This is a genomic window from Mesorhizobium sp. (assembly GCF_041661565.1).
GTDB lineage: Bacteria > Pseudomonadota > Alphaproteobacteria > Rhizobiales > Rhizobiaceae > Mesorhizobium.
Genome location: NZ_JBAZUD010000008.1, coordinates 1 through 57,671, shown reverse-complemented (window position 1 = coordinate 57,671; position 57,671 = coordinate 1). Strand labels below are relative to the sequence as shown.

The 57,671-nt window shown below is 63.3% G+C and carries 49 protein-coding genes and 2 pseudogenes (1 of these 51 running past the window's edge); 22 read left to right on the top strand and 29 right to left on the bottom strand.

The window, feature by feature from the left end; genetic code table 11:
- A protein-coding gene (urtA, locus tag WC739_RS02965; RefSeq protein WP_372951527.1) for an urea ABC transporter substrate-binding protein crosses the window boundary here: on the bottom strand, positions 1-971 show its 5' portion. It extends 310 nt beyond the left edge of the window; the window shows 971 of its 1,281 coding nt (coding positions 1-971); it begins with the start codon at positions 969-971; the stop codon falls past the left edge of the window.
- Between the two features lie 344 nt (positions 972-1,315).
- On the opposite strand from urtA, the gene WC739_RS02960 reads away from it, so the two are divergent.
- Complete coding sequence (locus WC739_RS02960; protein ID WP_372951526.1) at positions 1,316-1,714, top strand: hypothetical protein; 399 nt, start codon at positions 1,316-1,318, stop codon at positions 1,712-1,714.
- 59 nt (positions 1,715-1,773) lie between these two features.
- Here the strand turns inward: WC739_RS02960 and WC739_RS02955 are convergent, their stop codons facing one another.
- From WC739_RS02955 to WC739_RS02945, 3 genes are all read right to left on the bottom strand, one after another.
- Entirely contained in the window at positions 1,774-3,345 is a 1,572-nt protein-coding gene (locus WC739_RS02955; protein WP_372951525.1) for a GMC family oxidoreductase, read from the bottom strand.
- Positions 3,346-3,393: 48 nt separating this feature from the next.
- Positions 3,394-3,924, bottom strand: a complete 531-nt coding sequence (locus WC739_RS02950) for a gluconate 2-dehydrogenase subunit 3 family protein (RefSeq protein ID WP_372951524.1) — start codon at positions 3,922-3,924, stop codon at positions 3,394-3,396.
- Positions 3,925-4,005: 81 nt separating this feature from the next.
- Positions 4,006-4,401: a VOC family protein gene (locus WC739_RS02945; protein ID WP_372951523.1), complete on the bottom strand. Its 396-nt coding sequence runs from the start codon at positions 4,399-4,401 to the stop codon at positions 4,006-4,008.
- 226 nt (positions 4,402-4,627) lie between these two features.
- Here WC739_RS02945 and WC739_RS02940 point away from each other — a divergent pair, with 226 nt between their 5' ends.
- The gene (locus WC739_RS02940) at positions 4,628-4,933 is read left to right on the top strand and encodes a ribbon-helix-helix domain-containing protein (protein WP_372951522.1); all 306 of its coding nucleotides are present in this window, start codon (positions 4,628-4,630) and stop codon (positions 4,931-4,933) included.
- On the opposite strand, the gene WC739_RS02935 is transcribed toward WC739_RS02940, so the two are convergent.
- Positions 4,934-5,647, bottom strand: coding sequence for a DeoD-type purine-nucleoside phosphorylase (locus WC739_RS02935; RefSeq protein ID WP_372951521.1), 714 nt, complete (start codon positions 5,645-5,647; stop codon positions 4,934-4,936).
- Positions 5,648-5,730: 83 nt separating this feature from the next.
- Positions 5,731-8,304 carry a cell cycle histidine kinase CckA gene (gene cckA, locus WC739_RS02930; protein ID WP_372951520.1) on the bottom strand — a complete coding sequence of 858 codons (2,574 nt, stop codon included), beginning with the start codon at positions 8,302-8,304 and terminating at the stop codon, positions 5,731-5,733.
- 224 nt (positions 8,305-8,528) lie between these two features.
- Between cckA and WC739_RS02925 the strand changes: the two genes are divergently transcribed.
- The gene (locus tag WC739_RS02925; protein ID WP_372951519.1) at positions 8,529-9,281 is read left to right on the top strand and encodes a hypothetical protein; all 753 of its coding nucleotides are present in this window, start codon (positions 8,529-8,531) and stop codon (positions 9,279-9,281) included.
- A 99-nt stretch (positions 9,282-9,380) separates the two neighbouring features.
- Here the strand turns inward: WC739_RS02925 and dksA are convergent, their stop codons facing one another.
- Positions 9,381-9,797, bottom strand: coding sequence for an RNA polymerase-binding protein DksA (gene dksA, locus WC739_RS02920; protein ID WP_006202025.1), 417 nt, complete (start codon positions 9,795-9,797; stop codon positions 9,381-9,383).
- Positions 9,798-10,067: 270 nt separating this feature from the next.
- Between dksA and WC739_RS02915 the strand changes: the two genes are divergently transcribed.
- The 6 genes from WC739_RS02915 (at position 10,068) to WC739_RS02890 (ending at position 16,625) form a co-directional block, all read left to right on the top strand.
- Entirely contained in the window at positions 10,068-10,571 is a 504-nt protein-coding gene (locus tag WC739_RS02915) for a histidine phosphatase family protein (RefSeq protein ID WP_372951518.1), read from the top strand.
- A 76-nt stretch (positions 10,572-10,647) separates the two neighbouring features.
- Entirely contained in the window at positions 10,648-12,126 is a 1,479-nt protein-coding gene (locus WC739_RS02910; protein WP_372951517.1) for a YcjX family protein, read from the top strand.
- Positions 12,123-13,214: a YcjF family protein gene (locus WC739_RS02905; RefSeq protein WP_372951516.1), complete on the top strand. Its 1,092-nt coding sequence runs from the start codon at positions 12,123-12,125 to the stop codon at positions 13,212-13,214. The genes WC739_RS02910 and WC739_RS02905 overlap by 4 nt, the downstream gene beginning before the upstream one ends.
- A 123-nt stretch (positions 13,215-13,337) precedes the next feature.
- Positions 13,338-13,889, top strand: coding sequence for a hypothetical protein (locus WC739_RS02900; RefSeq protein WP_372951515.1), 552 nt, complete (start codon positions 13,338-13,340; stop codon positions 13,887-13,889).
- A gap of 340 nt (positions 13,890-14,229) precedes the next feature.
- Positions 14,230-16,065 (top strand): monovalent cation:proton antiporter-2 (CPA2) family protein, encoded by a 1,836-nt coding sequence (locus WC739_RS02895; RefSeq protein ID WP_372951514.1) that lies wholly within the window; start codon positions 14,230-14,232, stop codon positions 16,063-16,065.
- Positions 16,066-16,079: 14 nt separating this feature from the next.
- A complete protein-coding gene (locus WC739_RS02890; protein ID WP_372951513.1) occupies positions 16,080-16,625 on the top strand; it encodes a DUF924 family protein in 546 nt (181 codons plus the stop codon).
- Between the two features lie 99 nt (positions 16,626-16,724).
- Here WC739_RS02890 and folK read toward each other — a convergent pair whose 3' ends face one another.
- The 3 genes from folK to folP are packed head-to-tail and all read right to left on the bottom strand — an operon-like array spanning position 16,725 to position 18,436.
- Positions 16,725-17,237 (bottom strand): 2-amino-4-hydroxy-6-hydroxymethyldihydropteridine diphosphokinase, encoded by a 513-nt coding sequence (gene folK / locus WC739_RS02885; protein ID WP_372951512.1) that lies wholly within the window; start codon positions 17,235-17,237, stop codon positions 16,725-16,727.
- A complete protein-coding gene (gene folB / locus WC739_RS02880) occupies positions 17,221-17,580 on the bottom strand; it encodes a dihydroneopterin aldolase (RefSeq protein ID WP_372951511.1) in 360 nt (119 codons plus the stop codon). Before folB ends, folK begins: the two co-directional genes overlap by 17 nt.
- A gap of 4 nt (positions 17,581-17,584) precedes the next feature.
- The gene (folP, locus tag WC739_RS02875; RefSeq protein WP_372951536.1) at positions 17,585-18,436 is read right to left on the bottom strand and encodes a dihydropteroate synthase; all 852 of its coding nucleotides are present in this window, start codon (positions 18,434-18,436) and stop codon (positions 17,585-17,587) included.
- Positions 18,437-18,559: 123 nt separating this feature from the next.
- Here folP and WC739_RS02870 point away from each other — a divergent pair, with 123 nt between their 5' ends.
- Both WC739_RS02870 and WC739_RS02865 read left to right on the top strand, forming a co-directional pair.
- A complete protein-coding gene (locus tag WC739_RS02870; RefSeq protein WP_372951535.1) occupies positions 18,560-19,177 on the top strand; it encodes a DUF922 domain-containing Zn-dependent protease in 618 nt (205 codons plus the stop codon).
- A gap of 183 nt (positions 19,178-19,360) precedes the next feature.
- A complete protein-coding gene (locus tag WC739_RS02865; RefSeq protein WP_372951510.1) occupies positions 19,361-20,842 on the top strand; it encodes an MDR family MFS transporter in 1,482 nt (493 codons plus the stop codon).
- 45 nt (positions 20,843-20,887) lie between these two features.
- Here WC739_RS02865 and WC739_RS02860 read toward each other — a convergent pair whose 3' ends face one another.
- From WC739_RS02860 to WC739_RS02850, 3 genes are all read right to left on the bottom strand, one after another.
- On the bottom strand, positions 20,888-21,916 hold the full coding sequence (locus tag WC739_RS02860) for an NAD(P)/FAD-dependent oxidoreductase (protein ID WP_372951509.1): 1,029 nt from the start codon (positions 21,914-21,916) through the stop codon (positions 20,888-20,890).
- A 92-nt stretch (positions 21,917-22,008) separates the two neighbouring features.
- Positions 22,009-22,329, bottom strand: a complete 321-nt coding sequence (locus WC739_RS02855; RefSeq protein WP_372951508.1) for a 2Fe-2S iron-sulfur cluster-binding protein — start codon at positions 22,327-22,329, stop codon at positions 22,009-22,011.
- 173 nt (positions 22,330-22,502) lie between these two features.
- Complete coding sequence (locus WC739_RS02850; protein WP_372951507.1) at positions 22,503-22,871, bottom strand: Hpt domain-containing protein; 369 nt, start codon at positions 22,869-22,871, stop codon at positions 22,503-22,505.
- 273 nt (positions 22,872-23,144) lie between these two features.
- Here WC739_RS02850 and WC739_RS02845 point away from each other — a divergent pair, with 273 nt between their 5' ends.
- Positions 23,145-29,918, top strand: coding sequence for a kinesin (locus WC739_RS02845; RefSeq protein WP_372951506.1), 6,774 nt, complete (start codon positions 23,145-23,147; stop codon positions 29,916-29,918).
- A gap of 100 nt (positions 29,919-30,018) precedes the next feature.
- Positions 30,019-30,168, top strand: coding sequence for a hypothetical protein (locus tag WC739_RS02840; protein ID WP_372951505.1), 150 nt, complete (start codon positions 30,019-30,021; stop codon positions 30,166-30,168).
- A gap of 31 nt (positions 30,169-30,199) precedes the next feature.
- Here the strand turns inward: WC739_RS02840 and WC739_RS02835 are convergent, their stop codons facing one another.
- From WC739_RS02835 to WC739_RS02820, 4 genes are all read right to left on the bottom strand, one after another.
- The gene (locus WC739_RS02835) at positions 30,200-30,796 is read right to left on the bottom strand and encodes an ABC-type transport auxiliary lipoprotein family protein (RefSeq protein ID WP_372951504.1); all 597 of its coding nucleotides are present in this window, start codon (positions 30,794-30,796) and stop codon (positions 30,200-30,202) included.
- Positions 30,797-30,890: 94 nt separating this feature from the next.
- Positions 30,891-32,264 carry an MlaD family protein gene (locus WC739_RS02830; RefSeq protein WP_372951503.1) on the bottom strand — a complete coding sequence of 458 codons (1,374 nt, stop codon included), beginning with the start codon at positions 32,262-32,264 and terminating at the stop codon, positions 30,891-30,893.
- Positions 32,265-32,278: 14 nt separating this feature from the next.
- Entirely contained in the window at positions 32,279-33,100 is an 822-nt protein-coding gene (locus WC739_RS02825) for an ABC transporter ATP-binding protein (protein WP_372951502.1), read from the bottom strand.
- Position 33,101: 1 nt separating this feature from the next.
- Positions 33,102-34,289 carry an MlaE family ABC transporter permease gene (locus WC739_RS02820; protein ID WP_372951501.1) on the bottom strand — a complete coding sequence of 396 codons (1,188 nt, stop codon included), beginning with the start codon at positions 34,287-34,289 and terminating at the stop codon, positions 33,102-33,104.
- Positions 34,290-34,367: 78 nt separating this feature from the next.
- Here WC739_RS02820 and dgcA point away from each other — a divergent pair, with 78 nt between their 5' ends.
- A complete protein-coding gene (gene dgcA, locus WC739_RS02815) occupies positions 34,368-35,351 on the top strand; it encodes an N-acetyl-D-Glu racemase DgcA (RefSeq protein ID WP_372951500.1) in 984 nt (327 codons plus the stop codon).
- Here dgcA and WC739_RS02810 read toward each other — a convergent pair.
- The gene (locus tag WC739_RS02810; RefSeq protein ID WP_372951499.1) at positions 35,322-36,536 is read right to left on the bottom strand and encodes an MFS transporter; all 1,215 of its coding nucleotides are present in this window, start codon (positions 36,534-36,536) and stop codon (positions 35,322-35,324) included. The genes dgcA and WC739_RS02810 overlap by 30 nt on opposite strands.
- Before the next feature lie 125 nt (positions 36,537-36,661).
- The gene (locus WC739_RS02805; RefSeq protein ID WP_372951498.1) at positions 36,662-37,477 is read right to left on the bottom strand and encodes a UDP-2,3-diacylglucosamine diphosphatase; all 816 of its coding nucleotides are present in this window, start codon (positions 37,475-37,477) and stop codon (positions 36,662-36,664) included.
- Positions 37,478-37,596: 119 nt separating this feature from the next.
- Here WC739_RS02805 and WC739_RS02800 point away from each other — a divergent pair, with 119 nt between their 5' ends.
- The 3 genes from WC739_RS02800 to WC739_RS02790 all read left to right on the top strand — a co-directional run bounded on the left by WC739_RS02800 (position 37,597) and on the right by WC739_RS02790 (position 42,143).
- Positions 37,597-38,376, top strand: coding sequence for an SDR family oxidoreductase (locus WC739_RS02800; protein ID WP_372951497.1), 780 nt, complete (start codon positions 37,597-37,599; stop codon positions 38,374-38,376).
- Between the two features lie 174 nt (positions 38,377-38,550).
- On the top strand, positions 38,551-40,875 hold the full coding sequence (locus tag WC739_RS02795; protein ID WP_372951496.1) for an NADP-dependent malic enzyme: 2,325 nt from the start codon (positions 38,551-38,553) through the stop codon (positions 40,873-40,875).
- A 74-nt stretch (positions 40,876-40,949) separates the two neighbouring features.
- Complete coding sequence (locus tag WC739_RS02790; RefSeq protein ID WP_372951495.1) at positions 40,950-42,143, top strand: DUF2865 domain-containing protein; 1,194 nt, start codon at positions 40,950-40,952, stop codon at positions 42,141-42,143.
- On the opposite strand, the gene gltX is transcribed toward WC739_RS02790, so the two are convergent.
- From gltX to WC739_RS02770, 4 genes and pseudogenes are all read right to left on the bottom strand, one after another.
- On the bottom strand, positions 42,061-43,434 hold the full coding sequence (gene gltX / locus WC739_RS02785; RefSeq protein ID WP_372951494.1) for a glutamate--tRNA ligase: 1,374 nt from the start codon (positions 43,432-43,434) through the stop codon (positions 42,061-42,063). The two genes, WC739_RS02790 and gltX, sit on opposite strands and share 83 nt — an antisense overlap.
- A gap of 196 nt (positions 43,435-43,630) precedes the next feature.
- Positions 43,631-44,037, bottom strand: a pseudogene (locus tag WC739_RS02780) (GNAT family N-acetyltransferase).
- A gap of 49 nt (positions 44,038-44,086) precedes the next feature.
- Positions 44,087-45,763 carry an NAD+ synthase gene (locus tag WC739_RS02775; RefSeq protein WP_372951493.1) on the bottom strand — a complete coding sequence of 559 codons (1,677 nt, stop codon included), beginning with the start codon at positions 45,761-45,763 and terminating at the stop codon, positions 44,087-44,089.
- 150 nt (positions 45,764-45,913) lie between these two features.
- Complete coding sequence (locus tag WC739_RS02770; RefSeq protein ID WP_372951492.1) at positions 45,914-46,630, bottom strand: DNA-3-methyladenine glycosylase I; 717 nt, start codon at positions 46,628-46,630, stop codon at positions 45,914-45,916.
- A 92-nt stretch (positions 46,631-46,722) separates the two neighbouring features.
- Between WC739_RS02770 and WC739_RS02765 the strand changes: the two genes are divergently transcribed.
- Positions 46,723-47,286 carry a DUF1003 domain-containing protein gene (locus WC739_RS02765; RefSeq protein ID WP_372951491.1) on the top strand — a complete coding sequence of 188 codons (564 nt, stop codon included), beginning with the start codon at positions 46,723-46,725 and terminating at the stop codon, positions 47,284-47,286.
- Positions 47,283-47,870 (top strand): DedA family protein, encoded by a 588-nt coding sequence (locus WC739_RS02760; RefSeq protein ID WP_372951490.1) that lies wholly within the window; start codon positions 47,283-47,285, stop codon positions 47,868-47,870. Before WC739_RS02765 ends, WC739_RS02760 begins: the two co-directional genes overlap by 4 nt.
- Positions 47,871-47,873: 3 nt before the next feature.
- Here WC739_RS02760 and WC739_RS02755 read toward each other — a convergent pair whose 3' ends face one another.
- From WC739_RS02755 to WC739_RS02745, 3 genes are all read right to left on the bottom strand, one after another.
- Positions 47,874-48,461 carry a hemerythrin domain-containing protein gene (locus WC739_RS02755; RefSeq protein WP_372951489.1) on the bottom strand — a complete coding sequence of 196 codons (588 nt, stop codon included), beginning with the start codon at positions 48,459-48,461 and terminating at the stop codon, positions 47,874-47,876.
- Positions 48,462-48,501: 40 nt separating this feature from the next.
- Positions 48,502-48,861 carry a diacylglycerol kinase gene (locus WC739_RS02750; protein ID WP_372951488.1) on the bottom strand — a complete coding sequence of 120 codons (360 nt, stop codon included), beginning with the start codon at positions 48,859-48,861 and terminating at the stop codon, positions 48,502-48,504.
- A gap of 77 nt (positions 48,862-48,938) precedes the next feature.
- Entirely contained in the window at positions 48,939-49,355 is a 417-nt protein-coding gene (locus WC739_RS02745; protein ID WP_372951487.1) for a GFA family protein, read from the bottom strand.
- 381 nt (positions 49,356-49,736) lie between these two features.
- Between WC739_RS02745 and WC739_RS02740 the strand changes: the two genes are divergently transcribed.
- The gene (locus WC739_RS02740) at positions 49,737-50,807 is read left to right on the top strand and encodes a diguanylate cyclase (protein ID WP_372951486.1); all 1,071 of its coding nucleotides are present in this window, start codon (positions 49,737-49,739) and stop codon (positions 50,805-50,807) included.
- A 94-nt stretch (positions 50,808-50,901) separates the two neighbouring features.
- On the opposite strand, the gene WC739_RS02735 is transcribed toward WC739_RS02740, so the two are convergent.
- On the bottom strand, positions 50,902-52,275 hold the full coding sequence (locus tag WC739_RS02735) for a class II 3-deoxy-7-phosphoheptulonate synthase (RefSeq protein ID WP_372951485.1): 1,374 nt from the start codon (positions 52,273-52,275) through the stop codon (positions 50,902-50,904).
- A 203-nt stretch (positions 52,276-52,478) separates the two neighbouring features.
- On the opposite strand from WC739_RS02735, the gene WC739_RS02730 reads away from it, so the two are divergent.
- Positions 52,479-52,751, top strand: coding sequence for a hypothetical protein (locus tag WC739_RS02730; protein WP_372951484.1), 273 nt, complete (start codon positions 52,479-52,481; stop codon positions 52,749-52,751).
- Between the two features lie 40 nt (positions 52,752-52,791).
- On the opposite strand, the gene mfd is transcribed toward WC739_RS02730, so the two are convergent.
- Together mfd and WC739_RS02720 are read right to left on the bottom strand one after the other, a co-directional pair.
- Positions 52,792-56,289: a transcription-repair coupling factor gene (gene mfd / locus WC739_RS02725; protein ID WP_372951483.1), complete on the bottom strand. Its 3,498-nt coding sequence runs from the start codon at positions 56,287-56,289 to the stop codon at positions 52,792-52,794.
- A gap of 13 nt (positions 56,290-56,302) precedes the next feature.
- A complete protein-coding gene (locus WC739_RS02720) occupies positions 56,303-56,590 on the bottom strand; it encodes a succinate dehydrogenase assembly factor 2 (RefSeq protein ID WP_372951482.1) in 288 nt (95 codons plus the stop codon).
- Between the two features lie 92 nt (positions 56,591-56,682).
- On the opposite strand from WC739_RS02720, the pseudogene WC739_RS02715 reads away from it, so the two are divergent.
- Positions 56,683-57,671: pseudogene (locus tag WC739_RS02715) on the top strand (ATP-dependent DNA helicase RecG); the annotation flags it as partial.

The window sequence follows — 57,671 nt, the reverse complement described above, 5'->3', positions numbered from 1 at the left end:
ACCGCCTTAACCCACATGTTGAAGCCGATATAGTGCGCCTCCATCGGGTCGTTGGTGGTGCGTTTGTTGTTCTTGATGAACTTGTGCCAGCCGGCGATGAACTTCTTGTTCTCGGGCGTGTTGACGCTCTCGAAATAGTTCCAGGCGGCGAGATGGCCGACCAGTGGTTTGGTGTCGAGACCGGCAAGCTCTTCCTCGCCGACCGAGAACGCCATCACCGGGATATCCTCGGCCTTGATGCCCTGGTTGCCGAGTTCCTTGTAGAACGGCACGTTGGCATCACCGTTGACGGTCGAGACGACCGCGGTCTTCTTGCCAGCCGAACCGAACTTCTTGATCGCCGAGACTTCGGTCTGCCAGTCGGAGAAGCCGAACGGCGTGTAATTGGTCATGATGTCTTCGGCCGCGACGCCCTTGGATTTCAGATAGGCTTCGAGGATCTTGTTGGTGGTGCGCGGATAGACGTAGTCGGTGCCTTCAAGTACCCAACGCTTCACCGAGCCGCCGTCCGCGCTCATCAGATAGTCGACGGCCGGAATGGCCTGCTGGTTGGGAGCCGCACCGGTGTAGAACACGTTGCGCTCGCTTTCCTCGCCCTCGTACTGGACGGGATAGAACAGGATGTTGTCGAGTTCGCTGAACACCGGCAGAACCGATTTGCGCGACACCGAGGTCCAGCAGCCGAACACCGCCGCGACCTTGTCCTTCGAGATCAGCTCGCGCGCCTTTTCGGCGAACAGCGGCCAATTCGACGCCGGATCGACGACCACTGCCTCGAGCTTCTTGCCGAGCAGACCGCCCTTTGCATTCTGCTCGTCGATAAGCATCAGCATGGCGTCCTTAAGAGTCGTCTCCGAAATCGCCATGGTCCCCGACAGCGAATGAAGAATGCCGACCTTGATCGTATCGTCCGCCGCCTTGGCCGGAACGGACATCAGAACGCCGGCCGCAACCACGCTCGCCGCAAACATTTTTGTTATTGTAGAGAAACTGCCCCTCATAGTGCACACTCCAAGCCTGGTTCACTTTACCGCTGGAGTGCAATGCAACCGCCGTGCCAATCCGCGCGGCGGTGTCAGATGCGAACGAATTCGCAAAGAATATCAAACGCTTGATATATTAGCCTTATGGAAACAAGGAAAGCCGGTTAAAAATGTGTTGAGAGGAATTTACGCAACGGCCCGCGCCTTATGCCTACTTTTTGATCAGATATTTCATTTGCCTAGATTTTGGCCGTTGTCCCATTCGGTCGACGCGATTGTTGCGGCGCTGTGCCGATCTAGGGCAAACTCACCCTTCAAAACCGAGCGCTCGTATGACATCCCTCGTCTCCCGCATCATTGTCGCCATATCGCTCCTGGCGGCGACAGCCGGTGCCGTACGCGCCGACTTCAACGACGGCAGGCTGCCGGACGGCACCTACCGCTGCGAGGTCTATCTGTTGGGCATGTTCATCAATCTTGGCGACATCACCATCAAGGGCAACGTCTATAGCGGCCCCGTCATCTTCGGCACCGCACGGCAGGGCTATAATTACCAGATGGATGCCAACGGCGCGATCTCATGGCTCGGACCATTGGGCGGCTATACCGCGGGCGGCAACTCGATCTCGCTGACCCAGGCGACGCTGGACGGTCCGGACGGACCCTCCTTCGACATCATCATGAAGCAGCCGGACGGCGCCTTCACGGCGTCCACCTGCACGAAGGGCTGATACGCCCGAAAAAGAGAACGCGGAACCTTGGGGGTCCGCGTTCTCAGGCAGTCGGGAGGTCAAATGGTCTTGGCTGACATCTGCGAGGCAATGTAATCGGCCTGGCGAATGGCCAGCGACACGATCGTGAGCGTCGGATTTTCCGCGGCGCCCGTGGTGAACTGGCTGCCGTCCGACACGAACAGGTTCTTGATGTCGTGCGCCTGCCCGTGCTTGTTGACGACGCCGTCCGCCGCTTTCTCGCTCATCCGGTTGGTGCCGAGATTGTGGGTCGACGGATAGGGCGGCGTCGGGAAGGTGCGGGTGGCGCCGACCGCGGCGTAAAGCGCCGTGGCCTGTTTGTAGGCGTGGCTGCGCATCGCTGTGTCGTTTGGATGGTCGTCGAAATGCACATCGGCCACCGGCATGCCATGCGCGTCCTTCTCATCGGCATGTAGCGTGATGCGGTTCTCCGCGCGCGGCATGTCCTCGCCGACGATCCACAGGCCTGCCATGTGGTCGTAGTGGTCGAGCGCCGTGGTGAAGGAACGGCCCCAACTGCCGGGGTCAAGGAAGGCTGCCATGAACGGCAGGCCCAGCGACAGCGTCTCGAACTCGTAGCCGCCGACAAAACCGCGCGACGGATCATGACGCGCCTCGTCGCGGATTATCCCGGCCATGGTGGTGCCGCGATACATGTGCACCGGCTTTTCGAAAATGGCGTAGACCGAGCCTGTGGTGTGACGCATGTAGTTCTTGCCGACCTGCCCCGACGAGTTGGCGAGACCGTCTGGAAATTTTCCGGACGCCGAGTTGAGCAGCAGCCGCGGGCTCTCGATCGAGTTGCCGGCGACCGCGACGATGCGGGCCTTTTGTTCGTGCAGCTTGCCGTCCTTGTCGGCATAGACGACGCCGGTCACCTTCCCGGAGGCATCATGGTTGATCTTTATCGCCATGGCGTTCGGCCTGACCTCGAGATGGCCGGTTGCCTCGCCCTTCGGAATCTCGGTGTAGAGCGTCGACCATTTGGCACCCCATTTGCAGCCCTGGAAGCAGAACCCGGTCTGCTGGCAGGAGTTGCGGTCGTCGCGCTGGACGGAATTGATGGCCATGTTGCCGGTATGGCATTCCTTGTAGCCTAGCTTGTCGGCGCCGGCCTTCAGCACCTTGAAATTGTTGTTGCCGGGCAGTCTCGGCCAGTCATTGGTGCCCGTGACGCCCATCTTGGCTTCGGCTTTGGCGTAGTACGGCTCCATCTCGGCCAGCGTGATGGGCCAGTCGAGCAGGTTCGCGCCTGCGACCTTGCCGTAGGTCGAAAGCGTCTTGAACTCGTGCTCCTGGAAGCGCAGCGAGGCTCCGGCCCAGTGGGTGGTCGAGCCGCCGACGGCTTTGACGATCCAGGCCGGCAGGTTCGGGAAGTCCTTCGCCACCCGCCAGTCGCCCGACGTCGTGCGTTTGTCCGTCCAGGCGAGCTGGGAGAACGAATCCCACTCGTCGTTGATGAAGTCCTCGTATTCGTGGCGCGCGCCGGCCTCGAGGATAACGACATCGACGCCCTTCTGCGCGAGTTCGTTGCCGAGCGTGCCGCCGCCGGCCCCCGAGCCGATGATGACGACCACGCCATCGTTGTTCAGGTCAAATGCTGCTGCCATGATTTCCTCCCAGAATTCCTGTTTGCGGGTCTTGAGATCGACGGCGGCTCACAGCCAGTCGATGTCGCCGAAACCGCGCGCGATGTAGCCGCCCTTGGAATAGGACTCGCCCTCGTAGCCAAAGATCGGCCAGACCTCTTTCTGGTTGTAGAGGCCGACCACGAGGCCGCCTCGGATGGTCTGGAAGAATGGCGTCGTCTCGATCTGCTTCAGCACCGCGACCCGCTGCTCCTCCCAGCCAAGGCCCCGATAGCCTCCATCGCCGGACTTCTTGTCGATGTCGGCGATGCCGTCTTCGATCATGGACTTGTAGGCGGCGTCCTTGCCGGCCTTCTCGTCGTGACCCTTCACGGCGATGGCGTAATATCTGTCGGGAACCTGATCGTGCGGGTAAACGTCGCGCGCCATCTGGATCAGCGTCGCCATGGTTTCAGGCTTGAGTGCTGACGTTTCGAGCCCCCAGGCATGTTCGGGGCTGATGACGGCGCTGCCGGAAATGACCAGCAACGCGCCGATGCCGCCACGTCTGAGAAGTTCACGACGTGAAAGTCCAGGCTTCGCGTCATAGATCGTGACCATTTTATTCCTCCCTGCTTGCTATTTGCGCCTTGGAAAGCGCCGTTGCTGGCTCCGCGCCTGGCGGTGCGGCTGCGATGTCGTCTACTGGAAGCGGCCTCCACGTTGCAGAACCTCGATCTTGTAGCCGTCGGGGTCCTCGATGAAGAAGAAGCGGGCGATCAGCGACCCGTCATGGTTGAACTCGACGATCTTTTTCGGGTTGAGGCCAAGCGCGCCAAGCCGGTCATGTTCACTGTCGAGATCGGCGACGGAGACAGCGAGGTGGCCATAGCCGTCGCCCAGCGCATAAGGCTCCTGGCGGCCCTTGTTCACGGTCAGCTCGACCTCGAACCCCGTTTCGGCATTGCTGAGATAGATGAGCGTGAACGTCTCGAAATCCAGCCTGTCGGCGACATCGAGCCCGAAAGCGTTTCTGTAGAAATCGACGGACCGGGCCTCATCGAAAACCCGGATCATGGAATGGATCGCCTTCGCCAAATCAGTCTCCGTCGTTGCGTGTCGAGGCGATTATGAGCGGCGCCGGGAAAAGGTGGTGGCAGCCGGTTACCACGCCAAGAAGCGTGAACTATTCTCCGAGACGCTATACGGACGAAAGTCCGATTGCCGTGACGGCCATTTTGCCGGAAAGTGATGTCGGGGACGAGCCGTGTTGGCGAAACGCGGACCGTCCACCCAAGATCAACAATCATGGGAGGTTTGTCGGATGTGCAGGGTATTTGCGGGCCAGGATCCCGAAGGCTATCGTCAGATCAACCGGTCGATCCGTATCGACGGACACTCCACCAGCATCCAGCTGGAAGCCACGTTCTGGGCGCTGCTGGACGAGATCGCGGATAGCCAGGGATTGACCACGCCGAAATTCATCTCGAAGCTCTACGACGAAGCGATCGAGATCAATGGCGCCATCCCCAACTTCGCGTCGATGCTGCGCACCACGTGCGCGCTCTATCTGCGCGGCCACCGGCCTGACCTGGACGAGCAGATCGTGCCGAAGCGGCGAGCCGCCTAGTCACGGCTGGTCCACGGCGACATCAAGCGCCAGACCGGCCATACCGGCGAAAAGCGCCTGGCGTTCGGAATAGTCGGTGAATTCGCCGGTTTCGATGTTGTCGACCACGGTGCAGATCGACAGCGCCCGCGCGCCGAAGTGCCCGGCGATGCGATAGAGCGCGCTGGTTTCCATGTCCACGGCCAGGGCTCCCGCGGCCCGTGCATCGGCAAAGCGGGCATGACCCTCCGGATGATGGAAGATATCGCTGCAGGCTGTCAGGCCGGCATGGTGGTCGATGCCAAGTTCGGCCGCCCTGGTCAGGGCCCGTGCAAAAAGCGCTGGATCGGCGCCGGAGGCAGCATTGTAAAGACCGAAAACCTGGCCGCTTTGATCGCTTTCGGGAAGTGCCGAACGCGAGATGACAATGCTGCGCAACTTTACCGCGGCTGTCAGACCGCCGCAGGTGCCCGTGCGGATCAACGTGCGGGCTCCGTAGTAGTCCAAGAGCTCATGCGCGTAGATCAAAAAGGACGATACGCCAATGCCGGTCGCCTGGATGCTGACCGGTTTACCGCGAAACTGTCCGGTGAATCCCAATGCCCCGCGCCGGCGATTGATACAGCGCGGCGCCTGCAGGAAAGTCTGCGCCATCCAGGCCGCGCGCTGCGGGTCGCCCGGCAGCAACACCGTGTCGGCGAAATCGCCCTTTCCTGCCTCGATGTGTGGCGTCAACCGCTGCTCCCCAAAGCACGCTTGCCGTTTCACCCGCAATCATGGCGTAGTGGCGGCATAGCGCAAGGGCAGATATCGAACGCTTAGGACTCCAGCACGTCCTTGACGATCGTCGCCAGTTGCTTGAGCGAGAACGGTTTCGGCAGGAAGCCGAAATGCGCGTCGGCCGGCAGATTTCTGGCAAAGGCGTCCTCGGCATAGCCGGACACGAAGACGAACTTGATGTCCGGGTTGCGCTTGCGCAACTCGCCAAGCAGCGTCGGTCCATCCATCTCCGGCATCACCACGTCGGAAACGACGATATCGACCTTGCCGCCCAGCGCCTCGTAGACTTCGAGCGCCTCGACGCCCGAGGATGCCTCGTGGACGGTGTAGCCGCGCGACACCAGTGCCCGCATGCCGCCCATGCGGACCGCGTCCTCGTCCTCGACCAGCAGCACGGTCGCCGATCCGGACAGGTCCTTGGCGGCATCGGCGACCTTGGCCGGCACCGCCGGCACATCGGTGGGCTCGCCCGCCTTCTTCACCTCAGCGATATGGCGCGGAAGGAAGATGCGGAACGTCGTCCCCTTGCCAACCTCGGAATCGCAGAAGATGTAGCCGCCGGTCTGCTTGATGATGCCATAGACCATCGACAGGCCCAGCCCCGTGCCCTTGCCGACTTCCTTGGTGGTGAAGAACGGCTCGAAGATCTTTTTCAGCACATCGGGCGTGATGCCGCTGCCGGTGTCCTCCACCTCGACCACCACATAGTCGCCCGGGGTGAGTTCGCGGTAGGAAAAGGCCTTGGATTCGTCCGATGTCACGTTGCGGGTGCGCACGGTCAGGTCGCCGCCCGCCGGCATGGCGTCGCGCGCATTGACCGCGAGGTTGACCACCACCTGCTCGAACTGGCCGATATCGACCTTGACCGGCCACAGATCGCGGCCGTGGTCGACCTTGAGCTTGATGTCATTGCCGACCAGGCGTGCAAGCAGCATCCTGAGATCGGCGAGCACGTCGGTCAGGTTGAGCACCTCTGGCCGCAGCGTCTGCTTGCGCGAAAAGGCCAGCAGCTGCCGCACCAGCGAGGCTGCCCGGTTGGCGTTCTGCTTTATGTTCATGATGTCGGGGAAGGATGGATCCGACGGGCGGTGGTTGGTCAACAACAGGTCCGACGCCATGATGATGGCTGTCAGCACGTTGTTGAAGTCGTGCGCGATGCCGCCGGCAAGCTGGCCGACCGCCTGCATCTTCTGGCTTTGCGCCATCTGCCCCTCGAGCGCCTTCTGTTCGGTCGTCTCGACGGCATAGACGATCGCCGACTCCTCGGCGCCCTCGCCGCCCGTGCCGTCGGCAACCGCGTTGACATAGAAACGGATATGCCGCTCCTCATTGCCCGGCAGCAACGTGTCGATCGGCTCGATGTCGGCCTGCCGCTGCCGCGCCCTTTCGAACGCCACGGCAAAGGCCGGCCGGTCGCGCTCGTGGATCACCGTATCGAGGCGCACGCGCCGATCGACGGCGTCCCGGTCGACGACGGACGAGAACAGCGACAGGAACGGCGCATTGGTGCGCAGGATGCGCCCATTATCGTCGACGCCGGCGATGGCCATCGGCGTCGAGTTGAAGAAGCGGGTGAACCGTACTTCCGAAGCACGCAGGTCGGCCGAGGCGTCCTCGCCCTGCGTGCGATTGAGCACGATCGTGCGTGTCGGACCATTGACGCCCTCGCGGCTGGCCGAGACCCGATGCATGAAGCGCACGGGCAGCGCCTCGCCCGTCATCGTGGTCAGGTCGAGGTCGATGACGGCGTTGCGCGTCGTGCCGGGATCGGCCTTGACCGAGCGCACCAGCGCCATGCCGTCACCGGCGACGATCTCCGGCAAGGAAACGGCGCCGGGAGTGAAGCTGGCAAGGTCGATGCCCAGCCATTCGGCGAGCGTGGCGTTGATATAGGTGACGCGGCCCTCCTGGTCGGCCGAAAAGAAGCCGGCCGGCGCGTGATCGAGGTGATCGATCGCCTTCTGCAGATCGAGGAAGAAGCGCTCCTGCTCGGCGCGCTCCTGCGAAATGTCGGCAAGCTGCCAGGCCAGCATCGGAGGCCGCTGCCCCGGAACACTGAAGGTCCGGGCCCGGGCCCGGTACCAATGCGCGCCCGGTTCGGCGCCGGGCCGGATGGATTGCGCCAGCCGGAACTCGCCGTCGCCGGACTGTCCGTCGCGCAGGCCGGACGCCAGCCGATAGATGGTCACCGAGGCTTCCGGAACATCCGACAGCAACCCCTCGACCGTCTTGAGGTCGGCCGCCGACGACGCTCCCGTCATGTCGGCATAGGCCCGGTTAGCGTAGACGACACGGCCCTTGGTATCCGTCACGAGAAGGCCCTGGGACATGGAATCGACGAAGGATTTCGACAGTTCATCGCCTGTCGATCGCGGCGTGATCTGAACGAAGCCGATCGCGGTCGCGAACAGGAAGCCGACGCCGATCATGGCCAGCACACCGAGCATGCCGAGCAGGAAAGGATCGCCGAGACGCTCGCGGAAAAGGCCGAAGACGGTTGCCGCCCCCGTCAGAACAACGATGAAAATGATAAGCCGGGTCACCGCGCCCGGTCGCGTGTTCTGGTCGACGATCGGTACCGGATAGAAATCGCCGCGCGCTTCCTTGGCCATGTGCCCCCTGCTCGTGAAATCCGGTGTTCCGACACCCGCCCCTAGCGGGTTGAATCATATTCTCCTAGTCCGGAAAAGGCCTGCGCGGCAAATGTCGGATAAAAATGACGTCCGTTCGGCCTCTGGGGTTTTGAAGCTGTTCAACAAGGGCGAAAGGCAACTTGCGGTGGCCCGCCGCGACGGTCTAGTGTCGCGTCACTTCCAAGGGCGATCAGGGGAAACCAATGCAGTGGCTGGATAGCGTGGCGGGCCCCGGTTATGCCGCGGCACTGTTGTGGACATTCGCGGCGCTTATCCTGCTGGTCATCGTCCTCGTCATCATCAAGATGTTGCGAAGCCTGACATTCGGGACCTTCGTCGCGGGCGGCAGGAACCGCAAGACACGGCTGGCCGTCATGGACGCGACTGCCGTCGATAGCCATCGCCGGCTGGTGCTGGTGCGCCGCGACGACATCGAGCATCTGCTTTTGATAGGCGGACCCACAGATGTCGTCGTCGAACGCGATATCCGGCTTTCGGCGCCCCGCCGTCCGGCCCTGACCGGCGACGGTGGCCCGCAGCAGGTCACGGCAACGGCAGCGCCAGCGTCACCAAGGCCGCGCGCGCCCCAGCCTGCTCCCGCCCCCGCCCCGGCAAGACAGGCGCCGGCTCCGCAGCCGCCGAGCCCGGCGCCACCTGCGCGTCAGCGCCAGACCGCACCGGAACCGGCTCCGACGCCGAAGGCACCTGTGCAAACCTACCAGTCGGCCAATGTGACGCCGCTGCCCGCCTATGGCTCAGCCAATGCCAATACCGTCAGGCACGCGCCGCCGCCGGTGCACGACAGCATGGACGATGCGTTGATGAAGGAACTGGAAGTCTCGCTGGACGAGCCTCGCCCAGTCGCCCCGATGGGTAAACCGCAGGCGAAGGCACCGCCGTCGCTCGACGACGAAATGACGAAACTGCTGGGCGAGCTTTCCAGCCAGAAGCGGTAAAGCGGCGACCAGCTCGCCCTGCCCGACAAGAAAATGGCCGGAAACCCGGCCATTTGAAAATCAACGTCGCCGCTATCGGCGTATCGTCCAGGTTCGACGTCAATCGTCGCGGTAGACCTTCTCGCGGCGCTCGTGCCGCTCCTGCGCTTCTATCGACAATGTCGCGATCGGACGCGCGTCCAGCCGCTTGAGTGCGATCGGTTCGCCGGTCTCCTCGCAATAGCCGTAGGTGCCTTCGTCGATGCGCTGCAAGGCGGAATCGATCTTGGAAATGAGCTTGCGCTGGCGGTCGCGAGCCCTGAGTTCAATGGCGCGGTCGGTTTCCGAGGAAGCGCGATCCGCGAGATCTGGATGGTTGGCGTTTTCCTGTTGCAGGATCTCGAGTGTCTCGCGCGCCTCGCGCAGGATGTCGTTCTTCCATGTCACGAGCTTCAGGCGGAAGTAGGATTTCTGCCGCTCGTTCATGAACGGCTCGTCTTCGGAGGGTACGTAGTCGGCGGTAACGATGTCGTTCATTAGACTCACCCAAACTGCCCCAAATTTCGCGCCTATATATTCGTCGCCCGACACCTGTACAAGCGCAAACAGTCGCCGTCTCGAGCAATTGTTAATGTCCGAGGCGAGCGGTGTTGACGGCAAAACTGCGCGCGTCGACGGCCGAAATCCGTCGATCGTGCCACGCCATTTCATGGGTGAGTCGTCGAGGCACGGGACATGGGCATTGTGCGCCAGGCCATTCTCATGGCTAATCCAGCGGCTTCGGCATCTCACACGAGCGGAGGTTGGGTGAGCAGGCTTTTTCTTTTGCGGCATGCCAGGGCGGGGTGGGCGCTGCCGGGCATGCGTGACTTCGATCGGCCGCTCGACCTGTCCGGTCGCGCCGACGCCGAAGCGATGGGGGCGGCCATGCGGGCCCGGACCTACATTCCCGACCTCACTTTGTGCTCGAAGGCGACACGCGCCAGGGAGACGCTCGAAGCCCTGGCCGGCCAGACGGATACCGGCAAAGTGCTGTTCTTCGAGACGCTCTACAGCGAAGATGCGGCCGGCTACCTCAGCCTCATCCGCGACAATGGCGGACCGGGTTCGCTGCTCGTCATCGGCCACAACCCGATGACGGAGGATCTCGCCATCGCGGTTTCGGGCGACGGAGACGAGAAAGCGCGGGCAATGCTCAACCATGGCTTCCCGACGTCGGGCCTGGCGGTTATCCGCTTCGACGGCGATCTGGCTACGGCCGCCCAGGGCGGTGGCTATCTCGAAGCGTTCCTGACACCCGCCGATCTCTGATAGCGGCCACGGCCGCCATTTCAAAGCCGGGTTGCAGCGCCTATATCCGGCGGGCACAAGCTCGAGAGATCATATTTTGGCATCATCGCTGACCACTTTCACCGACGAGGCGAGGATTGCCCTCGACACTTTGTCGGGCCGTGCCAGCGGGCTTTTTTCTCCGTCGCTGCGCTTGGGCGTCACCGGCCTTTCCCGCGCCGGCAAGACGGTCTTCATCTCGGCATTCGTCCACAATCTGATCCATGGTGGACGCCTGCCGCTGTTCGAGGCGCAGAAATCCGGGCGCATTGCCCGCGCTTTCCTCGAGCAGCAGCCGGACGATGCCGTGCCGCGTTTCCAATATGAGGATCACATCGCCGCCCTCGTCAACGGCCGCGACTGGCCCGACTCGACCCGCGCCATTTCGGAACTGCGGCTGACCATCGAATATGAATCGGCCTCCGGCTGGAGCCGCATGTTCTCCTCCGGAAAACTTTCCGTCGATATCGTCGACTATCCCGGTGAATGGCTGCTCGACCTGCCACTGCTTGGCAAATCCTTCGCCGATTTCTCGCGCGAGGCGTTCGAAATGGCGGATCTTCCGGTGCGCGAGGACCTGTCGCGGCAATGGCGGGCGGTCGCCGCCGAGGTCGATCCGAATGCAGATGCCGACGAGATGACGGCGCGCCGGCTGGCCGAGAGCTTCGCGGCCTATCTCAAGGCCTGCAAGCTCGACGAGCGGGCCCTTTCGACCTTGCCGCCGGGGCGCTTCCTGATGCCAGGCGACCTCGAAGGCTCGCCGGCGCTGACATTCGCGCCCATGGCGGGGCTCGGCGACAGGCGTCCGCGCCAGGGATCGCTGCACGCCATGATGGAAAGGCGCTACGAGGCCTACAAGACGCATGTCGTCAAACCGTTCTTCCGCGAACACATCACTCGTCTCGACCGGCAGGTCGTGCTGATAGACGCCATGCAGGCTCTGAACGCCGGTCCCGGCGCCATGGCCGATCTCGAGCGCGCGGTGACCGAAATCCTCAGCTGTTTCCGTCCCGGCCGTGGCAGCATCTTCACCGACCTGTTCTCGCGGCGCATCGATCGCATACTGGTTGCCGCCACGAAAGCCGATCACCTGCACCATGAGAGCCACGACCGTCTCCAGGCGATCGTGCGGCGGCTTGCCGACCGCGCCGTCGCACGGGCGAATTTCACCGGCGCCGGTGTCGATGTCGTCGCCATGGCGGCGGTGCGCGCGACACGCGAAGGCACGGTCAAGCAAGGCCGCGAGACGTTGCCGGTCATCATCGGCACACCGATCGCCGGCGAGAAGATCAACGGCGAAACATTCGACGGAAAAACGGAAACAGCGATATTTCCCGGTGACTTGCCGCAGAATAGTGATGCTGTGTTCGAAGGTTCGGGACCAGGCCACGGCTTGGACGCCACGGATCCGACAATCCGCTTCGTCCGGTTCCGCCCGCCCAAACTCGAACGCACGGCCGAAGGCGTCACCCTGTCGCTGCCGCATATCAGGCTCGACCGCGCCTTGCAGTTCCTGATCGGAGACCATCTGGCATGAACCCGCCCCGCAAGCCGGCGGCCTTCCGCATCGAGCCGGAAGCCGAGCCAAGACAAGCGACGCCGCAATCGCGTCATGCCTCGCCCGAGACGTCGAGGAAGCCCAGCGCTTTAAAGACCGACATCGCCATGGTCATCCCGGCGGAAGTCGATGTCTTCGACGAGCCCGACATCGTCACCGCCGAGCCGCCACCCGCCATCGCTCCGAGGAAACGCTCGCTGCTCGGCAGCATTTTCTTTGGCGCGTTCGGCGTGCTGGTTTCGCTGGCGATCGGGCTGTGGACCGACCAACTCATCCGCGAGCTGTTCGCGCGCGCTGAATGGCTGGGCTGGCTGGCCGCAGGCATGGCCGGCATCGCCGTGGTGGCGCTTGTGGTCATCCTGATTCGCGAATTCCTGGCGATCGCGCGTCTCGCCGACGTCGAAAAACTGCAGAGGCGCGCACTCGACGCCATAGCGCGCGACGATCCCAAGACAGCGCGATCGGTTGTCGACGAACTGTCGGCCTTTGTGGCGTCCAAACCGGAAACCGCCGCCGGCCGGCGCGCGCTTGCCGACCTGCGCGGCGAAATCATCGACGGCGGCAATCTGGTGCGTCTGGCCGAAACGGAGATTCTCGGCCCCCTCGATGCCAGGGCAAAAATCATGATCCTCGAGGCGGCCAAGCGCGTCTCATTGGTGACGGCGGTCAGTCCGCGCGCCCTCGTCGATGTCGCCTATGTCGTGTTCGAGGCCGGGCGCCTGATCCGCCGCCTGTCGGAACTCTATGGCGGGCGGCCGGGAACGCTGGGCTTCTTCCGCCTGGCGCGCAGCGTGCTGGCGCATCTCGCCGTCACCGGGTCGATCGCGGTCGGCGACAGTTTCGTCCAGCAGATCGTCGGCCACGGGCTGGCGGCGCGCCTCTCGGCGAAGCTTGGCGAAGGCGTCGTCAACGGCATGATGACAGCGCGCATCGGCATCGCCGCGATGGAGACGGCAAGACCCCTGCCCTTCAGCGCCGCGAAGCGGCCCGGGCTGGGCGATTTCCTCTCGGCATTGACATCGTTCGCAACCCGGAAAGGCACCGAAGCCGCCGAGCTCCGGAAGTAGCACCATGATCGTCCGGACGTTCCCCGCACCGCGCTTTCAGAGCGCAAGGGTGACGAAGCATTAACCAATCTTGTTCATGGTCAAACCGGTTCCAAACAGTGTCTTTGTTGCCGGGTGTCGTCGATGAAAAGCGTAATTCTGTCTCGTGTCGTGCCGATGGCGCTCGCATTCGCCGCTACCGTCGGCATTGCCGGAAAGGCTTTCGCGGCCGAACCCGACAAGCAGTTCTTCGAATCGGCCGAGGGCAAATGGGTCGGGCCAGGCGAAATCGTCGCCGGCAAGTACAAGGGCACCAAGTTCAACTGCAGCTTCACCGGCTCTTCCCCCGACGGCAAGATGGGCATGGCGCTGGACGGCGGCTGCCGAGTCGGTGTCTTCACCCAGCCGATGTCGGCCAGGATCGAGCGCAAGGGCCGCGACTACAAGGGCTCCTTCATGGGAGGCGCGGCGGGTGCGGGCCTCGACATCATCGGCGGCAATGTGGTCGATCCCCACAAGGTGGTCTTCACCATCAACCGCAACCAGCTGCGCGGCGTCATGCAGGCCCGCATTCCCGACGACAATTCGATGACGGTGACAATTGCCGTGCGGGTGCAGGACCAACTGGTGCCGGTGATCGGAATGAGTCTGAAGCGCGTCGACACCGTCGAAGTCGGTTCCATCGCGCCGAACTGAACATCATCGAGCCCACTTGAAGAGCCGCGGCCAACCGCCGCCGCCTGATGCTTGGTTATTACCGCCTGGACTTTGGCTGATAGGTCAACCGCGTCTCGTCGCGATCTGTGGCAACACGCCAGGCGGCTTGCCGGCGTTAACTCATGCCCCGAATTCGATCTGTTCCATCCCCGGCTGACCCCTTATGTGGCTCTCCTGAATCAGGCCCTGAAAATCGGAATCGATTTTCGCCGGGGATCATGCGCAAAATCAGACTGCCGTAGCGATCTAGGCATCAAGGGATGTCCGTGACGGCCCCGACCGCGGACGCCGCGGTCCTCGAAACGAGCGGAATGACGGCATGGCGGTAGAGGCATCGAGCAGCGATCTGGTCCAGGTGGTGGCGCTGCTTGCCGCCGGCGTGGTCGCTGTTCCCATCTTCAAGCGCATGGGCCTCGGCTCCATCCTTGGCTATCTGGCAGCCGGCGTCGTGATCGGCCCGTTCGGCATCGGCGTGTTCTCCGAATCGGAGGCCATCCTGCATGTCGCCGAACTCGGCGTGGTGATGTTCCTGTTCATCATCGGGTTGGAAATGCAGCCGTCGCGGCTGTGGGGCCTGCGCCGCGAAATCTTTGGTCTCGGCGCGCTGCAGGTCGGCGTCTGCGCGGTCTTGCTGACCGGCGTCGGCGTAGCCGGAGGCTTTCCGGTGGCGCAAGCCTTCGTTGCCGGCGCGGGCTTCGTGCTGACGTCAACGGCGATCGTCATGCAGCTTCTCGAGGAGCGCGGCGAAATCGCCGCGCCCAAAGGCCAGCGCATCGTTTCCATTCTCTTGCTCGAAGATCTCGCCATCGTGCCTCTGCTCGCGCTGATAGCGTTCCTGGCCCCGGGCGGTGCCGACACAAGCCTGACCGAACGGCTGACCGACGTCGGCATCGGCCTTGCGGCCATCGCCGGACTTGTGTTGGCCGGCCGCTATCTGCTCAACCCATTCTTTCGCATCCTGGCCGATGCCCGCGCCCGCGAGGTGATGACGGCAGCGGCCCTGCTGGTCGTTCTCGGATCCGCGCTCGCCATGCAACTCAGCGGCCTGTCGATGGCGATGGGCGCCTTCCTTGCCGGCGTGCTGCTCTCGGAATCGACCTTCCGTCACCAGCTGGAAGCCGACATCGAGCCGTTCCGCGGTATCCTGCTCGGCCTGTTCTTCCTTGCTGTCGGCATGTCGCTCGACCTGCATGTCGTCGCCGAGAACTGGCGGCTGGTCGCAATCTATGTCGTCGCCTACATGGTGATGAAGGCGCTTGGCATCTACGTCGTCGCCCGCGTCCTGAAGACAGGCCATCGGGAAGCGCTGGAGCGCGCCGTCTTCATGGCGCAGGGCGGGGAATTCGCCTTCGTTCTCTATTCGGCGGCAGCGGCGGTCGGCATTATCGACAGCCAGGCCAACGCCACCCTGACGGCGATCGTCATCATTTCCATGGTGCTGACCCCGCTGGCGATCATCGCCTTGCGCTCGATCACACCACGCGACGAGCAGTCGCTTGACGGCATCGACGTCGCCGATGGCCTTACCGGCAGCGTGCTGATCATCGGCTTCGGGCGCTTCGGCCAGATCGCCAGCCAGCCGCTCTTGCTGCGCGGCATCGACGTTTCGATCATCGACAACGAGGTCGAAATGATCCAGGCGGCGGCGGATTTTGGCTTCAAGGTCTATTATGGCGACGGCACGCGGCTGGACATCCTGCACGCCGCCGGCGCCGGCCGGGCGCGCGCTGTCCTGATCTGCGTCGACAAGGCGGATGTGGCCGTTCGCATTGCCCAGCTGGTCAAGGCAGAGTTTCCCCTGCTCACGGTGCTGGCGCGCGCCTATGACCGGGGAACCGCGCTGCAGCTCATTCGCGCCGGCGTCGACTTCCAGTTGCGTGAAACCTTCGAGTCGGCGCTGGTGTTCGGCGGCTCGGCCCTCGAAGCGCTCGGCGTCGATCCGGAAGACGTGGCCGATGTGATCGAGGATGTCCGCCGCCGCGACACGGCCCGCTTCGAGACGCAGCTCGCCGAAGGCATCCGCTCCGGCCAGCGCTTCCTCAAGGGCAATATCGGCACACCGATCCCGACACCGCTCTCCACGCCGCGCAGACCCGGTCGGGCGCTCAGTGAAGAGACCGCCGGCGTGCTGCACAAATCCGATCCGGCAGATTGAGCGAGGACCTGCGCATGGAATTGGACATCAGAGCCCTGTCGGTCACCGAATTCTGGCGCGATGCCGGAGAGGATGCATGGTTCAAGGTGAACGAGGCCTTCGACGCCGACTTCCGCCGCCGCTTCCTCGATCTGCACCACGCCGCGGCGCGGCGGGAATGCGACGGCTGGTCGGACCATGCCGAAGGGTCGCTCGCGCTGATGATCCTGCTCGACCAGTTTCCGCGCAACTGCTTTCGCCGCACGGCGCATATGTACGCGACCGATCCGCTCGCCAGATATTTCGCCGCGAAGGCGATCGCCGCCGGCCACGATCTGCAGCTCGACGAGACAATCCGCGTCTTCCTCTATTTGCCCTATGAACATTCAGAGCTGATGGCCGACCAGGACCTGTCGGTCGAGCTGACCCGGACCAGGGCCGAACCCTACCTGAAATACGCCGAAGAGCACAGCGACATCATCCAGCGTTTTGGCCGCTTTCCGCATCGAAACAGCATGCTCGGCCGCGAGACCACGCCGGAGGAAAAGGCATTTCTGGACGGTGGTGGTTTCTCCGGCTGACGCCGGCCCAATTCGCAACGGATCTCATACTTGCGAACACTCAGCTTGCAGGAGCCAAGGCTGTCCCATGCAGCCTGTTCGACGCCACGCGCCTTGGGCCTAGCGCAGCCACCACTCACGGTCGGATGGCAGACGCTCGATGCCGGCCGCGTCGACCGCGCCCAGTCGCTCTGACACGCTATGCTCCCCGATGGCGAGGTCCGGCGCGATCTCAGCCAGCGGCGCCAGCACGAAGGCGCGTTCCAACATGCGCGGATGCGGCACTTCCAGCCCGGTTTCATGGATGATGCGGTCGCCAAACACCAGAATGTCGATATCGATGAGGCGGGGCCCCCAACGCTCCTCGCGAACGCGCTTGAGCCGGCGCTCGGCGTCGAGGCAGAGGTCCAGCAGCGCGCGCGGAGACAGGCGGGTCGACAGGCCGGCGGCGGCGTTCAGGAAATCCGGCTGGTCGAGCTTGCCCCACGGTGGCGTCCGATAGAGCGAGGAAACGGTGGCGACCCGCGTATCCGCGTCGGCGTCCAGCAGCCGCAGCGCGGCCCCCATCGACGCCGCCGGATCGCCGAGATTGCCGCCAAGGCTCAGGTAAACGGTGTTATTCTGGCCAGACAACGGTCACCTCGACGTAATCGAGCACGCCAGGCACCGGCGCGTTGGGCTTGCGCACCGTGACCTCGGCCTTCTTGATCTGCGGAAATCGCGCTGCCAGAGCACGGGCAACCTCGAGCGCCAGGGACTCGATCAGAAAACGGCGCTGCCCGGTGATGATCTTTTCGATCTCCGTGAAGGCGATGCCGTAATTGACGGTGTCTTCTATCGAATCCTCGACCAAGGCGCGGCCTGGGTCGACCGTGAGGACGGCATCGACATAGAAGCGCTGGCCAAGCCGTTCCTCTTCGTCCAGCACGCCGTGCCGGGCAAAGAAAGCGCAATTCTTCAAGCGGATGACATACATTGCTTCAGCGGTCCGTTCGCTCGGTTTGACGCGTGAGCATAGCATCCGCGAGGGCCAGCGCGTCCACGTTGATTGCGACATCGTGGACGCGAAACAGATGCGCGCCCTGCAGTCTCAAGATGACGCTGGTCGCCGCCGTGCCGGCACCCCTGTCAACCGCATCGCGGCCAGTGATGGCACCGATGAAGCGCTTGCGCGAGGTGCCTGCCATCAGCGGAAAGCCGAGTGCATGCAGCTCCGAAAAGCGCGCCATCAGGTCGAGATTTTCGTCGGCCGTCTCCTTGGCGAAGCCGAAGCCCGCATCGAGCACGATATGATCATCGGCGACGCCATGGCGATGGGCGATATTCAGCGAGGTGCCGAGGAACGCCAGCTGGTCGGCGATCACGTCGGGCAGCTTCTCACGCCCCCGCCCGGTATGCATGATCACGAGCCCTGCCCCGGTGTCGGCGGCGACACGGGCAATATCAGGCTCCCGCTGTAAACCCCAGACATCATTGACGATATGTGCACCGGCGGCGACGGCCAGACGCGCGGTCTCCGCCCGATAGGTGTCGACAGAAATCAGCACCTCGCCGGAAGTCGCCAGAGCCTCGATCACCGGCAGGATCCGGTCCTGTTCCTCGGCGGCCGAGACCGCCGCGGCGCCCGGGCGTGTCGATTCTCCGCCGACGTCGACGACCAGCGCCCCTTCGCCCACCATGCGGCGCGCCTGGACCAGCGCCTTTTCCGGAGCGTCGAACAAACCACCATCGGAGAAGCTGTCGGGCGTGACATTGAGGATGCCGACAACCACGGACTTGCCACCAAGGTCGAGATGGCGCCCATGTGCCAGCCGCCATCGCCTAGTCGTCAGCCCATGATGAGCCATAGGTCATCACCCATGTGTGATCCGCTGCGGACCAATTGCGTTGCGCCGGCCACGCCCCTAAAGCAAGGTGGCCAAAGAGGCAACATAATGAACCGGTCCGTCCCTGGCATGAAACGATACCTGCTTTGCGCTCTGCTGCTTGCCGGCGCCGCTTTCCCGGCGGGCGCGGCCAACCTCGTCAAGACATACAGCTACTTCGCCATTGGCGGCAGCACGCTCGAGGACATCGAGACCCAGCTCTCCGAACACGGCCCCGAAGTCAAAAGCACCGGGATGCGGCACCCCGGCGCCACGCGAATGGCCTTCACCACCCGTATCAGCTACGCGCAGTCAGCGAATTCCTGCCGCATCGCCGATGCGGTGGTGACCATCAAGGTGAAGGTCATCCTTCCCGAGTGGCGCCGCCCGCGCAAGGCGGATGCCGATGTCAGACTGTTCTGGGATACGCTGGCCGCCGACATCAGGCGCCATGAAGAGCGGCATGTCGAGATCGCCAAGAACCACGGCCGCGAGCTCGAAGACGCGCTGAAGGCAACTTATCCCGAGAAGACCTGCGAAGCGGCCAAGGCAAAAGCCGCTGCGATCACCGCTTCCGTCCTTGCCAGGCACGACCGCGATCAAGTGCGGTTCGACCGCGTCGAAAGCGTCAATTTCGAGAGCCGCATCCTGAGGTTGCTGCGCTACCGCATCGAACGCCTGGACAATGGTCAGCTGCCTCCAGCCTGAACGGGCACGTAAGCCAAATTCGTCGAAGCGTGGTGCCAGCGACGAAAAACGCTCGGGGCCCCTCGAAATCGGCCTATAGGGGACGACATATACCAGGCCCGCCGGGCGAGCTTGAAAGAGCCCATGCGATCAATCGGCCGAATGACGCCGTCGCAGGGTCGCAAACTTACGGATGACGTTACCATGGACCAGGCTGTCGACAAGCAAACGATGGTGGAAACAGGCACGCCGCTGACTGAAAGCGAAAAGAATGCCATCATCGCCGGCGTGCTCTTGTCGATGCTGTTGGCGGCCCTCGACCAGACCATCGTCGCATCGGCCATGCCGACCATCGGGCACGCGCTGGGCCATGCGCAATACCTGCCCTGGATCGTCACGGGCTACCTGCTGACCGCGACCGCCATGGCGCCGCTCTACGGCAAGATTTCCGACGTTTATGGCCGCCGGCCGACCGTTTATGCCGCAATCCTGATCTTCCTTGCGGGCTCGCTGGTCAGCGCGATGGCTCCCAACATGTTCGTGCTGATCGTCGGGCGGGCGATCCAGGGCGCCGGCGGCGGTGGCCTGTTCACCTTGACGCAGACCGTCATCGGCGACCTCGTGCCGCCGCGCGAGCGGGCTCGCTACGCCGCCTGGATCTCAGGCACATGGGCCGTCGCCAGCATTGCCGGGCCACTGCTTGGCGGCACCTTTGCCGAACATCTCCACTGGTCGCTGATCTTCTGGATCAACATTCCCCTCGGCCTGCTGGCCATGGCGATCATCAACAATCCGCTCAAGAAACTGCCGATCGCCGCCAAGCGGCACCGCATAGACGGCCTTGGCGCGCTGCTGCTGGTCGTAGCCACCGCATTGCTGCTGCTGGCGTTGAATTGGGGCGGCAGCGAATATCCGTGGGTGTCGCGCGAAATCCTCGGGCTGCTTGCCGCATCGGCGGTGTTCTGGGCCGGTTTTTCCCTGCGGTTGCTGCGCGCGGCCGAACCGCTCATCTCGCTCGAGGTGCTGAGCAATCCGATCGTTCTGGGCGGCACGTCGTCGATGTTCCTTTTGCAGGCCGCCAACATTGGCCTGGCGGTCTACCTGCCTGTCTACCTGCAGTCGATCGTTGGCCTTTCGGTCAGCGAATCCGGCCTCGCAATGCTCGGCCTGCTGCTGGGCACGGTGGTCGGCGCCACGTTCAGCGGCCGAATGATACCGCGCTTCACCCACTACAAGCGCATCGCGATGGTCGGGGTCCTCTTTTCCATAATATGCCTCGGCCTGCTCGCCCTCGTCGCGGCGCATGCCTCGCTGCTGATGGTCGAAATCCTGACGGTCTGCATCGGGCTGGGCAGCGGAACCACCTTCCCGGTCGCCACGGTTTCGGTCCAGAACGCCGTCGACCGCCCGCATCTGGGCGTCGCTACAGGTGTCCTGACCTTCCTGCGTTCGCTGGGCAGTGCACTGGGCGTCGCCATGCTTGGCGCCGTCGCCCTCGGCTATGGCCTGCCGCTGGCCGCCGGAGAGGGTACGCTCGCCGTTGGACAGGTGATATCCGCCGAGCCCTTCGTGATGATCTTCCTCGTGGCCGCGGCGACGCTGGTTCTGGCCCTGATCACGCTATGGCTGATGCCGGAGAAGGCGCTGCGCGGCCAGGCCGAGCATGCGCCGGTGATGGCCGAATAAAGTTTCGCTGTTCCGCCGATTCCCACCGCGAGCCGGTCAGGCGGCTCACTCGACGACGCCGAGTTTCCTCTGCAGGCTGCTCGACGAGGTGGTGTACTGGAATACGATGCGCTCGCCGGGGCTGACGATACGTTTGGCGGCCTGCGCCATCAACGCCACTTCGTGGAAGCCCGACAGGATCAGCTTCAGCTTGCCCGGGTACCAGTTGATGTCGCCGACGGCGAAGATGCCGGGCACCGAGGTCTGGAACTTCTCGGTGTCGACCGGGATCAGGTTCTCATGAAGATTGATCCCCCACTCGGCGATCGGGCCGAGCTTCATGGTCAGGCCGAAAAACGGCAGCATGCGCGTGCAAGGCACCTCGATATCGCCGTCCGGCCCCTTGATGACAGCCGACGAGAGCTGGCCGTCGGCGCCTGTCAGTCCGGTCACCTGCCCGACCTGGAACTGCAACTGCTTCATCTCCTGCATGGCGTACATCTTGTTGACGCTGTCGGGCGCGGCGCGAAACTCGGGCCGCCGATGCACGAGCGTGACGCTCTTCGCCACCGGCTGCAGGTTCAAAGTCCAGTCCAGCGCCGAGTCGCCGCCACCGACGATCACAAGGTCATGGCCGCGAAAATCCTCCATCCGGCGCACTGAATAGAAGACGCTCTTGCCTTCATAGGGTTCGATGCCCGGTATAGGGGGGCGCTTCGGCTGAAAGGAGCCGCCGCCGGCGGCAATCACCACAACCTTCGCCTCGAACACCTCATTCTCATCGGTGGTGACGCGAAAACCGCCGTCATCAAGCTTTTCGAGGCTGGACACCATGCGATTGTAGGTGAAGTCGGGCTTGAACGGCGCGATCTGCTCCAGCAGCTTGTCGATCAGCCCCTGCGCCGAGATCGAGGGCCAACCGGGAATGTCGTAGATCGGCTTCTCCGGATAGAGCTCCGCGCATTGGCCGCCCGGACGGTCGAGGATGTCGATCAGGTGACACTTCATGTCGAACAGGCCGAGCTCGAACACGGCAAACAAGCCGACCGGCCCTGCCCCGACAATGAGAACGTCCGTGCTGATGGTGGCAGTCATGAAATGGCCTCGCTGCTGCATAGGCGGCGAGACTGCATGACCGCCGGCCCGCTGCCAAGCATCAGCTGCAAAAATCGGCGGGTAGGGCTCGCTCAGCCCTGACGCTCGGGCACCCTGACGACCAGGCCATCAAGCGCGTCGCGAACCTTGATCTGGCAGGACAACCGCGAGTTCGGCTGGACGTCATAGGCAAAGTCCAGCATGTCCTCCTCCATTGCCTCCGGCTCGCCGACCACCGCGGTCCATGCCTCGTCGACATACACGTGGCAGGTCGCGCAGGCACAAGCGCCCCCGCATTCCGCCTCGATGCCCGGGACCGCGTTGCGGATCGCGTTCTCCATGACCGTCGAGCCGTTCTCGGCATCCACCTCGAAATGTGTGCCGTCATGGGCGATGAAGGTCAGTTTGGTCATTGGTCACCTGATGGGAGTGTCAACCGGGATAAGCAACTGGCGGCGTGATTTCAAATTCGCCTGATTCGCTACCGCGCCCGGTGCGAATTGACGGATTGCAGATTCAAGACACTAAGCGACAAGTCAACTGCCGCGCGAAAGCGCCGCGACGTGACGTTTTTCTGCAACCCGGCTCAGCGGTTGATGGCGGCGACGAAATCACGCACTTCGTCGATCAGCGCACCCAGCCGCATAAGGGTCTGGCTGTCTTCGGGCCGGAGCTCGATCTCGGTGACGCAATCGGCGATGGCGAAGGCGCCCACGCCCCGGGCCGAGCCCTTCAGCCCATGGGCAAGCAGAAGCCGGTCCTTGATGCCGGCGCCCACGATCTTGTCGCGGACCGACAGTGCCTGCTGTACGAACAGCGCCAGCACCTCCTGCTCGAGCCCGCGGTCGCCCATCGTCTGGCGGGCAAGGTGTGCCAGATCGACCGGCCGCGAACGTCCTGGTCCGGACACGTCTCCCCCAGGCATTGAAAAGGCAATACCGCTTTCGCCACGCATGAAATTGGAACTCCGTTTCCTGGCCGCCGGGAAACTATGCGAACCCGGTGGACAACGGGTTAATGAATGGCATCGAAAAACGTTGCGAAAACGGCGGGGAAATCACGCTCGCGTTAACCTTATATTTAAAGTTTTACGTATCTCGCGGAATGCATGTTTTCTTTACCCCCCTGTGTCATTACGATACGAGAGTCCATTTTCAGCCTCCTGCGCGGGGGTTAGATAATAAGCAGAATTATAAGCCCGCGGCAGCTAGTACAGGGTAGCGAAGGCATGGCGAAGAAACCATCGACGACCAGAACACTGGACAGCGACGTGGCCAGGGAACTTGAAAAGGCGCTCGATATCGACCTCAGCGGTGATATCGGCAGCGGCGATCTCGACATCGCGGCGTCCATGGAGGACCTGGAAGCGCAGATATCCCAGGCCGCCGATGAACTGGCGCGCGAAGGTCGTGGCCAGACTCAGGCATCCTCTGTCGCCCAAGGCCCGGCCACCCAGGGTCAGATCACCCAGAGCCAGGCCGCGAAATCCGCGCCCAAGGCCAAGCCCGCCGAGCTTCGCCCGGTCGAGACCCGCAATGGCGCCCAGCCGGCCGGTTTTTCGCCCGCCAATGACGATCGCCAGAAGGACTACAAGACACTTCTCCACAGCCTCAACCGACGTGCCTCGACCACGATATACTGGGTGGTCGCCATCGTCTCGCTGGCCTGGATCACCGGCGCCGGCGCACTGGCCAATCTGCTGTTCGGGCCGAGCATCTGGCAAATACGCACGCTCGACCAGCTTCTTGCCCGCCCCGAACTGATGGGCCTGGCTGTCGCGGCGATCCTGCCGGTCATCCTGTTCTGGGCCTTCGCGGCGATGATCCGCCGCGCTCAGGAGATGCGCATTGCCGCTCAGTCGATGACGGAAGTGGCCTTCCGCCTGACCGAGCCCGAAAACCTGGCCCAGGATCGCGTCATGATGATTGGCCAGGCCGTTCGCCGCGAAGTCGCGGCCATGGGCGAAGGCATCGAACGCACGCTTGCGCGCGCCGTCGAGCTCGAAACTCTCGTCCACAGCGAAGTGAACCAGATCGAACGCTCCTATTCGGAGAACGAATCCCGCATTCGGTCGCTGGTCGACGGACTGGGCAGCGAGCGCGAAGCCGTCGTCACCCACGCAGAGCGCGTGCGCGCCTCGATCACCGGAGCACATGAGACGCTGAAGGACGAGATTGGCGCTGCCAGCGACATCATTCGCGACTCGATCCTCAACGCTTCGACCAAGCTGTCGATGACGATCACCAATTCCGGTGACACGCTTATCGACCGCATCAATGACAGCTCGATGTCGATCTTCGACTCGGTGGAAGGCCGGCTCGATTCGATCACCGAGCGGCTGTCGACCTCGGGCGAGGCCTTCGCCAGCCTGCTCGACACCCGCATTGCCAAGCTGACGGACACCACCGACGGCCTGACCCGCTCGCTGACCGATCTGCTCGACGACCGCACCACCGGCATGGTGTCCCTGCTTGGCGGTGCCGCCAGGACCCTCAATTCGGAGTTCGAAGCCAGCCTCAACGGCATCGAGCGGACGCTCGCCGAGCGCGGCCAGGCGCTGATCAGCGAGTTCCAGACGCGCGCCGAGGCGCTGGATACCGGAACTCAGAAGCTCAATGCAGCACTCGAGGCCCGCGCCCGCCAGATCAACGAGAGCCTGGTCGAACGCGCCCGTGAAATCGCTCACACCTTTGCCGAGAGCAAGGACACGCTGTCGGCGATGATCGATCAGGGCAAAGCCCAGATCGGCGCCGACATGGCCGACATCGTCACCTCGACCTCTTCCATGCTCGAAGCCCGCGCCAGTGATTTTGCGGGGCGCATGGAAGCCGCGCGTCATGTCGTTTCGCGCTCCTTCGACAGCGACATCCAGCGGCTTGCCGATGCCCGGGTCGGGATCGAGGAAGCCGTCGAGAACCACAGCCGCAAGCTTGCCGAAAGCCGCGAGCGCATGGCTGCGGCAATGCATGCAGACCTGGAGAAGTTCGCCGAGGGGCGCGCCGGCATAGACGCGGCGGTGACGAGCCAGGTGCAGAAGCTGGCCGAAGGCCGAAACCTCATCGCGCGTGCGCTCGAAGAGGATCTGCGGAAGGTCAATGAATCACGCGCGGCGATCGACGCCTCGCTCGGCAGCCATCTCGAAAGGCTGGAAGAAGGCCGAAACAAGCTCTCGCTTGCCTTGAACGAAGACTCTGGAAAGCTGGTGCAAGCCCGTACGATCATTGATGAAATGGTTGCCGGTCATGTTGGAAAACTGGCTGAAGGCCGCAACATTCTTTCGCGCGCCCTGGAAGCTGACCTCGGCAAGCTGTCGGACAGCCGCGCCGACATAGACGGTCTGGTCGCCGGTCAGGTGGAGAAGATCGCCGAAGGCCGCGCCGTGCTCGCCAAGGCGCTCGAAAACGACATCATCGGCATCAAGAGCCTCATCGAAACCCATTCCGCCAAGCTGGCGGAAGACCGCACCCTGCTTTCCAACTCGCTGGACAACGACCTGTCTGGGATACGCGGTCTGATCGAGAGCCATTCGGGACGTCTGGTCGAAGACCGCGGGCTGCTGTCGCAGACGCTCGAGGCCGACCTCGCCAAGCTGGCCGAAAGCCGGTCGAGCATCGATGGCCTCGTCGCCGGCCAGGTCGAGAAGCTGGCGGAAGGGCGCGACCTTCTCAAGCGGGCGCTCGAATCCGACCTGAACACGATCAAAGGCGTCATCGCCAGCCAGTCGGAAAAGCTGGCCGAGGATCGCGGTCAGCTTTCGCGGGTCCTGGAAGCCGACCTGCAGAATGTGAACAGCGTCATCGCCGACCACATGAACAAGCTCGTCCAGGATCGTTCGACCCTGTCGAAGGCGCTAGAGGATGACCTCGCAAAGCTAGCCGACAGCCGTTCCAGCATCGACGGCCTGGTCGCCGGCCAGGTCGAGAAGCTGGCCGAAGGCCGCGATATCCTGCGCCGCGCCCTGGAAGCCGACCTCAATGCCATCAAGAGCACCGTTGCCGACCAGTCGCAGAAACTGGTCGATGACCGTGCCCAGTTCGCCCGCGTGCTCGAGGCCGATCTCGAAAGCGTCAGTGGCCTGGTCGCAAGCCATTCCGAAAAGCTCGTCCAGGATCGGTCGATCCTGTCGAAGGCGCTCGAGGATGACCTTGCCAGGCTCGCCGACAGCCGTTCCAGCATTGACGGCCTGGTCGCCGGCCAAGTTGAGAAGCTGGCCGAAGGCCGCGATATCCTGAAGCGGGCACTGGAAGCCGACCTCAACGCCATCAAGAGCACCGTTGCCGACCAGTCGCAGAAACTGGTCGATGACCGTGCGCAGTTCGCCCGCGTGCTCGAGGCCGATCTCGAAAGCGTCAGTGGCCTGGTCGCAAGCCATTCCGAACGGCTGGTCCAGGACCGCACTGCACTGTCGAGATCGCTTGAAGCCGACCTCGATAATGTAAGTGGACTGGTCAACAGCCACGCGCAGAGGCTTGTCCAGGATCGGTCGATCCTGTCGAAGGCGCTGGAGGATGACCTTGCCAAGCTCGCCGACAGCCGTTCCAGCATCGACGGCCTGGTCGCCGGCCAGGTCGAGAAGCTGGCCGAAGGCCGCGATATCCTGAAGCGGGCCCTGGAGGCCGACCTCAATACCATCAAGAGCACCGTTGATGGACAGTCGCAAAAACTGGTCGATGACCGCGCCCAGTTCGCCCGGGCACTCGAGGCCGATCTCGAAAGCGTAAGTGGCCTGGTCGCAAGCCATTCCGAAAAGCTCGTCCAGGAGCGCTCGACCCTTTCGAAGGCGCTGGAAGATGATCTTGCCAAGCTTGCCGACAGCCGCTCGAGCATCGATGGCCTGGTCGCCGGCCAGGTCGAGAAGCTGGCCGAAGGCCGCGATATCCTGAAGCGGGCACTGGAAGCCGATCTGCAGAAGCTTTCCGCAAGCCGCGCCGATATCGACGACATCATCGCCGGACATGTCGGCAAGCTGGCCGAAGGCCGCAACATGCTGACCCGCGCGCTGGAAGATGATCTGGGCAAGCTCGCCGAGACCCGCAAGGATGTCGATCGTTCGCTCGCCGGCCACATCGACCAGATCGCCGGCAGAAGCACGGACATTTCAGCGGCGATCGCCGCTGATGTGGAGAAGATCGAGCAGGCGTTCAGCCGTCAGACCGGCATCATCGAGGAACGTGCGGGGACCATGGAGCGCGCCCTCTCGGCCGGCGTCGACAATGTCCGCGGCGTGCTCGAGAAGAGCGCCGTCTTCGTTGCCGGCGCGTTGCGTGAAAAAGTCCTGGAAGTCACCAGCACGCTGCACGAGCAGGCCGGCGCCGCGTTCAGCGATGCCGACCGCAGGATTGCCGAGCGCGCCGAGCAGACGTCCGCCGCCTTGCTGGCAAGAGCCGAAGATATCGCCCGCTCCTTCGAGGAGGCCGATCGTCGCCTGCACGCCCGGGCGCAGGACACGTCGAACGTCCTGCTTGCCCGCGCAGACGACGTCTCGAGTTCCCTTTTGGCCCGAGCGCATGAAACCGCCGATCAACTCGCCGCCCGCGCCAGTGAGATCGCCGGCACATTCGACGTCGCGGACCAGAAACTGGCCGCTCGCGCGCAGGCCACATCAGACCAGTTGGCCGCCCGCGCTCAGGATACGGCCGATCATCTGGCTGCACGCGCTGGCGAGATCGCCGGCGCATTTGATGCCGCGGACCAGAAGCTGGTAGCCCGCGCCGTAGAGACGGCTCAGTCGCTGGCGGCCCGCGCCGGCGACATCCTGCGCAATTTCGAGAGCGCCGACCAGCGGCTCGGCATGCGCATCGGCGAATCGGCCGAGGCGCTTGCCGCTCGTGCGTCGGACCTTGGCCGCATCTTCGACGCCGCCGACCAGCAACTGGTCTCGCGCATCGCCGAGGGTTCGAAAGCACTGTCGGGCCGCGCATCGGAAATCGGCCGAATCTTCGACGACGCCGATCAGCGTCTGGTGTCGCGCATTGCCACCAGCACCTCGGCCATCGGCGAACATGCCGAGATCATCGTCGGCACCTTTGCCGATACCGAGCAGCGGGTTGCGGAGCGCGCAAGGCAGACCGGTCAGGAAATGGCCGTGCATGCTCGCCAGATCGAGCAGGCGCTTGCCGGTGCAGATGAACGGCTCGCCTCGAGCGCCGCGGCCACGGCCGCCCGCGTCGAAGAGCAGATCGCCAGCGTCGAGAACCGTCTCGCCTACACGGCCGAAACTATGGGCCGGAAGCTCAACGAGCAAGTGTCGAGCGCCGAGGCGCAACTGGTCTCGCGCGCCAACGTCATCGCGGAGACCTTCACCGCGGTCGGCCAGCATATCGGCCAGAGCACCAATGACGCGGCCAAGACCATCGGCGCCAACACCCGCGAACTCAACACGATGCTCGCGGCGCGTTCCGCCGAAATGTCGAAGATCCTCGACGAGACGGCGCGGCCTTTGGTCGAGCGTTTCGCCCAGGGTGGCTCGGAACTTCAAAAGAGCATGGAAGAGGTGACCGAGCGCGCCACCGAGAAGCTGCGCAGCGAGAATGCCGCCCTGGTCAACGCGCTGGCCAGCCGAACCGCCGAGACACTGTCTGCTGTCGAAGGGGCCCGCTCCTCGCTGTCCGACAGCGTCGCCGACCTCATTGGCCGCATGACCAAGTCCAGCTCGCAGCTCGGCCAGTTGATCGAGCAGGCCGCGGTCAATCTCGGCCAAGTCGACGAACGCCTTACCGGCAGCACGCAGAGCTTCGCCGCGACCACCGAGAAAGCCGCTCAGACCTTCGCCAGTTCGGCGCGCCTGGTCGATTCGAACACCACAAGGCTGACGGAGCTGTCATCGTCCACTCTTCGTGAAGTCGCGTCGATCGCCACCAAGTTCGACGAACACAGCCGCCTGCTGGCCAGCGCGTCGGACCTGTTGAGCTCAGCCCAAAGCAATCTCGAGCATACGCTCGAGAGGCAGTCGTCGCTTGAGGACCTCGCTGTCGGACTGGTCAAGAAATCGGAAGATCTCGAAAGGGTCATGCGCTCGTTCGAGAACCTCGTCGGCCAGACGCTGCAGAACGCCGAGGGCAAGACGATGGAATCGGCTGACAAGATCCGCATCGCGATCACCGACGTCGTCGATTCGGCAACAAAGCGCTTTGCCGATGCGACCGAGGAGATGCGGCGCACGGCGGGCTCGATCAAGAGTGAACTCGACCTGACCCGCGCCGAGCTCAAGAAGGGCGTCATCGAAATGCCTGAAGAGGCAAAGGAATCGACCTCGGCCATACGCCGTGCGGTTTCCGAGCAGATCAACGCCTTGAAGGAGCTTTCGGACATCGTGGCGAAGTCCGGTCGCGGTGGCGACGGATCCGAGCCACGCGCTCCGCGTGCGGCCCCTCAGGCACCGGCGGCGCGCCCCGAGCCGCCGCGCCGCGCGCCGCCTTCACCGCAGCCTGAGCTTCGCTCGCCCCAGGCGCCGTTGGGCGGTCCCGCGTTGCGCGGTGCGCTGGACCTTGAGCGCCCCGCCGAAGCGGCGCCGCGCCCGCGCGGCGATGCCACCCCCCGCACGCAGCAGGGCGGCTGGGTACGCGATCTGCTGACCGCGGCTTCGAACGATGAAGAGCTCAGGCCCTCGGCACCCGCGGAAGCACCGCGCGAGGCACCTGCCCAGCGCTCGCCGCTGCATGTGGTGGAGTCGCTGAACTCGCTCTCCGTCGATATCGCGCGGGCCATCGACCACGATGCCTCGATTGAGTTGTGGAACCGCTACCGGCGCGGCGAGCGCGACGTGTTCACACGCCGCCTCTACACGCTGAAGGGTCAGCAGACCTTCGACGAAATCCGCCGCAAGTATCAGGCGGAGGCGGAGTTCCGCACCGCCGTTGACCGTTACTGCGACGATTTCGAGAAGCTGCTCAAGGATGTCTCGCGCAACGACCGCGACAACATCATGGCGCAGACCTATCTGACGTCGGACACCGGCAAGGTCTACACCATGCTTGCCCACGCCAGTGGTCGCTTGCACTGATTGACTGACACGCACGGAACCGGAAACAAAAAAGGCGGGAAATTTCCCGCCTTTTTCAGTTTGGCCGACTCAATGAGAAGTCTGGCGCGCAACGACTGTGATGCAGACCTACCTGACGTCGGACACCGGCAAGGTCTACACCAGCTTGCCCACGCCAGCGGTCGTTTGCAATGACTGGCCGACGGGCGAGAAGCCGGAACTGAAAAAGGCGGGAGATTTCCCGCCTTTTTCAGTTTGTCTGATTCAATGAGAAGTGTCGCGGGATCAGGCCTTTACGAGGCTCAGATCACGGAATCCGTCCAGCCAACGATCTGCTTGGCCGCATCGCCGAACGCATTGTCCAGCGCTTTGACATAGGCGGGATTGCCGCTGCCTGAGACAGGCGCGGACGCGGTGAAACTCTTGGAGGCGCGAACCTCGCCGTTGCGGTCGTTGAGGATGCGCACGAACAGGTCGACCTCGGCATGTTCGCCGCCGGCGACGCGCACTTCGAAGGACCGGATCTCGACGATCACCTGGTAGTCGATCGCAAGGCCCTCGCCCGGCTTGCCGACACCGGCGAAGCTGCCCGAGCGCTGGAACGTCTCGGCCAGCCGTGCCTGCACGATCAGGGGCAGCCGGTCGGCCCATTGCGCACCCTTGAGGTACTGAATCGACCGGTCCGATGGCTTGATGACGATGTTCTGGCTGTCCAGCGCCTTGAGCGCGGACGGCTGGGCGATCAGGATCTGGCGGCGGCTATGGCCGCGCGCGCCGACGGACGGGGCCGACAGCTCGAAAGTGTCGAGCGGCGCGGGTCCGCCGCCCGGCAGCGCCGCGCAGCTTGCAAGGGCCAAGGCAAGCAATGCCACGCCCGATCTTGATACAATCGACTTCACGCGCGATCCCTATGGTCACCGGCCCGGTTATTCTTCGATCGAAAATGCAACCGGCACATGCAACGGCTGTTTCTGGGGCGCGCGAAGGCCGAAGTCAACGCCGCGCCCTGCCATCGAATTGCCGAACCTCGCCCTCGCCCCCCGAAAGGATGCGCTGCGGATTGCGGCTGAGATCCGTCACCGCCTGCTCGATGCGGCTGATCGAACGTCGGCCGTCCTGCACCAGTGCCTCGACATTCGACAGCCCCTGGCCCGAGAAACGCGCCAGATTGTCGGTTATGACGCCGAGCCGCGCATTCAGCGTGTCGGCGACCTGCTTGAACGACTTCAGCGTATTCCTGGCGTCGGCCATCACACCATCGGCTTGCCCCGAACCGAGCAAGGTGTCGACCTTGACGAGAATGCCGTCGACGCGCACCGAGGCGTCGTTGAGCCGCTGCGCGAGCTGCTTGGCGTCCTTGATCGTCTGGTCGATGTCATCGGCCCGGTCGGCGAACTTGTTGGTGACCTTGGCGATATCGGCGGCGGCCTTGTCGGCGCTTTCGCTGGCCTTCTGGATGTTGGCTAGTGCGGTTCGGACCTGGGCCGGATCGATGCCATCCAGCACGCCGTCGACCTTGGCCAGGGTGCCTTGGGTCTGCTTGGCGAAATCATTGACCGAACCCACGGCCGTATCGACGTTCTTGATCACGCCGTCGAGTTGCCGGGACGTCTCCTTGAGGTTGCCCGTCACCGTGTCGACATTGGCGACGATGCTCTTGATCTTGTCCTTGTCGACGGCGTTAAGCAGCCCTTCGGCCGCCTTCAACGTGCCGTCGAGCTTGCCGGAGACACCCTTCAGCTCATCGGCCAGCGTACTGGCGGCGGACAGGAATTTGTCGATGCCGTCGGAATTCTTGGCCAGCGCATCGGAGAATGTCTGCACATTCTGCACGGTCTGCGTCAGCGGGCCGCGGACATCCTTGGTGAAGCCTTCGAGCTCCGACAGCACCTTGTCCGCACGGCTGAAGATATCCTGCGCCGTCTGCAGCAGGTTGGTCACCGCCGACGGATTGGCGATGATCTCCGCGACCTTGCCGTCTTTTTCGGCCTGGTCGAGGAGTTTCACTTCCTTGGGGTCGGCGCCCTTGAGTTCGATATTGGCCTGCCCGGTCAAGCCGGCAAGCCCGATATCGGCCTGGGTCGACTTGGTGATCGGCGTCATGCGGTCGATCTCGGTATCGGCGATAGCGACCGTAGGGTTGTCGACATCGATATAGACGCGCTTGACGTCGCCCACCTTGACGCCGTTGAACAGGACGAAGCTGCCGCGGCCAAGCCCCGACGCGGACCCCGGGATGCGCACGCGCAGCAACGTGGTCTCCCCCTTGTCGCCGATCGCCGCCGTCCAGTAGACGAACGCGAAAGCCGCTAGAATCGCGGCCAGCGTGAAGATCCCGACAATTACGTAGTTGGCTCTGGTTTCCATTGCCTCACTTATGGCTATGCGCGCGCTGCAAGATCAAGTTGCCGCGCGCGTTTTCCGCGGAAATACGACTTTACCCAAGGTTCCTCGCTCTTCAGCATGTCTTCGATGGTGCCTTCGACCAGCACTTTCTTGTTGCCGAGCACCGCCACGCGGTCGCAGGCGGTGAAAAGCGTGTCGAGATCGTGGGTGACCATATAGACGGTCAGGTCCATCGTATCGCGCAACTTGACGACCAGCGCGTCAAATTCCGCAGCACTGATCGGGTCGAGGCCGGATGTCGGCTCGTCGAGGAAGACGATATCCGGATCGAGCGCCAGCGCCCGCGCCAGTGCAGCGCGCTTGATCATGCCGCCCGACAGCTCGGATGGAAATTTATGCGCCGCGTCGGAAGGCAGTCCGACCAATTCGATCTTCAGCAGAGCCAGTTCATCCATCAGCTTGCGCGGCAGGTCGAGATATTCGCGCATCGGCACCTGGACGTTTTCAAGCACGGTCAGCGCCGAGAACAGCGCACCGTGCTGGAACAGCACGCCGAGCCGCATATCTATGCGCAAACGCTGCTTGTCGCTGGCCGTGGCGACATCGACGCCAAACAGCTTGATCGTCCCCGACTGTTTGTGCGTCAGTCCAAGAATGGTGCGCAGGAGAACCGATTTGCCGGCGCCGGAAGCACCGACAAAGCCAAGGATCTCGCCGCGCCTGATATCGAGCGACAGCTTGTCGAGAATGAGTTTGTCGGAGAAGGACACGGTGATGTCGTGCGCCGAGAGGACGATGTCGTCATCGCCGCCATCGGCTTCAGCTACATTCGCCTCTGTCTGGCTGTCCACACTCATCTCAGAACTCGATCGCTGCGTAGAAGATGGCGAACAGTCCGTCGAGGATGATGACGATGAAGATCGATTTCACCACCGAAGCGGTGACGTGCTGGCCCAGTGATTCCGCGCTGCCGCCGACCTTCATGCCTTCGACCGAGGCAATCGTGCCGATGATCATCGCCATGAAAGGCGCCTTGATCAGGCCGGAGAAGATGGTGCTGAGGTCGATTGCGACGCGCAGCCGGTCGATGAAGGCGGCCGGCGCAATGTCGGAGTAGAGCCATGCGGCGAGGATGCCGCCCCCAAGCGCGGCGAAATTGGCGATGATGGTCAGGCAAGGCAAGGCGATAACCAGTGCAACCAGGCGCGGAAAGACCAGGACTCCGATCGGGTTGAGCCCGATGACCTTGAGCGCGTCGACCTCCTCGCGCATCTTCATCGAACCGATCTCGGCGGTGATCGCGCTGCCGGAACGGCCGGCGATCATGATCGCCGTCATCAGCACGCCGAGTTCGCGCAGGATCAGCACGCCGACGAGATCGACGACGAAGATGTCGGCACCGAAATAGCTGAGCTGATAGGCGCCTTGCTGGGCGACGATGGCGCCGACGATGGCCGACATCAGCACCACCACCGGGATGGCGCCGACGCCCATGCGGTCGATCTGGTTGAAGATTGCCGCCGGGTTGACCGCATGGCCACGGCCGAGTTTCATCTGCGCGCCGCGTATGGTGGCGCCCAGGATATTCATCGAGGCGAGGAAGTCGTCACGCATGTCGTAGACGCGTCGGCCGACCGCCTCCAGCGTGCGGATGACGAAGTTGGGCGGGGTGGGGGCTGGGGATTCGGGTTCGCGCCGGGAGGCTTCGCCGACAGCGTCGAGCAGGATGGATGCGATCTCGCTCTGGCCCTGCAGCGTGACCTTGACGTCCTTTTTCTCGAAGGCACTGATCAGCCGGTCGATCAACCACGCGCCGGCGGTATCCATCTTCTCGATATTGGAAAGATCGAGCGCCAAGGCCTTGAACCCGCTACGGTTCTCGACCTGTCGCATATCGGCGTCGATCAGCGCGACCGTCCGTGTCGTCCAGATTCCCGAGAAGGCGCAACCGAGAACGCCGTTCTCCTCACCGATCGCCACGCGCGGATCGTGGTCAGCTTCCTCAGCGGTCGTGCCGCTTGCGTCGCGCTTGCCGATAGTCAACATGGCGTCCTCTTTAGCCTGACGGAACCAAGCTGTCGATTTGCCGACGCCAGCGTTCTTGCATAGCCGGAGCAGAAAAATATGGCGCGTGTCATTTCGGTTGAGGCCGAACGTTTCCCGATCGCTGGAACCTTCACCATTTCGCGTGGTTCGAAGTCCGAAGCGGAGGTCATAGCCTGCTCGATCATTGATGGCGGCCACACTGGCCGGGGCGAGTGCGTCCCCTACAAGCGCTACGGCGAGACCATGGAGGGCGTACGCCAGGCGATCGAAGCCATGCGGGCCCGAATCGCCGGCGGAATCAGCCGATCCGCCTTGCTCGATGCAATGCCGGCCGGAGCGGCGCGCAACGCCATCGACTGCGCGCTTTGGGATCTGGAAGCCAAGATGACCGGCAAGCCTGTCGCATCCAGCATTTGCACAGCGCCTCTACGGCCTCTCGAAACCGCATACACGCTGTCGCTCGGCGAACCCGAAGCGATGGCGGCGCAGGCCCGCGCCAACGCCGCGCGCCCGCTGCTCAAGGTCAAGATCGGCGGAGACAACGACATCGCCCGCATCAGCGCCGTCCGGCAAGCAGCGCCCGACAGCCGCATCATCCTCGATGCGAATGAGGGCTGGACCGAAGACAACATCGTTGCCAACCTCGCCTTTGCCGCCGGACACGGCATTGCGCTGATCGAACAGCCGCTGCCGGCGGGCCATGACGAAATATTGCGCCATATCGCGCACCCCGTGCCGATCTGCGCCGACGAAAGCGTGCACGACGCCAAGGACCTTGGCGCGCTCGTCGGTCTCTACGACGCCGTCAACATCAAGCTCGACAAGTCGGGTGGGCTGACGGCTGCGCTGGTCTTGCGCGACCGCGCTCGCGAACTGGGCTTCGGCGTGATGGTCGGCTGCATGGTCGGCACGTCGCTGGCCATGGCGCCGGCGGTGCTGCTCGCCCAGGATGCCGACTTCGTCGACCTCGATGGTCCGCTGCTGCTTGCACGCGACCGTGTGCCGGGCCTTGTCTACAACGGTTCGCTGCTGTCACCGCCCGATACGGCGTTGTGGGGCTGAGCGGGCCGCGAGCCCGATCAGGACGAGGCCGATCAAGGCGACCGGCACCATGGCAAAGAACCCGTCCACGCCGAAACGGTCATAGAGCGGGCCGGACGCCAGGGTGACCAAGGCCATGAAGAAGCCGTTGGAGAAATAGGCGATGCCTTGCGCGGCGCCCGTACGCTCCTCGGAAATCGTTTCCCCGATCATCTTCTGCAGACCGATCAGCACCAGCGCCACCGAGACCGCGTGCAATGTCTGCACGACGAAGAACCCGGGAACGCCAAGGCCGAGCGGCCAGACCAGCGGGAAGGCGATCCACCGCACGATCGACCCGACCCCGGCCATCACCATGATCGACACCACGGAAAACGAATTGAAGAAGCGGGTGAACACCATGAACATGCAGACTTCCGAGACCACGCCCCAGGCCCACAGCAAACCGACGACCGAATCACCCAGACCGATCGATTTCCAGTAGATGGAAACGAATCCATAGAGGAAGGCATGGCTGGCGGTGATGACGCCGACGCCGATGGAGAAGTACAGGAAATAGGCGTTGAGGAGCTTCGGCGCCGCGTGCTGGATGTCGGCCGCCGAAAGCGGCGACGAGCGCCGCGGACGGCCCATGCGCGGCGCCAGCAAACCGGCGGCGAGCGCTGCGGCCAGCGCCATGAAAATGATCACCGGAACAGCGCCGGACCCCGTCGTCGCCAGGATGAAGCCGCCGGCGACATTGGCGAACAGATAGGAGATCGATCCCCATTTCCTCATGCTCGCATAGTTGCAGCCGAAGCGGCGCACGCCCGAAAGCGCCAGCGAATCGGCGATCGGCGACTGCGGCGTCCAGACTATGGTCAGCGCCATCGAGACCGTCAGCACCACGGCGTAAGTCGGTGTCAGGAAATATCCAGCCGACAGCAGCAGCGCGGCGGCCGCCAGCGCGATATAGACATTGGCGCGGTCCCCGGCCCTGTCGGCCAGCGCGGTCAGCAACGGCGTCGTCACCACGCGCAGGAACATGGGCGCGGCCAGGATGACCGCGATCTCCTGCGCATCGAACCCTTCGGCCTGCAGCCACAGCGGAAAGTAAGGCACATGCGTCCCAAGCGAGACGAACAAGGTCGCGAAGATCAGGCTTAGGCGCAGTTCGAAATGCCGTGGCTTGACGAGCTGTTCGGGCGAAAGCGGCGGCAGGGACATGAATCGATCCAATAAAGCCGCGCTCGATAGGACCGCTGCAGGCATCGATCACTTAACACGGGCCAAAACCGGGCGAAACCGGCTGGCCCAACGGATTGATCGCACAGAGATGTGAGTGCCTGGTCCTAAGCCGCCTGCCCCACCCGATCCTCGATGAGCAAAGGGATAAAGGGTTCTTCCGGCATCTCCGGCAGCACCTGCGCCCAGGTCAGGATCTCCAGCCGGCCGTCGAAGTGCTCGACCACCGCCGTGCAGCTTTCCACCCAGTCGCCGGTATTGATGTAGCGCACATCGCCGAAGTTCTCGATGGCGGCATGATGGATATGGCCGCAGATAATGCCGTCGACATGCGAGCGGCGCGCTTCTTCCGCAAGCATGGTCTGGAACGAGCCGATGAAGTTCACCGCCTTCTTGACGTTGGCCTTGGCCCAGGACGAGAACGACCAATAGGGCAGGCCGAGCAGTTGGCGCAGCCGCGTGACGACCCGGTTGACCAGCATCGCCGCGTCATACGCATGGTCGCCGAGATAGGCCAGCCAACGCGCATTGTGGACGACGGTGTCGAACTGGTCGCCATGGATGACGAGCAGGCGCTTGCCGTCGGCGGTCTCGTGGATGGCGCGGTCGGCAACGACGATGCCGCCGAAATGCACGCCCTGGAACTGGCGGGCGAATTCGTCGTGGTTGCCGGCTATGTAGGTGATGCTGGCGCCCTTGCGCGCCTTGCGCAGCAGCTTCTGCACGACGTCATTGTGGCTTTGCGGCCAGTGCCAGCTCCGCCGCAGCCGCCAGCCATCGACGATGTCGCCCACCAGATAGATGATATCGGCGTCATGATGCCTGAGGAAATCGATCAGGAACTCGGCCTTGGCCGCCTTCGAGCCCAAATGGACGTCGGAGATGAACATGCTGCGGAAAGTGCGGGGCTGTTCGCCAGACATTGCCTTGTCACCGTTGCTTTCGCGCAGGCTATGCGCCGATTCATGCAACAACCGTATGACGGTTGCGATTGGTCCAGCCCAGGAGCTAGCTTGCTGGACAAATCACAGGAGAAATCGCCATGGATCTCGGTATTCGCGGAAAGAAGGCCATCGTCTGCGCTTCGAGCAAGGGGCTGGGGCGCGGCTGCGCCATGGCGCTGGCCGAGGCCGGCTGCGACATCGTCGTCAACGGGCGCAATGCCGACCTGGTCGCCAGGACAGCCGCCGAGTTGCGCGAGCGCTTCGGCGTGACGGTGACGGAAGTCGTCGGCGACGTCTCGAAGCCGGAGGTGCAGAAGGCACTGCTTGCCGCCTGTCCCGAACCGGATATCCTCGTCAACAACAATGGCGGGCCTCCCTTGCGCGATTTCCGCACGCTCGATCGCCAGAAGATTCTCGAAGGCGTCACACAGAACATGGTGACGCCGATCGAACTGGTGCAGGCTGTCATCGACGGCATGGCGGCACGAGGCTTCGGCCGGATCGTCAACATCACCTCGCTGTCGGTCTACGTCCCCATTCCGGGCCTCGATCTGTCTTCGGGCGCGCGCGCCGGCCTCACCTCGTTCCTGGCCGGCGTGGCGCGAACGGTTGTCGACCGCAACGTAACCATCAACAGCCTCCTGCCGGGCAAGCTCGACACCGACCGGCTGCGTGGGCCGCATGAGGCCGGCACGGTCGAAGACCCGGCCGCGGCCGCCGCGCGCAAGACCCGCATCAGCGCCGATGTTCCAGCCAAGCGACTCGGCACGCCGGAAGAATTCGGCCAGATTTGCGCCTTCCTTTGCTCGGTCCACGCCGGCTATCTGACCGGGCAGAACATACCGGTCGATGGCGGCCTCTACGTCAGCGCCTTTTGATCAACTTGTCCGTGAGGCGAGAGCGATCGCTGGCCGGAAAACTGGCATAACCGTCTGATTGACTGTCATTTTCCGCGCTCTGGCCAGCAACGCCACGGGGCGTCAATTAGCGTCGCGGAAAACCCGGGCCGCATGTTAGAAGGGCTCTTCAGCAGATTTCGAGGGAGCGGCCGCATGGAAGGCGAGAACAACAAACCGGCGCGTTCGGACCTCGACGAAGCCGCTCTCTATTTCCACAAGCATCCCAGGCCAGGCAAGCTCGAGATCCAGGCGACCAAGCCGCTTGGCAACCAGCGTGACCTCGCCCTCGCCTATTCGCCGGGCGTCGCTGCTCCTTGCCTTGAGATTCGCGACGATCCAGCGACCGCGGCCGACTATACCGCGCGCGCCAATCTGGTCGGCGTCGTCTCCAACGGCTCGGCTGTTCTTGGCCTCGGCAACATTGGCCCGCTCGCCTCCAAGCCGGTGATGGAAGGCAAGGCTGTCCTGTTCAAGAAATTCGCCGGCATCGACGTCTTCGACATCGAGATCGACGCGCCAGGCATTGAGCGCATGGTGGAGACAATCTCGGCGCTTGAGCCGACCTTTGGCGGCATCAATCTCGAGGACATCAAGGCGCCTGAGTGCTTCGAGGTCGAGGAACGGCTCAAGGCGCGCATGAAGATACCGGTGTTCCACGACGACCAGCATGGCACAGCCATCATCGTCGCCGCCGCCGTGCTCAACGGCCTGGAATTCGCCGGCAAGGCCATAGCGGACATCAAGGTCGTCACCTCCGGCGCCGGCGCCGCCGCGCTGGCTTGCCTCAATCTCCTGGTCTCGCTCGGCGTGCGGGTTGAAAATATCTGGGTCACCGACCGATTCGGCGTCGCCTACAAGGGGCGCATCGACGAAATGGACCGCTGGAAGGACCCTTATGTAAAGGACACCGACGCGCGCACGCTGGCCGATGTCATGCCGGGTGCAGACGTCTTCCTTGGCCTGTCCGCAGCTGGGGTCCTGAAGCCGGAGCTGCTGCGGCACATGGCGCCGAAGCCTCTGATCCTGGCACTGGCCAATCCCAACCCGGAGATCATGCCGGAACTGGCGCGAGCGGCACGCCCCGATGCGATGATCTGCACCGGTCGGTCCGATTTTCCCAATCAGGTCAACAACGTCCTGTGTTTTCCTTACATATTTCGCGGCGCGCTCGACTGTGGCGCCAGCGCTATCAACGAGGAGATGAAGATGGCCGCCGTGCGTGCCATCGCGGCTCTTGCCCGCGAGGAGCCATCGGATGTCGCCGCACGAGCTTATTCCGCCGAGACGCCGATCTTCGGGCCGGAGTTCCTGATCCCCTCGCCCTTCGATCCTCGCCTGATCCTGCGTATCGCGCCGGCTGTTGCCAAGGCCGCCTGCGACACCGGCGTGGCGACACGGCCCATCACCGACTTTGCCGCCTATATCGACAAGCTCAACCGCTTCGTCTTCCGCTCCGGCCTGGTGATGAAACCGGTGTTCTCGTCCGCCAAGGTGTCGATCGCCAAGCGCGTCATCTACGCCGACGGCGAAGACGAGCGGGTGCTGCGCGCCGCGCAGGTGGTGCTGGAGGAAGGCATTGCCGAGCCTATCCTGATCGGCCGCCCCCATGTGATCGAAGTCAGGCTGAAGCGCTATGGGTTGCGCATCAAGCCGGGTGTCGATTTCGGCCTGATCAACCCCGAGGACGATCCGCGTTACCGCCACTATGTCGATCTCCTGATCGAGCTTGCCGGCCGGCGCGGCGTGACCACGGAAGCGGCGCGCACGATGGTGCGCACCGATAACACGGTGATCGCCGCGCTGGCGCTGAAGCGCGGCGATGCCGATGCGATGATCTGCGGGCTCGAAGGCCGTTTTGAGCGCCACCTGCGCAACGTCGCGCTGATCATCGGTCCCCGGGCCGGCATCAAGGACCATGACCTGTCGACGCTGTCGATGCTGATTTCGCAGCGCGGCATCGTTTTCCTGACCGATACCCACGTCACCGTTGACCCCACGGCCGAAGAGATCGCGGAGATGACGGTGCTGGCGGCGGAAGAAATCCAGCGCTTCGGCATCGAACCCAAGGCGGCGCTGCTGTCGCATTCGGACTTCGGTTCGCGCGATTCGCCGAGCGCGCTCAAGATGCGGCAAGCGGCGGCGATCCTTGCTCGCATCGCGCCCGACCTTGAATGCGACGGCGAGATGCATGCCGACACGGCTTTGTCGGAAAGTCTGCGCCAGCGCGTCTATCCCCACTCCAGGCTCAAGGGCGAAGCCAATTTGCTGGTTTTTCCCAACCTCGATTCGGCCAACATTACGCTCACCGCGCTACGCACCATGATGGACGCGTTGCATGTCGGGCCGATCCTGCTCGGGACCGACAAGCCGGCACATATCTTGACGCCGTCGGTCACCTCGCGCGGCGTGGTCAACATGACCGCCCTGGCGGTGGTTGAGGCAGCCCACAAGGCGCAGGCGGTCGTCAATCTGGGCTGATTGACGATGTCGCGGTAAACTGCGGTTAACCGCGAAGGCGCTAGCCTAGCGAACGATCAGGCGGAGTTTGGCGGATGGGAAGCGGAGGGTTGAAGCGGTCGCATTCCGCCGCGCTGCTGCTTGGCTTCCTGCTTTGCGTCGGCGCGGTGAGCGAGCCGCAAGCCGCCTCGCGAATCTGCGGCCGCTTGCAGGATGAGCTTGCCGCCTCACGCGGCGCCGGCGGCCCAGCGTTGATCCGGAAATATGACGCGGCTATCGACAAGCAGCGAGAGCAGATCTCGAAGGTTCGCGGCCAGTCCAGCAGAGCCGGTTGCTTCTTTTCCCTCTTCGGCCGCAACGTCAACCAATGCGCCTCGCTCAACGCCACCATCGACCGCATGAAAGCCAATCTCGACGCGCTGCAAGGCAAACGCCAGCGCCTGGCCGAAGGCGGCTCGCGCCGAGACAATGCGCGCATCCTTGCGGCGCTCGATGCCAATGGCTGCCGCAACGACCCTGTCGATCCGCGCCGGGCGCGGGCGCTGGAAGCAAACCGCGAAGACGAAAGGACGAACCTGCTCGATCAGCTTTTCGGCGGCGACAGAAGGGAACTCGATACACTAGACCGGACCGCCGATCCGGACGAGGAACGCAACGTTCGCCGGGTGCTCAATCGCCCCGGCATTCCGGATTTCGCGGGCGGCGAGTTCCACACCTCTTGCGTGCGCACCTGCGATGGATACTTCTTCCCGATGTCGAATGCCGCCTCGCTTGGCGATTTCGAGCGTGACCAGAAAAACTGCGAATCCAGCTGCCCAGGCACCGAGATGCAGGTTTTCTATACTCGCGGCATGGGCGACGACTCGGCCTCGATGACGTCATCGGTCACCGGCAGACCCTACAGCGAATTGCCGACCGCCTATCTCTACAAGCGGTCCGACATGTCGCGGCCGCCGGCTTGCGGCTGCAACGCCGCGCAGAACTTCCAGGTCATAGCCGGCAATCCGCCGAATCCGGCACAGTCGCAGCCTCCGCAAACGGATGCGGCATCATCGATCGTGGCGCCGGTTTCCGAGCCCAATCCGGCAGCCGACCCCGAAACCCAGGCCAATATGGACGGCGGCCTGGACCAGGCGGCGATCAAGCGGCTCTCCGTCAAGCCGGCGGCCTCGCCGGTCTCCACCCTGCCGCCGGAGCAGCGCAAGATCAGGGTCGTCGGGCCAACGTTCCTTCCCGACCCATCAGCGGCAATAGATCTGCAAGCTCCGGCCCCGAAGGCAGTCCGGTAAGCGCAAGCCTGAGTGGCATGAACAGCGCCTTGCCCTTGCGGCCGGTCGCCTCCTTGATCCTGTCCGTCCAGTCCTTCCAGATCGTTGCGCCCCACGGCTCTTCAGGCAAAAGGTCGAAGGCCTGACGAACGAAGTCGAGATCGTCATCGGAAAACTCCGGAGTCTCCCGCGGTCCGTCGCGCAGCATTCGCCACCAGCTGGCCGCGTCGGACAGCCTGTCCAGATTGCCACGCACCGCCAGCCAGAAAGCCTCCGCGTCCTCGCCCGAAATGCCGAGCACGATCAGCCGGTCGCGCGCTTCGGCGAAAGGCATGTGATGCAGCAGCGTCCGATTGAGCACGAACAGTTCGTCCGGATCGAACTTGGCCGCGGATTTCGATGTCGCCGCCGGGTCGAAGCGTTCGGCCAGTTCGCTCATCGTCGTCATCGCCGCGACATTCTCGGACGTTCCCACCAGCACGGCCAGCGACGCGACGGCCATCGGCTCGATGCCGTCCTCGCGCAAGCTCTCGATCGAGAGCGCGCCGGTGCGTTTCGACAGCCCCTCGCCCGACGCCGTGGTCAGGAGGTTGTGGTGTCCGAAAACCGGTGGCGCAGCACCCAGCGCCTGGAACAGGGCGATCTGCACGCCGGTGTTGGTGACATGGTCGTCGCCGCGGATGACATGGCTGACGCCCATCTCGATGTCGTCGACGACCGAAGGCAGCGTATAGAGATAGGTGCCGTCCTCGCGCACCAGGACAGGGTCGGACAGCGAGGCCAGATCGACCGTTTCCTCGCCGCGCACCAGATCGTTCCAGTGGATCTCGCTGCGTTCCGGCTGCTGTGGATCGCCGCCGAAATTTGGCAGCAGGAAGCGCCAGTGCGGCCTGCGGCCGTCGGACTGATATTCCGCTACCTGCTCTTGCGTCAGCGCCAACGCCTCGCGGCCATAGACCGGCGGCAGGCCGCGGGTGCGGCGCACTTTTCGCCTGAGATCGAGTTCCTCGGGTGTTTCATAGCAGGCATAGAGCACGCCCGCTGCCTTAAGTCTCTCGACAGCCGCGTCATAGACCTCGAAGCGCCGCGACTGATATTCGGTGGCGTCCGGAAAAATTCCCAGCCAGTGCAGGTCGTAGAGGATGGCATCGGAGAATTCCTGCTTCGAACGCGCGATGTCGGTGTCGTCGAAGCGCTGGATGAAGCGGCCCTTGTTCTTCATGGCAAACAGCCAGTTGAACAGGGCGGTGCGCGCATTGCCGATGTGGATGCGGCCGGTTGGGGATGGGGCGAAACGAACGGTAACTGTCATGGGCGGGGGGTACCGGATGGCTTTGTGATTGACAAGGAGCGCCCCCGCGCGGCCGCGGACATGGAACACGCACGCAGGCGTCTATATAGAGAGGCGACGAGGATCGCCAAGTCGACCGCATGTGAAAAGCGCGGCTGCTCCGGGGAAACGGGGCTTCTCTTGCAACGACGCCCGGGAGGCGCCGGCGGGCCGCCGTTTACGCAGACCTATCGAGGCGCATGTATCGACCATCCGTCGATGCCTTGAAGCCCAGCTTTTCATAGACCTTGTGCGCGTCCCCGGTCGACAGGCTCAATGCGACACGGTGGCAAGTTCCGGATGATCGATCAGCGCCCTCACAAGCCGCGAGCCAATGCCCCGCCCGCGGTGTTCGGGCCAGATGATGATGTCGGCCAGATAGGCGAACACCGTGCGGTCCGTGATCGCCCGGCCGAAGCCGACTTGCCCGCCGTCGACATAGGCGGCGGCGCACAACGAATTGGCAAAGGCCCGACGATGAAACGCATCGCTGCGTCCGGCGCCCCAGTAACTCGCCATCAACAGGTCGGATGTCGCACGGAAATCGATCCGTGCCAGGTCGAAGCTGATCTCGCAATCAGGCATGACTACACCCTCGCCGACAGCATGCGTGTGGTTTCGCGCAGGACGCCGACTACCCGCGATCCCTGAACCGGTTGGTGATGGGATAGCGGCGGTCGCGGCCGAAATTCTTCCTGGTGATCTTGACGCCCGGCGCCGCCTGTCGGCGCTTGTACTCGGCGATATAGAGCAGATGCTCGATTCGCGTCACCGTCGCCCGGTCGTGGCCGCGCGCCACGATATCGTCGACCCCCATCTCGTTCTCGACCAGGCATTCGAGAATGTCGTCCAGCACGGGATAGGGCGGCAACGAATCCTGGTCGGTCTGGTTCTCGCGCAGTTCCGCCGACGGCGCCTTGTCGATGATGTTCTTCGGAATGACCTCGCCGGACGGTCCGAGCGCGTCCGGCGGCACATGGCTGTTGCGCCAGCGCGACAGCGCGTAGACCTGCATCTTGTAGAGGTCCTTGATCGGATTGAAGCCGCCATTCATGTCGCCGTAGAGCGTGGCATAGCCGACCGACATCTCGCTCTTGTTGCCGGTGGTGACCACCATCGAGCCGAACTTGTTGGAGATCGCCATCAGGATTGTGCCGCGCGCGCGGCTTTGCAGATTCTCCTCGGTGATGCCTTCCTTGGTGCCTTCGAACGTCGGCGCCAGCGCGTGCAGGAACCCTTCGACCGGCTCGAAGATCGGCACGATATCGTAGCGGCAGCCAAGCGCACGGGCGCAATCCTCGGCATCCTTCAGCGAGTCCTTCGACGTATAGCGGTAGGGCATCATCACCGCGCGCAGCCGTTCCTCGCCGAGCGCATCGACGGCAAGGGCGGCACAGATCGCCGAATCGATGCCGCCTGAAAGGCCGAGGACGACGTTCTTGAAGCCGTTCTTGTTGACGTAGTCTCGCAGCCCAAGCATGCAGGCGCGGTAGTCCGCCTCGTCCTTTTCCGGGATCTTCGACATCGGCCCTTCCGTGCAGGACCACCCCTCATCCGTACGCTTCCAGGTGGTGACGTCGACCGTCTCCTCGAACTGGCTCATCTGGAAGGCAAGCCGCTTGTCCGACCCTATGGCAAACGATGCGCCGTCGAAGATCAGCTCGTCCTGGCCGCCAAGCTGGTTGGCATAGAGGATCGGCAGGCCGCATTCGATGACCTGCCGGATGACGACCTGTTGGCGGACATCGATCTTGGCGCGGTAATAGGGCGAGCCGTTCGGCACCAGCAGGATCTCGGCGCCGCTTTCGGCAAGTGTCTCGCAGATGCCGACATCGCCCCAGATGTCCTCGCAGATCGGGATCCCGATGCGCACGCCGCGGAAATTGACCGGCCCCTGGATTTCGGGTCCCGCCTGGAAGACGCGCTTTTCGTCGAACTCGCCGTAGTTCGGAAGATCGAGCTTGTAGCGCTCGGCGATGATCTTGCCGCCATCGGCGAATATGATGGAATTGTGCGTGCCGCTCTTGCGCTTCAGGGGCGTTCCGATGATTACGCCAGGGCCGCCATCGGCGGTGTCGGCGGCAAAGTCCTGTGCGGCCTTTTCACAGGCCTTCAGGAACGCCGGCTTCAGCACCAGGTCCTCCGGCGGATAGCCGGCGAGGAAAAGCTCGGTATAAAGCACGAGGTCGGCGCCTTGGCGGGCGGCATCCGCCCTCGCCTCGCGCGCCTTGGCGAGATTGCCTGCTATATCACCGACGGTCGGATTGAGCTGGGCAACGGCGATGCGCAGGATGTCGAGCTTCTTGGTCATGCCGCTGACTTAGCGCGACGGAATTGGCCGGGCAATGGCGTTCGCTTGGACCAATCCGGACCGGACAATATTCCTGTCCCAGCCGAATGCCGGAGGTCATCCGCGTCCTGACCGATCCACGAATGTCGGTTGCGGCTGGAAGGCCGGAGCTCAGTCGTCCCCCATAGAGTCGCGCAACGCTTGCGGAGAATGATTGTCGCCGATCGACATCGCCAGGATGCGCGAGATATGCCGGCGCGGCAGGCCTGTCTCGGCCACCCAATGGTTGAATTGGGCCTGGATCTTGTCGAGATCCCTCTTCGACGTTGGGTTGTCGGCGACGTCGAGCCCCGCATCGCGCAATGCAGCCGCCATGTCGGCTGAAATGACGAAGGCGTCCCAACCCAGCCAGCGCAGGAAATACTGGCCGGTATTGCCGCCGAGCCGGCTGCCATGCTTGCCGAGCCAGGCCATCAGCCCGACTTGGTCATCGGCCGGCCAGTCAGCAAGGAAATTGCCGAAGCCGCCATGGTCCTTCGACACACGCTCGACGAAGGCAGCGTTGTCGCGCACGGACCTGATCTTCTGTGGATTGCGCACAATGCGTTGATCCGAGGCCAGATCGTGCCAGAAATCATCGGGCTGGAACAGCAGCCGCTTCGGCTCGAATCGCAGAAAGGCCTCTTCGAATCCAGGCCATTTCTGCTCGATAACCCGCCAGACAAACCCGGCGGCGAAAACGCGCTCGGCCATCGTCGACAAGATGCGGTCGTCCGCGATATCGGCCACCGCGGCATTGTCGGGCGCAGGCCCCAGCAGCGACGCGAGCTCCGCCTCACCGCCCTTCCGTTTGGCGGCACGAGCATGGATTTTAGCGAAATCTGGCATTTGCTCCACCTCGATGCCGCGCTTTTGACGGGGCGGCATCTTCCTATATGGAGACGAAGCTGCCAAGCCGACGCTTTGATATGGAGACATCCATGAACAAGACCGTGCCCGAGCTCGCCAATCGTTGGCTGAGGCGAACACCGGAAGCCCTGAGCGAGCTTGAAAGGCGGGTGCTGCAGAGCACCGTCGACCGCAAGCCGTTGTCGCAGAATGTCAATGAGAGCCTGGCTGGGCTTCAGGGCGCGGGCGACCGCATCGCAGACGCCATCGCGCGCGTCGGCGGCTCGTGGACGTTCATCCTCTCCTTCATAGCCTTCCTGGTCCTCTGGATCGGCGCCAACTGGTGGTTACTGGGGCAGAAGTCGTTCGACCCCTACCCCTTCATCTTCCTCAATCTTGTGCTGTCGATGGTCGCCGCCCTGCAGGCGCCGGTCATCATGATGTCGCAGAACCGCCAAGCCGTGCGCGACCGCATCGACGCCGCCCACGACTACGAGGTCAACCTCAAGGCCGAGATCGAAATCATGGCGCTGCATGAAAAGCTGGACGAACTGCGTCACGGCCAGATCATCGGCATGCGCGACGAGATCGTGCAGCTGACCGAAATGGTCAGGCGGATTGACGAGAGGCTGTCGCGGCAGCATTCGGCTTCATGACCGACGCGATCCATCATTTCATCGAACAATACGGTCTGCTCGCCGTCTTTCTCGGCTGCGTCGCGGAGGGTGAAAGCGCCGCGATCCTTGGCGGCTTCTTCGCCCATCAGCACGTCTTCGTGCTGTGGCACGCCATCGTCGCATCAGCCCTCGGTGCCTTCATCGGCGACACGTTCTTCTTCATTCTCGGCCGCAGTTTCGCCGACAACCGCCATGTCGTCGGATTGCGCCGGCGGCCCGGCTTCCGCCGCGCCTATCGGCTTCTGAACACCCATCCCGACATCTTCGTTCTGTCGAACCGTTATATTTATGGCATGCGCCTTGTCGGCGGCATCGCGGCAGGACTTTCGACCGTGCCGGCGCCGCGTTTTGTCATCCTCAACGCCATCTCATCGGTTATCTGGGCGGTGCTTTTTAGCACCATAGGCTATGTCTTCGGATTGGGCGCGGAGCGCTTCATCGGCCAGGCCTTGCTGCGTCACGAGCGATTGCTGGTCGGGCTCGGAATTGGCCTGACTGTGGCGATCCTGGCTTGGCTCATCGCCCGACAGATCGCCAGGCACGAGCGCGCCAAGGAGTCTTGATCGTCAGTCCACACCAAGTGCCCGGTCTCCCCGGTCGAGGATCAGCGGGATGATCAGGTCTTCCTCGTCGGCAAGATGCCGGGCCAGCATGGCGATCAGCCGGCTGTTTTCATCGGCATAGGCGTCGGCGGCGAAGCGCTGCCTGTCTTCGTTCTCCTGAAGCGTTTTGATGAAAGCATTGGCGGCCTCTGCATTGCGCTCGAGCCCTTCATGGATGGTGTGATGGTCGGCGTCGAGGATCTCGAAACCGCGCTTCAGCCGCGTCTCCGCCTTGGCGAAAGCCGGGAAATAGTGGTGATCCTCGACATTGTGATGGCCGTCCAGATGACCGAAAAAATGATTGAGGCGCGGCGTGAACCAGCGCGCGAAATCGGGTGCCGTCAGCCTGCCCTCGCGGTAGTCGCCAATTCCTGTGGTCAGCATTTGGCCGAGCTCGCGAAACATGTCGTGCCGCTGCAGCCACATGGTGGCTATGCCATGGATGTTGCCATGGTCCTGCCAGTGTTCGCGCGGGTATTTTTCAGCCAGCCAGCGAAGATCCTCCGGCAAGCCAGCGCGTTCGACGAGCAGAGAGTTCGCGGCTTCGGTCATGACAGTCTCCTTTGGTGACTGTCATATGGGATTGCCGCCGCTAGATCGGTAGCCCGGTGATCCGTTCGATGAGGGCAATGCCCCAGACGCCCGCAACGATGACCACCGAAATCAGCACGGCGAGCGAACCGCAATCCTTCGCCAACTGGATGTCGACGTTGAACTCCCGGCTGAAGGCGTCGCAGGCCGCCTCGATGCCGGTGTTGAGCACCTCGACCATGATCAACAGCAGCACCGCGCCGATCAGCAGGGCATAGCCGCGCCACGAGATTGAGACGAACCAGCCGAGCGGCACGGCGAGAGCAAGCAGCAGCAATTCCTGCTGAAAGGCCTTTTCGCTGACAGCCAGCTTGCGAAACGCCCGCACCGAATTGAAATAAGCATCGATCAGTCGCTGCATGCCCAAACCCCGTTCGGAATCACCGGCACGGATAAAGCAATGGCCCGGTCAATGGAACAAGGCTGTTCGCCAAAACTTCATTCGGCAACAGGTATCGACGGCGTCGACATTTCAAACCGCAGCAGCCCGTCGTCGATCGAATAGTAGTCCCCCTTGTCGCCGACAAAGATATGGCATTCGCCCTGGAGGCCGGTCGGCCGGTCGAATGATCCAGCCATGACCGAAATATAGTCTTGGTCTCGCGGCTTCCAGAACAGCACGGACCCGCATGCTTTGCAAAAGCCGCGCCTGGCGAAGTCCGACGCTTCGTACCAGGTGATGCTTTCAGCGCCTTCGATCACGATCTTGTCGTTGGCGACACTGGTGGCCGCATAGAAATGCCCGCTCTGCTTCCTGCACTGCGAGCAATGACAGTAGACGACCCCCCGCAACGCTCCATGCGTAAGGAAGCGGACCGCTCCGCAGAGACAAGACCCCGAGTGTTGGTCGCTCACCTTGCCCCTCCTGGAAGCCTGTCAGTGTTTGCACGATTCCAGCTTGTCGGCTTCCGCACCCTGAAAAATGCGACATGTCCTTGCCGTCCGGGCCCGATTTTTGCGCCGGGCCTGCACGCGGCGGGAGGCGCGCGGCGTCAACGCTGCCTTTCCCGGTCACGAACAGTGGGAGGGTCCGCCGATCTGTCTTGCGTTGAACCCGCGCCCGTTTCTTACAAATTAAGTAAACTTTAGCGCTGCATGATTTATCTTGAGGTCATGCGAAGCCGTGGGTGGGGACATGCCACTTCGCAAGCTGTTCCGAACCATCGGGTAGTGTCCCAGTCGGTGATATGAGCCCGCGATCGTTGTCGCGGACTTCAGGGGAAGAGTGATCAGGATATGCAGCCCGCAGCCGCCTCGGCCGAACGAAGCACCGATTTCGCGACCACCGTCGTCGCCACGATGCGTCAGTTGGGCGTCCTCGGCCTGCCGCGCAACTACGAGATCTTCTACGAGGCGCTGAGCGGCACCAACCGTGACCTCAGCCTGGCCGTCCTGTTGCTGAGCAAACGTCCGACACAGGACGAACTGGACAAGATCGGAAGCACGTACTTCGCCCAGAATCACGGGCCCAGCATTGTCGAGCATGCGCGAGACGTCATCGCCAAGGAACTGGAGGATGTCGCGGCGCTGCTGAGAAGCGAGCGAAGCCACATCGAGAAATACGGCAGGATCCTCGACGAGACATCGAGCGGCCTGAGCAGCCGCAGCCCGCTCTCGCAGGACCTGCTGCAGAAGATCGCCAATGCGATGGCCATCGCCACCAATTCGACCATCGACCACGGCAGGCAGGTCGCGTCGACGCTGAGCGACAAGACGGCGGAACTCGAAAGCGTGAAATCGACGCTCGAAGAATACAAGCGACTGGCCGACACCGACCCCCTGACGCATATCTGGAACCGCCGTGCCTTCGACAAGGAAATCACCAGGATCTACAACAGCAACAGGGGCATTCTGTTCAACGCCCTGATCCTTGCCGACATTGACCGCTTCAAGGACATCAACGACCGGTACGGACATCCGGTCGGCGACAAGATCATCCAGATCATCGCCGGAATTTTCCAGACCAGCATACGCGGCGACATGTTTGTCGCCCGCACCGGCGGCGAAGAATTCGCGATGATCGTCGAAGGCGCCAGTGAAGACGCCACCTTCGAGATCGCCGACCGCATTCGGGCGTTGATCGAGCAGACGCCGTTCACCAGCAGCCAGACCGGCATGAACTATGGCACGGTCACCGTCTCGATGGGCATCTGCATGGCATCGGAGGCCGAAGGCCCCGAGGATCTCTACATCAAGGCGGACCGGGCGCTCTACCGCTCCAAGGTCGGCGGTCGCAACCGCGTTACCAGGCACTCTGCAATGTCAGGTCGGGCCGGCAAGAGCTGGCTGCTCTACAAGAAGGACTGAGCCGACGACCGCATCGAGGCCTTCGCCAGAGTTCTCAAGCGTTTCTGCAGAAAGGCGCCGGACACCGGCGCCTTCGTCATTTCGGCATTTATAATCAGCCGTTCGCAACCTGCTTGTGCTGAACCGGTTGGCTCTTCTTCAGCAGGTCGGACACCAGGAAAGCCAGCTCGATCGCCTGGTCCGCATTGAGGCGGGGATCGCAATGGGTGTGGTAGCGATCCTGCAGCTCGTCGGCGGTGATGGCGCGCGCACCGCCGGTGCATTCGGTGACATTCTTGCCGGTCATCTCGACATGGATGCCGCCCGGATGCGTGCCTTCGGCGCGGTGCACCTCGAAGAAGGTCTGCACCTCCTTCAGGATGCGGTCGAACGGCCGCGTCTTGTAGCCCGCGGCCTCGATCGTGTTGCCGTGCATGGGGTCCGACGACCAGACCACGCTGCGGCCTTCCTTCTGAACCGCGCGCACCAGTTTCGGCAGATGCTCGGCGACCTTGTCGGAGCCGAAACGCGCGATCAGCGTCAGGCGGCCGTGTTCGTTCTCGGGGTTGAGCAGGTCGATGAGTTCGAGCAGGCCGTCCGGCGTCAGCGACGGGCCGCATTTGAGCCCGAGCGGATTCTTGATGCCGCGGCAATATTCGACATGGGCATGGTCGGGCTGGCGGGTGCGATCGCCGATCCAGATCATGTGGCCCGAGGTGGCGTACCAGTCACCCGAGGTCGAATCGACCCGGGTCAGTGCCTCTTCGTAGCCAAGCAGCAGCGCCTCATGGCTGGTGTAGAAATCGGTCTCGCGCAGCGCGTAATTGGTCTCCGAGGTAATGCCGACGGCCTTCATGAAGTCCATCGTCTCGGTGATCCGGTTGGCGAGCTTGCCGTACTTCTCGCCCTGCGGGCTGTCCGACACGAAGCCAAGCATCCAGCGATGCACATTCTCCAGGCTGGCATAGCCGCCCTGAGCGAAGGCGCGCAACAGATTGAGCGTCGCCGCCGACTGGCGATACGCCATTTCCTGGCGCGCCGGATCGGGAATGCGTGACTTGGCGTCGAATTCGATGCCGTTGATGATGTCGCCGCGATAGCTGGGCAGCGTCACGCCGCCCTTGGTCTCGTTGTCGGACGAGCGCGGCTTGGCGAACTGGCCGGCGACCCGGCCGACCTTCACCACCGGCTGTGCGCCGGCGAAGGTCAGCACGACCGACATCTGCAGGAAGACGCGGAAGAAGTCGCGGATGTTGTCCGCGCCATGCTCGGCGAAACTCTCGGCGCAATCGCCGCCCTGGAGCAGGAAGGCGTCACCGGCGGCAACAGCGGCGAGCTGCTTCTTCAGCTTGCGCGCCTCACCGGCAAAAACCAGCGGTGGGAAGGTGGCAAGCTGGGCTTCCGTGTTCTTCAGCGCGGCAAGGTCCGGATAGGCGGGCACCTGCTTGATCGGCTTTGCTCTCCAAGAATTCGGCGACCATTTCGTCATCGCTGCACCCAACGCTCTTTCCGGCGAGTAATCTCACCCGCCATTTCCGCCCCATATGGGGGTGGCGGCTCCATACACGAAGCCGATTTCCTATTCTAGACCGGAATTTCAGCGCTGGCGAATGACGCGCCTGAGCGGTAGCGAGTCAGTTTGAAGCTGGGGTTCGCGGTTCCGCGCAGCGTGCCATGTGCTATGCTTGCGGTATGAAAACCTATAGCTTCGATCCTGCCGAGTTCGCCAAGTTAGAATTCCTACTGGGCCACACCTTCAGTTTTTTCCATGAAGAGCGGGGCAAGGCCGAACTCGATCAATTCCGGTCCAAATTTCTCCCAATGATCCACGACGCATATTATCATATTTTGGGACCCAAGATTCACGATCGCCAGCGTGAGGCAATCTCCGAAGCCGATCCTTGGGATCCGGAGTTGCCTCCAGAGTCGGCCATCAAAGTCTTAGCTGAGATATTCAAAGCGTAGTTTTCGAAGTAAGTCAGCACCGCTTAGACGACAAATCAGTCTATGCCGCCTTCTCGACCAGCCGCGCCAACTGCGTCATGACGACAGCCGAACCCGCGAGCCGCTTCTCTGCGGTCGGCCAGTCGCGGGCAAACACCACGCTGTGGTCGGGGCGGATCTTGGCCAACGAGCCCTGCTCGCCGATGAAGCGGACCAGCCCGACCGGGTCGGGGAACTCGCGCTTGCGGAAATGGATGACGACACCCTTTGGCCCGGCATCGAGCTTCTCGACATTGGCCTTTCGGCAAAGCGCCTTGATGAAGACGATCTTCAGCAGATGCTTGACCTCGTCCGGCAGCGGCCCGAAGCGATCGATCAACTCGGCGCCGAAGGCATCGATTTCCTCGGTGTTCTCGAGGTCGCCGAGGCGGCGGTATAGCGCCAGCCGCAGCTGCAGGTCCGGCACATAGCTTTCCGGGATCATCACGGCCGTGCCGACGGCGATCTGCGGCGACCAGCCGCCATCCTGGACCTCGCCGGAATCCTTCACCTCGGCGACGGCCTCCTCCAGCATCTGCTGGTAGAGTTCGAAGCCGACTTCCTTGATATGGCCGGACTGCTCTTCGCCGAGAAGATTGCCGGCGCCTCGGATATCGAGATCGTGGCTGGCCAGCTGGAAGCCGGCGCCCAGCGTGTCGAGAGACTGCAGCACCTTCAGCCGCCGCTCGGCGGTGTCGGTCAGCTTGCGGTTGGCCGGCAGAGTGAAGAGCGCGTAGGCGCGCACTTTCGAGCGGCCGACGCGGCCGCGCAGCTGATAGAGCTGCGACAGGCCAAACATATCAGCGCGGTGGATGATCAGCGTGTTGGCGGTCGGGATGTCCAGCCCGGATTCGACGATGGTCGTCGACAGCAGCACGTCGTATTGCCCGTCATAGAAGGCGTTCATGATGTCGTCGAGTTCGCCCGGCGGCATCTGGCCATGGGCCACCGCCACTTTTAGCTCAGGAACGGATCCCTTCAGGAAATCATTGATTTCGGAGAGATCGCTGATGCGCGGAACGACATAGAACGAGTGCCCGCCGCGATAGCGCTCGCGCAGCAGCGTCTCCCGGATCACCAGCGGATCGAAGGGCGAGATGAACGTGCGCACCGCCATGCGGTCGACCGGCGGTGTGGCGATCAGCGACAGTTCGCGCACGCCAGTCAAGGCAAGCTGCAAGGTGCGCGGGATCGGCGTCGCCGACAGCGTCAGCACGTGGACATCGGACTTCAGGTCCTTCAGCCGTTCCTTGTGCTTGACGCCGAAATGCTGCTCCTCGTCGATGATCAAGAGGCCGAGATTCTTGAACGAGATCGAGGATCCGAGCAGCGCATGGGTGCCGACGACGATGTCGACCTGTCCCTCGGCGATGCCCTTCTTGGTCTCGGCCAGCTCCTTCGCACCGACCAGCCGCGAGGCCTGGGCGACGCGGATCGGCAGTCCGGAAAAGCGCTGCGAAAAAGTCTTGAAATGCTGGCGCGACAAAAGCGTCGTCGGCACCACCACCGCCACCTGGAACCCTTCCATCGCCGCGATAAAGGCGGCGCGCAGCGCCACTTCCGTCTTGCCGAACCCGACATCGCCGCAGATCAGCCGGTCCATCGGCTTGCCGGCGGCGAGATCGTCGCGCACCGAGTCGATCGCCGTCTGCTGGTCGTCGGTCTCCTCGTAGGGAAAACGCGCGGCGAATTCGCCATAGAGGCCCTCGGCCGGGACCAGCGCCGGCGCCGCACGCATCTGCCGCTCTGCGGCGATGCGGATCAGCTGCCCGGCCATGTCGAGCAAACGCTTCTTCAGCCGCGCCTTGCGCGACTGCCAGGCCCCGCCGCCGAGCTTGTCCAGCGTCGCCTCGGCCGAGTCAGAACCATAGCGCGACAAGAGCTCGATATTCTCGACCGGCAGAAACAACCGGTCGTCGCCGGCATAATGGATTTCCAGGCAGTCATGCGGCGCACCCACCGCCTCGATGGTGCGCAGGCCGATGAAACGGCCGATGCCGTGGTCGGCGTGAACGACGATGTCGCCGGCCGACAGCGCCGAGGCCTCGGCGATGAAGTCCGAGGCCCGCTTCTTGCGCTTCGAGCGCCGGATCAGCCGGTCGCCGAGAATGTCCTGTTCGGCGACGACCACCAGTCTTTCGGTCTCGAACCCGGATTCGAGCGGCAGCACGGCCAATGCCGCCTGCCCCGGCTCAAGCTTTTCAGCTTCCGCCAGCGTGGCGACCTGCTTGAGATTGCCCAGATGATGCTCGGCCAGGATCTGGCCGAGCCGGTCGAGCGAGCCTTCCGTCCAGCCGGCAATAACGACGCGGCGGCGCGCCGCGCGCTCGTCAGCGATGTGCCTGACGACGACATCGAAGACATTGATGCTGGGGTCGGCGCGCTCTTCGACAAAGCTGCGGCCGTGGCGCGACCCGGCATGATAGACTTTCTTCGCCCCGGCATCGGGCGCGTCGAAGGGCGTGAAATCGATGGCTTCGCGCGGTCCAAGCGATGCAATCAGGTTTTCGGGCGAGAGATAGAGCAGGTCCGGCGGCACCGGCTTGTAGGGCACCGCATCCTTCAGCGCGCCGTCGGCCTGTTTTTTCCGCGCTTCATAATGGTCGAGGATAAGCGTGTGGCGTTCAGCCAGTGCTTCATGCGCCAGATGGTCGAAAATGACCGGAGTATCGGGCAGGTAGTCGAACACGGTCTCCAGTCGTTCGTAGAAGAACGGCAGCCAGTGCTCCATGCCAGCGAAGCGCCTGCCTTCGCTGACCGCCGCGTAAAGCCCGTCGTCGCGCTGGGGCGCCCCAAAGGCTTCGATATAGGAGCGGCGGAAGCGGCTGATGGTTTCGGGCGTCAGCGCCACCTCGCTCATCGCCTGCAGCGCCATCGACTTGCGCTGGCCGGTGGTGCGCTGGGTGCCGGCATCGAAGACCCGGATCGATTCCAGCGTGTCGCCGAAGAAGTCGAGCCTCAGCGCTTCGGTCCAGCCCGGCGCAAAGAGGTCGAGGATGCCGCCGCGCACGGCGAACTCGCCGATGCCACGCACGGTCGGCACCCGCTCGAAACCGGACGTTTCCAACCGCGACACCAGCACGTTCATGTCGATCTGGTTGCCGGGCCTGGCGTGAAAGGTCTGCGCCCCGACCAGTTCGGACGGCGGAATGCGCTGCAGCAGGGCATTGGCGGTGGTGAGGATGACGGCGCGGTGCGGCTTCTTTGCCAGCGCGATCATCGCGGTCAAGGCATCGAGCCGCTTGGCGGCGGCGTCCGAGCCGGGCGAGACACGGTCGTAGGGCAGACAATCCCAGGCCGGCAATTCCAGCACCGGCAGGCCGGGCGCCGCGAAAGATAGCGCCTCGATGATCGCCGGCAGGCGCTGGCCGTCGCGCGCCACGAACAGCACCGGTTTGTCGGGCGCGATCTCGAGCGCCGCCTGTATGAGCGCGAACGCCTCATAGCCGTCGGCCACGCCGTCGACAATGAACTGGCCGGCGCGCCCTTTCGGCAGGCCGATGGTGGGGATGAGGCTCATAAAATCACGTTGGTCAAAATGTCATGGAATGGCGGAATGCCAGGATCTTCTGCAGGACGGCACAATCGATATCCGCCGGGACCGGGCGTTCGCCGGTGACCATGGGCAGAAATTCGGTGTCGGGAATGTCGAGGAGCCTCTCATATTGGTCGATTTCCGCGGCGGTCAAGGTGCCGATCTCGGCGTCGGCGAATGTGCCCAGGATCAGGTCCATCTCGCGCATGCCTCGATGCCAGGAGCGGAACAGAAGCTTGCGGCGGTGCGCGTCCAGCCCCTCGCTCGATCTCGTCGTTCCGCTCATTCGTGCCTTATCCTCGCTTGCTGCGGCCATATAGCGTGGATAGAGGGTGCTGTCAGCCTTGCGCTGAGGCCGTCGCGACATAAGCTGACTTCATGCGTCCATCCATCCTCGATCCGCTGTTTGTCCCGATCACCTCGCTTGCCGGCGTAGGACCGAAGGTTGGCGCGCTGATCGAGAAAGTCGTCCCGGCCGATCTTGGCGACCGCGCGGCACGGGCCGGCGACCTCCTGTTCGTGCTGCCGCACACCGTCATCGACCGCCGCAACCGTCCCGGCATCGCGCTGGCGGCCGAAGGCGCCATCGTCACGCTCGAGCTGCGCATCGATCGACACCAGCCACCGCCACGCGGCAACAGGTCGGTGCCCTACCGGGTCTACGCCCATGACGATACCGGTGAAATCGGGCTGACCTTCTTCCACGCGCATGCCTCCTACCTGGAAAAGGCGATGCCCGTGGGCGAGCAAGTCGTTGTCTCGGGTCGCATGGAATGGTTCAACGGCCGCCCGACCATGGTCCATCCCGATCATATCGCGCTGGCCGGAGAGGCCGAAAACCTGCCGCTCGTCGAACCGGTTTATCCCCTCACCGCCGGGCTCTCGGGCAAGGTACTGCGCCGGGCGATCGGCCAGGCGCTGGCGCGCGTACCCGAATTCCCGGAATGGCAGGACGGCGCTTTCATGCGCCGGCACACATTTCCAGCCTTTGGCGATGCGCTCACCCGCATCCACAATCCAGCCGACCCGATCGATGTTTCCATCGATGGCGCCGCTTGGCGGCGGCTGGCCTATGACGAGTTGCTGGCCGGCCAGGTTTCGCTGGCGCTGGTGCGGGCGAAAGTCCGCCGCCTGTCCGGCCGTCCGCTGGTCGGCGACGGCAGCATCGTCGAAAAGCTGCGAGCCGCCCTTCCCTACACACTGACCGGCAGCCAGGAGTTCGCGCTGGCCGAAATCAATGCCGACCTCGCCGATCCCGAACGCATGCTGCGGCTGCTGCAAGGCGATGTCGGTTCCGGCAAGACGGTCGTCGCGCTGCTCGCCATGGCGCGCGCCGTCGAAGCCGGCGGCCAGGCAGCCTTGATGGC

Coding starts and splice junctions, on each gene's coding strand:
- WC739_RS02960 (WP_372951526.1), top strand. CDS start 1,316: ATGACATCCCTCGTCTCCCGCATCATTGTCGCCATATCGCTCCTGGCG.
- WC739_RS02955 (WP_372951525.1), bottom strand. CDS start 3,345: ATGGCAGCAGCATTTGACCTGAACAACGATGGCGTGGTCGTCATCATC.
- WC739_RS02950 (WP_372951524.1), bottom strand. CDS start 3,924: ATGGTCACGATCTATGACGCGAAGCCTGGACTTTCACGTCGTGAACTT.
- WC739_RS02940 (WP_372951522.1), top strand. CDS start 4,628: ATGTGCAGGGTATTTGCGGGCCAGGATCCCGAAGGCTATCGTCAGATC.
- cckA (WP_372951520.1), bottom strand. CDS start 8,304: ATGGCCAAGGAAGCGCGCGGCGATTTCTATCCGGTACCGATCGTCGAC.
- WC739_RS02925 (WP_372951519.1), top strand. CDS start 8,529: ATGCAGTGGCTGGATAGCGTGGCGGGCCCCGGTTATGCCGCGGCACTG.
- dksA (WP_006202025.1), bottom strand. CDS start 9,797: ATGAACGACATCGTTACCGCCGACTACGTACCCTCCGAAGACGAGCCG.
- WC739_RS02905 (WP_372951516.1), top strand. CDS start 12,123: ATGAACCCGCCCCGCAAGCCGGCGGCCTTCCGCATCGAGCCGGAAGCC.
- WC739_RS02900 (WP_372951515.1), top strand. CDS start 13,338: ATGAAAAGCGTAATTCTGTCTCGTGTCGTGCCGATGGCGCTCGCATTC.
- WC739_RS02895 (WP_372951514.1), top strand. CDS start 14,230: ATGGCGGTAGAGGCATCGAGCAGCGATCTGGTCCAGGTGGTGGCGCTG.
- WC739_RS02890 (WP_372951513.1), top strand. CDS start 16,080: ATGGAATTGGACATCAGAGCCCTGTCGGTCACCGAATTCTGGCGCGAT.
- folB (WP_372951511.1), bottom strand. CDS start 17,580: ATGTATGTCATCCGCTTGAAGAATTGCGCTTTCTTTGCCCGGCACGGC.
- WC739_RS02870 (WP_372951535.1), top strand. CDS start 18,560: ATGAAACGATACCTGCTTTGCGCTCTGCTGCTTGCCGGCGCCGCTTTC.
- WC739_RS02865 (WP_372951510.1), top strand. CDS start 19,361: ATGGACCAGGCTGTCGACAAGCAAACGATGGTGGAAACAGGCACGCCG.
- WC739_RS02860 (WP_372951509.1), bottom strand. CDS start 21,916: ATGACTGCCACCATCAGCACGGACGTTCTCATTGTCGGGGCAGGGCCG.
- WC739_RS02855 (WP_372951508.1), bottom strand. CDS start 22,329: ATGACCAAACTGACCTTCATCGCCCATGACGGCACACATTTCGAGGTG.
- WC739_RS02850 (WP_372951507.1), bottom strand. CDS start 22,871: ATGCGTGGCGAAAGCGGTATTGCCTTTTCAATGCCTGGGGGAGACGTG.
- WC739_RS02845 (WP_372951506.1), top strand. CDS start 23,145: ATGGCGAAGAAACCATCGACGACCAGAACACTGGACAGCGACGTGGCC.
- WC739_RS02840 (WP_372951505.1), top strand. CDS start 30,019: ATGCAGACCTACCTGACGTCGGACACCGGCAAGGTCTACACCAGCTTG.
- WC739_RS02830 (WP_372951503.1), bottom strand. CDS start 32,264: ATGGAAACCAGAGCCAACTACGTAATTGTCGGGATCTTCACGCTGGCC.
- WC739_RS02825 (WP_372951502.1), bottom strand. CDS start 33,100: ATGAGTGTGGACAGCCAGACAGAGGCGAATGTAGCTGAAGCCGATGGC.
- WC739_RS02820 (WP_372951501.1), bottom strand. CDS start 34,289: ATGTTGACTATCGGCAAGCGCGACGCAAGCGGCACGACCGCTGAGGAA.
- dgcA (WP_372951500.1), top strand. CDS start 34,368: ATGGCGCGTGTCATTTCGGTTGAGGCCGAACGTTTCCCGATCGCTGGA.
- WC739_RS02810 (WP_372951499.1), bottom strand. CDS start 36,536: ATGTCCCTGCCGCCGCTTTCGCCCGAACAGCTCGTCAAGCCACGGCAT.
- WC739_RS02805 (WP_372951498.1), bottom strand. CDS start 37,477: ATGTCTGGCGAACAGCCCCGCACTTTCCGCAGCATGTTCATCTCCGAC.
- WC739_RS02800 (WP_372951497.1), top strand. CDS start 37,597: ATGGATCTCGGTATTCGCGGAAAGAAGGCCATCGTCTGCGCTTCGAGC.
- WC739_RS02795 (WP_372951496.1), top strand. CDS start 38,551: ATGGAAGGCGAGAACAACAAACCGGCGCGTTCGGACCTCGACGAAGCC.
- WC739_RS02790 (WP_372951495.1), top strand. CDS start 40,950: ATGGGAAGCGGAGGGTTGAAGCGGTCGCATTCCGCCGCGCTGCTGCTT.
- gltX (WP_372951494.1), bottom strand. CDS start 43,434: ATGACAGTTACCGTTCGTTTCGCCCCATCCCCAACCGGCCGCATCCAC.
- WC739_RS02775 (WP_372951493.1), bottom strand. CDS start 45,763: ATGACCAAGAAGCTCGACATCCTGCGCATCGCCGTTGCCCAGCTCAAT.
- WC739_RS02770 (WP_372951492.1), bottom strand. CDS start 46,630: ATGCCAGATTTCGCTAAAATCCATGCTCGTGCCGCCAAACGGAAGGGC.
- WC739_RS02765 (WP_372951491.1), top strand. CDS start 46,723: ATGAACAAGACCGTGCCCGAGCTCGCCAATCGTTGGCTGAGGCGAACA.
- WC739_RS02760 (WP_372951490.1), top strand. CDS start 47,283: ATGACCGACGCGATCCATCATTTCATCGAACAATACGGTCTGCTCGCC.
- WC739_RS02755 (WP_372951489.1), bottom strand. CDS start 48,461: ATGACCGAAGCCGCGAACTCTCTGCTCGTCGAACGCGCTGGCTTGCCG.
- WC739_RS02750 (WP_372951488.1), bottom strand. CDS start 48,861: ATGCAGCGACTGATCGATGCTTATTTCAATTCGGTGCGGGCGTTTCGC.
- WC739_RS02740 (WP_372951486.1), top strand. CDS start 49,737: ATGCAGCCCGCAGCCGCCTCGGCCGAACGAAGCACCGATTTCGCGACC.
- WC739_RS02735 (WP_372951485.1), bottom strand. CDS start 52,275: ATGACGAAATGGTCGCCGAATTCTTGGAGAGCAAAGCCGATCAAGCAG.
- WC739_RS02730 (WP_372951484.1), top strand. CDS start 52,479: ATGAAAACCTATAGCTTCGATCCTGCCGAGTTCGCCAAGTTAGAATTC.
- mfd (WP_372951483.1), bottom strand. CDS start 56,289: ATGAGCCTCATCCCCACCATCGGCCTGCCGAAAGGGCGCGCCGGCCAG.
- WC739_RS02720 (WP_372951482.1), bottom strand. CDS start 56,590: ATGAGCGGAACGACGAGATCGAGCGAGGGGCTGGACGCGCACCGCCGC.